This window comes from Pedobacter humicola (assembly GCF_056490705.1).
In genome coordinates this window covers 57,672-115,342 of record NZ_JBWJIG010000007.1, presented here as the reverse complement: position 1 = coordinate 115,342, position 57,671 = coordinate 57,672, and the positions used below count along the sequence as shown (strand labels likewise).

At 39.7% G+C, this 57,671-nt stretch carries 50 protein-coding genes and 1 pseudogene (2 of these 51 cut by a window edge); 33 read left to right on the top strand and 18 right to left on the bottom strand.

Annotated elements, in window-relative coordinates:
• The 6 genes from AC04Q1_RS13115 to AC04Q1_RS13090 all read left to right on the top strand — a co-directional run.
• Positions 1-328: the 3' end of a LamG-like jellyroll fold domain-containing protein gene (locus AC04Q1_RS13115; protein WP_478365049.1), read on the top strand. Its footprint begins 500 nt before the window's first position; the window shows 328 of its 828 coding nt (coding positions 501-828); its start codon lies beyond the left edge, outside the window; its stop codon occupies positions 326-328.
• 67 nt (positions 329-395) lie between these two features.
• Positions 396-2,060: a glucoamylase family protein gene (locus tag AC04Q1_RS13110; RefSeq protein ID WP_478365048.1), complete on the top strand. Its 1,665-nt coding sequence runs from the start codon at positions 396-398 to the stop codon at positions 2,058-2,060.
• 15 nt (positions 2,061-2,075) lie between these two features.
• On the top strand, positions 2,076-3,443 hold the full coding sequence (locus AC04Q1_RS13105; RefSeq protein WP_478365047.1) for a glucoamylase family protein: 1,368 nt from the start codon (positions 2,076-2,078) through the stop codon (positions 3,441-3,443).
• Position 3,444: 1 nt separating this feature from the next.
• Positions 3,445-5,187, top strand: a complete 1,743-nt coding sequence (locus tag AC04Q1_RS13100) for a discoidin domain-containing protein (protein ID WP_478365046.1) — start codon at positions 3,445-3,447, stop codon at positions 5,185-5,187.
• A gap of 102 nt (positions 5,188-5,289) precedes the next feature.
• Positions 5,290-7,587, top strand: a complete 2,298-nt coding sequence (bglX, locus tag AC04Q1_RS13095; protein WP_478365045.1) for a beta-glucosidase BglX — start codon at positions 5,290-5,292, stop codon at positions 7,585-7,587.
• 67 nt (positions 7,588-7,654) lie between these two features.
• Positions 7,655-8,434 carry a carboxylesterase family protein gene (locus AC04Q1_RS13090; RefSeq protein WP_478365044.1) on the top strand — a complete coding sequence of 260 codons (780 nt, stop codon included), beginning with the start codon at positions 7,655-7,657 and terminating at the stop codon, positions 8,432-8,434.
• 279 nt (positions 8,435-8,713) lie between these two features.
• Here the strand turns inward: AC04Q1_RS13090 and AC04Q1_RS13085 are convergent, their stop codons facing one another.
• A complete protein-coding gene (locus tag AC04Q1_RS13085; RefSeq protein WP_316845373.1) occupies positions 8,714-9,442 on the bottom strand; it encodes a YebC/PmpR family DNA-binding transcriptional regulator in 729 nt (242 codons plus the stop codon).
• Positions 9,443-9,501: 59 nt separating this feature from the next.
• Positions 9,502-10,446: an NAD-dependent epimerase/dehydratase family protein gene (locus tag AC04Q1_RS13080; protein ID WP_478365043.1), complete on the bottom strand. Its 945-nt coding sequence runs from the start codon at positions 10,444-10,446 to the stop codon at positions 9,502-9,504.
• Positions 10,447-10,658: 212 nt separating this feature from the next.
• On the opposite strand from AC04Q1_RS13080, the gene AC04Q1_RS13075 reads away from it, so the two are divergent.
• From AC04Q1_RS13075 to dacB, 18 genes are all read left to right on the top strand, one after another.
• Positions 10,659-11,219, top strand: a complete 561-nt coding sequence (locus AC04Q1_RS13075) for an RNA polymerase sigma factor (protein WP_478365042.1) — start codon at positions 10,659-10,661, stop codon at positions 11,217-11,219.
• Positions 11,220-11,325: 106 nt separating this feature from the next.
• Positions 11,326-12,348, top strand: a complete 1,023-nt coding sequence (locus AC04Q1_RS13070) for a FecR family protein (RefSeq protein WP_478365041.1) — start codon at positions 11,326-11,328, stop codon at positions 12,346-12,348.
• A gap of 192 nt (positions 12,349-12,540) precedes the next feature.
• A complete protein-coding gene (locus AC04Q1_RS13065) occupies positions 12,541-15,471 on the top strand; it encodes a TonB-dependent receptor (protein ID WP_478365040.1) in 2,931 nt (976 codons plus the stop codon).
• 48 nt (positions 15,472-15,519) lie between these two features.
• Entirely contained in the window at positions 15,520-16,425 is a 906-nt protein-coding gene (locus AC04Q1_RS13060; protein WP_478365039.1) for a sugar phosphate isomerase/epimerase family protein, read from the top strand.
• A gap of 279 nt (positions 16,426-16,704) precedes the next feature.
• Positions 16,705-17,289, top strand: coding sequence for a gluconate 2-dehydrogenase subunit 3 family protein (locus tag AC04Q1_RS13055; RefSeq protein ID WP_478365038.1), 585 nt, complete (start codon positions 16,705-16,707; stop codon positions 17,287-17,289).
• Between the two features lie 25 nt (positions 17,290-17,314).
• On the top strand, positions 17,315-19,015 hold the full coding sequence (locus tag AC04Q1_RS13050; RefSeq protein WP_478365037.1) for a GMC oxidoreductase: 1,701 nt from the start codon (positions 17,315-17,317) through the stop codon (positions 19,013-19,015).
• Between the two features lie 80 nt (positions 19,016-19,095).
• Positions 19,096-20,253 carry a Gfo/Idh/MocA family protein gene (locus AC04Q1_RS13045; protein ID WP_478365036.1) on the top strand — a complete coding sequence of 386 codons (1,158 nt, stop codon included), beginning with the start codon at positions 19,096-19,098 and terminating at the stop codon, positions 20,251-20,253.
• Positions 20,254-20,262: 9 nt separating this feature from the next.
• The gene (locus AC04Q1_RS13040) at positions 20,263-21,321 is read left to right on the top strand and encodes a sugar phosphate isomerase/epimerase family protein (protein ID WP_478365035.1); all 1,059 of its coding nucleotides are present in this window, start codon (positions 20,263-20,265) and stop codon (positions 21,319-21,321) included.
• Positions 21,322-21,343: 22 nt separating this feature from the next.
• Positions 21,344-21,727, top strand: coding sequence for a c-type cytochrome (locus AC04Q1_RS13035; RefSeq protein WP_478365034.1), 384 nt, complete (start codon positions 21,344-21,346; stop codon positions 21,725-21,727).
• A 33-nt stretch (positions 21,728-21,760) separates the two neighbouring features.
• Positions 21,761-23,218 carry a Gfo/Idh/MocA family protein gene (locus tag AC04Q1_RS13030; protein WP_478365033.1) on the top strand — a complete coding sequence of 486 codons (1,458 nt, stop codon included), beginning with the start codon at positions 21,761-21,763 and terminating at the stop codon, positions 23,216-23,218.
• A 54-nt stretch (positions 23,219-23,272) separates the two neighbouring features.
• Complete coding sequence (locus tag AC04Q1_RS13025; protein WP_478365032.1) at positions 23,273-23,953, top strand: 3-keto-disaccharide hydrolase; 681 nt, start codon at positions 23,273-23,275, stop codon at positions 23,951-23,953.
• 177 nt (positions 23,954-24,130) lie between these two features.
• On the top strand, positions 24,131-25,369 hold the full coding sequence (locus tag AC04Q1_RS13020) for a nucleoside permease (RefSeq protein WP_478365031.1): 1,239 nt from the start codon (positions 24,131-24,133) through the stop codon (positions 25,367-25,369).
• Between the two features lies 1 nt (position 25,370).
• Complete coding sequence (locus tag AC04Q1_RS13015) at positions 25,371-26,261, top strand: hydroxypyruvate isomerase family protein (RefSeq protein ID WP_478365030.1); 891 nt, start codon at positions 25,371-25,373, stop codon at positions 26,259-26,261.
• 11 nt (positions 26,262-26,272) lie between these two features.
• The gene (locus AC04Q1_RS13010) at positions 26,273-27,148 is read left to right on the top strand and encodes a sugar phosphate isomerase/epimerase family protein (protein ID WP_478365029.1); all 876 of its coding nucleotides are present in this window, start codon (positions 26,273-26,275) and stop codon (positions 27,146-27,148) included.
• A gap of 7 nt (positions 27,149-27,155) precedes the next feature.
• Positions 27,156-28,028, top strand: a complete 873-nt coding sequence (locus AC04Q1_RS13005; protein WP_478365028.1) for a sugar phosphate isomerase/epimerase family protein — start codon at positions 27,156-27,158, stop codon at positions 28,026-28,028.
• Between the two features lie 433 nt (positions 28,029-28,461).
• Positions 28,462-29,451: an aspartate-semialdehyde dehydrogenase gene (locus AC04Q1_RS13000; protein WP_478365027.1), complete on the top strand. Its 990-nt coding sequence runs from the start codon at positions 28,462-28,464 to the stop codon at positions 29,449-29,451.
• Positions 29,452-29,507: 56 nt separating this feature from the next.
• On the top strand, positions 29,508-30,110 hold the full coding sequence (locus tag AC04Q1_RS12995) for a CDP-alcohol phosphatidyltransferase family protein (RefSeq protein ID WP_478365026.1): 603 nt from the start codon (positions 29,508-29,510) through the stop codon (positions 30,108-30,110).
• Between the two features lie 80 nt (positions 30,111-30,190).
• Positions 30,191-31,600, top strand: a complete 1,410-nt coding sequence (gene dacB, locus AC04Q1_RS12990) for a D-alanyl-D-alanine carboxypeptidase/D-alanyl-D-alanine endopeptidase (protein WP_478365025.1) — start codon at positions 30,191-30,193, stop codon at positions 31,598-31,600.
• Positions 31,601-31,602: 2 nt separating this feature from the next.
• On the opposite strand, the gene AC04Q1_RS12985 is transcribed toward dacB, so the two are convergent.
• The gene (locus tag AC04Q1_RS12985; protein ID WP_478365024.1) at positions 31,603-32,730 is read right to left on the bottom strand and encodes a hypothetical protein; all 1,128 of its coding nucleotides are present in this window, start codon (positions 32,728-32,730) and stop codon (positions 31,603-31,605) included.
• On the bottom strand, positions 32,730-33,362 hold the full coding sequence (locus tag AC04Q1_RS12980; RefSeq protein ID WP_478365023.1) for an ABC transporter ATP-binding protein: 633 nt from the start codon (positions 33,360-33,362) through the stop codon (positions 32,730-32,732). Before AC04Q1_RS12980 ends, AC04Q1_RS12985 begins: the two co-directional genes overlap by 1 nt.
• Before the next feature lie 74 nt (positions 33,363-33,436).
• On the opposite strand from AC04Q1_RS12980, the gene AC04Q1_RS12975 reads away from it, so the two are divergent.
• From AC04Q1_RS12975 to AC04Q1_RS12955, 5 genes are all read left to right on the top strand, one after another.
• On the top strand, positions 33,437-33,946 hold the full coding sequence (locus AC04Q1_RS12975; protein WP_478365022.1) for a GNAT family N-acetyltransferase: 510 nt from the start codon (positions 33,437-33,439) through the stop codon (positions 33,944-33,946).
• A 73-nt stretch (positions 33,947-34,019) separates the two neighbouring features.
• The gene (locus AC04Q1_RS12970) at positions 34,020-34,868 is read left to right on the top strand and encodes a DUF2911 domain-containing protein (protein WP_478365021.1); all 849 of its coding nucleotides are present in this window, start codon (positions 34,020-34,022) and stop codon (positions 34,866-34,868) included.
• A gap of 281 nt (positions 34,869-35,149) precedes the next feature.
• Positions 35,150-36,445, top strand: a complete 1,296-nt coding sequence (gene eno, locus AC04Q1_RS12965; protein ID WP_478365020.1) for a phosphopyruvate hydratase — start codon at positions 35,150-35,152, stop codon at positions 36,443-36,445.
• A 187-nt stretch (positions 36,446-36,632) separates the two neighbouring features.
• Complete coding sequence (locus AC04Q1_RS12960; protein ID WP_025145767.1) at positions 36,633-36,932, top strand: FtsB family cell division protein; 300 nt, start codon at positions 36,633-36,635, stop codon at positions 36,930-36,932.
• Between the two features lie 165 nt (positions 36,933-37,097).
• Positions 37,098-37,712 (top strand): trimeric intracellular cation channel family protein, encoded by a 615-nt coding sequence (locus AC04Q1_RS12955; protein ID WP_478365019.1) that lies wholly within the window; start codon positions 37,098-37,100, stop codon positions 37,710-37,712.
• A gap of 144 nt (positions 37,713-37,856) precedes the next feature.
• Here AC04Q1_RS12955 and AC04Q1_RS12950 read toward each other — a convergent pair whose 3' ends face one another.
• Entirely contained in the window at positions 37,857-38,405 is a 549-nt protein-coding gene (locus AC04Q1_RS12950) for a transposase (protein WP_478365018.1), read from the bottom strand.
• Positions 38,406-38,559: 154 nt separating this feature from the next.
• The gene (locus AC04Q1_RS12945; RefSeq protein ID WP_478365017.1) at positions 38,560-40,644 is read right to left on the bottom strand and encodes a hypothetical protein; all 2,085 of its coding nucleotides are present in this window, start codon (positions 40,642-40,644) and stop codon (positions 38,560-38,562) included.
• Positions 40,645-40,833: 189 nt separating this feature from the next.
• Between AC04Q1_RS12945 and AC04Q1_RS12940 the strand changes: the two genes are divergently transcribed.
• Positions 40,834-41,568 (top strand): L,D-transpeptidase family protein, encoded by a 735-nt coding sequence (locus AC04Q1_RS12940; protein ID WP_478365016.1) that lies wholly within the window; start codon positions 40,834-40,836, stop codon positions 41,566-41,568.
• Positions 41,569-41,788: 220 nt separating this feature from the next.
• Here the strand turns inward: AC04Q1_RS12940 and fabG are convergent, their stop codons facing one another.
• The 4 genes from fabG to AC04Q1_RS12920 all read right to left on the bottom strand — a co-directional run bounded on the left by fabG (position 41,789) and on the right by AC04Q1_RS12920 (position 45,194).
• A complete protein-coding gene (gene fabG, locus AC04Q1_RS12935) occupies positions 41,789-42,532 on the bottom strand; it encodes a 3-oxoacyl-[acyl-carrier-protein] reductase (protein ID WP_478365015.1) in 744 nt (247 codons plus the stop codon).
• Positions 42,533-42,581: 49 nt separating this feature from the next.
• Positions 42,582-43,136, bottom strand: a complete 555-nt coding sequence (locus tag AC04Q1_RS12930; protein WP_478365014.1) for a hypothetical protein — start codon at positions 43,134-43,136, stop codon at positions 42,582-42,584.
• A 2-nt stretch (positions 43,137-43,138) separates the two neighbouring features.
• The gene (locus AC04Q1_RS12925; RefSeq protein ID WP_478365013.1) at positions 43,139-44,215 is read right to left on the bottom strand and encodes an agmatine deiminase family protein; all 1,077 of its coding nucleotides are present in this window, start codon (positions 44,213-44,215) and stop codon (positions 43,139-43,141) included.
• Between the two features lie 103 nt (positions 44,216-44,318).
• Positions 44,319-45,194, bottom strand: coding sequence for a carbon-nitrogen hydrolase (locus AC04Q1_RS12920; protein WP_478365012.1), 876 nt, complete (start codon positions 45,192-45,194; stop codon positions 44,319-44,321).
• 207 nt (positions 45,195-45,401) lie between these two features.
• On the opposite strand from AC04Q1_RS12920, the gene AC04Q1_RS12915 reads away from it, so the two are divergent.
• Positions 45,402-46,103 carry a DUF4328 domain-containing protein gene (locus AC04Q1_RS12915; RefSeq protein ID WP_478365011.1) on the top strand — a complete coding sequence of 234 codons (702 nt, stop codon included), beginning with the start codon at positions 45,402-45,404 and terminating at the stop codon, positions 46,101-46,103.
• A 49-nt stretch (positions 46,104-46,152) separates the two neighbouring features.
• On the opposite strand, the gene AC04Q1_RS12910 is transcribed toward AC04Q1_RS12915, so the two are convergent.
• The 7 genes from AC04Q1_RS12910 to sucD form a co-directional block, all read right to left on the bottom strand.
• On the bottom strand, positions 46,153-48,120 hold the full coding sequence (locus AC04Q1_RS12910) for an SPFH domain-containing protein (protein WP_478365010.1): 1,968 nt from the start codon (positions 48,118-48,120) through the stop codon (positions 46,153-46,155).
• A gap of 552 nt (positions 48,121-48,672) precedes the next feature.
• On the bottom strand, positions 48,673-48,894 hold the full coding sequence (locus AC04Q1_RS12905; protein ID WP_478365009.1) for a cysteine-rich CWC family protein: 222 nt from the start codon (positions 48,892-48,894) through the stop codon (positions 48,673-48,675).
• Positions 48,895-49,082: 188 nt separating this feature from the next.
• Positions 49,083-51,467: a ribonucleoside-diphosphate reductase subunit alpha gene (locus tag AC04Q1_RS12900; protein ID WP_478365008.1), complete on the bottom strand. Its 2,385-nt coding sequence runs from the start codon at positions 51,465-51,467 to the stop codon at positions 49,083-49,085.
• Between the two features lie 154 nt (positions 51,468-51,621).
• Positions 51,622-52,593: a ribonucleoside-diphosphate reductase small subunit gene (locus AC04Q1_RS12895; RefSeq protein ID WP_025145778.1), complete on the bottom strand. Its 972-nt coding sequence runs from the start codon at positions 52,591-52,593 to the stop codon at positions 51,622-51,624.
• Positions 52,594-53,049: 456 nt separating this feature from the next.
• A complete protein-coding gene (locus AC04Q1_RS12890; protein WP_478365007.1) occupies positions 53,050-53,430 on the bottom strand; it encodes a septal ring lytic transglycosylase RlpA family protein in 381 nt (126 codons plus the stop codon).
• A gap of 144 nt (positions 53,431-53,574) precedes the next feature.
• Entirely contained in the window at positions 53,575-54,078 is a 504-nt protein-coding gene (locus AC04Q1_RS12885; protein WP_316845412.1) for a methionine-R-sulfoxide reductase, read from the bottom strand.
• A gap of 298 nt (positions 54,079-54,376) precedes the next feature.
• Positions 54,377-55,249, bottom strand: coding sequence for a succinate--CoA ligase subunit alpha (gene sucD / locus AC04Q1_RS12880; RefSeq protein WP_316845414.1), 873 nt, complete (start codon positions 55,247-55,249; stop codon positions 54,377-54,379).
• Between the two features lie 549 nt (positions 55,250-55,798).
• Between sucD and AC04Q1_RS12875 the strand changes: the two genes are divergently transcribed.
• A complete protein-coding gene (locus tag AC04Q1_RS12875) occupies positions 55,799-56,224 on the top strand; it encodes a cupin domain-containing protein (protein WP_478365006.1) in 426 nt (141 codons plus the stop codon).
• An 89-nt stretch (positions 56,225-56,313) separates the two neighbouring features.
• Positions 56,314-57,002, top strand: a pseudogene (locus AC04Q1_RS12870) (VIT1/CCC1 transporter family protein).
• A gap of 151 nt (positions 57,003-57,153) precedes the next feature.
• Here the strand turns inward: AC04Q1_RS12870 and rlmF are convergent.
• Positions 57,154-57,671, bottom strand: partial view of a 23S rRNA (adenine(1618)-N(6))-methyltransferase RlmF gene (rlmF, locus tag AC04Q1_RS12865; RefSeq protein ID WP_478365005.1) — the 3' portion only. Its footprint extends 499 nt past the window's final position; only the last 518 of its 1,017 coding nucleotides appear in the window; its start codon lies off the right edge, out of view; it ends in the stop codon at positions 57,154-57,156.

Sequence of the window (57,671 nt, the reverse complement as noted above, 5' to 3'; positions counted from 1 at the left end):
TTTAAAGCTTGTTGACCCATGGAATAAGTGGAATCAAATAGCCTATTCATATGACGCTACCACTTCAACTTATAAAGTATATTTTAATGGCTCTAAAATCGGAGAAAAGGTAGTGGCAAACTTAGGTCAATTAACATTTCAAGATGCCTCCAAAATGGTTTTTGGCACCGTCCAATTCCAAACAACACCTAGTTTAACAACTTCTACCGGCAAACAGGATTGGGCAAGTTATCTAACCGGTCAAATAGATGAGGTTAAAATTTTCAACAAGGCGCTTACTGATGTTGAAATTGGTTCATTATCTAAACTAGAAGGTAGAGGTAAGTAAATCTCCAGAACCTAACAGGCACCATAAAAAGGGCTGCCAAACGGCAGCCCTTTTCAACTACCCTACTATGAACAGTAAATATTTTTATATTTTAATCTTATCAATTGTTTTTTTTGCATGCAAAAAAAGCGATACACCTACGCCCATTGATCCGCCAGTTACACCAAGTTCATTTTCTTTTAGTGATTTAAAGGTAAACGATACTTATAATGGCTTTACCTATTATGGTTTAAATAATAGCCCAATTATTAAAATCACATTTTCAGCACCAGTTAGTGCCACTTCAGTAAGTGGGAATGTTACCCTTAATGATGCTTCTGGAAATTCAGCTGCATTCACTTCCAAATTAGAAAATAACGATAATACAGTTGTAATTACGCCCTCGGCGCTGCAACCTATTACAAAATATATTTTAAATATTAATACCGGCCTGTTATCGAAAACCGGGAATAAGCTACTGTCGGCCGTCACTGTAAATCTGATCACGGCTGTTGATGATACCGACAAATTTGCCCGCATCAGCGACGACGATCTATTAACTTTAGTTCAAAAACAAACATTTAGATATTTCTGGGATTTTGGACACCCTACAAGCGGTCTGGCGAGAGAAAGAAATACATCAGGCAATACGGTAACCTCAGGCGGCTCAGGATTTGGAATTATGGCACTGGTAACTGGCATTAGCCGTAATTTTATCAGCAGGTCTGATGGATTGGCTAGGATACAAAAAATGGTATCTTTCTTAAAAAATGCTGATCGTTTTCATGGTGCTTACCCGCATTGGCTTGATGGAAATACTGGAAAAGTAATTCCTTTTAGCGCAAAAGATAATGGCGGCGATCTGGTAGAAACTTCATTTTTGATGGCAGGTTTGATCACAGCCCGTCAATATTTTAACGGAACTGATGCTGCAGAAACGGCATTAAGAGCTGACATTAATGCAATTTACAATGGCGTAGAGTGGAGTTGGTACAGAAAAGATAATAGCAATACCCTGTACTGGCATTGGAGTCCAAATTACAACTGGGATATGAACTTACCGATTAAAGGCTGGAATGAATGTTTAATCACTTATGTAATGGCCGCAGCTTCGCCTACTTCATCCATCCCAAAAACCGTTTATGATAATGGCTGGGCTCAAAATGGAGGGATGAAAAATGGCAATACTTATTATGGCCTTCAGCTCCCTTTAGGTGTAGCCAACGGTGGTCCGTTATTCTTTTCACATTATTCCTTCTTAGGTATTAATCCAACAGGGTTAAATGACAGCTATGCCAATTACGAAACACAAACCAAAGCCCATACACTAATAAATTATAATTATTGTAAAGCCAATCCACTTAGCAACTATGGTTATAGCGAAAACTGCTGGGGCTTAACCGCAAGCGATATTCCAAACGGATACACCGCCAGCGCTCCAGGTAATGATGTGGGGGTAATTGCACCAACAGCGGCCTTATCATCTTTTCCTTATACCCCAACTGAATCAATGCAGGCGCTAAAATATTTTTATTATAAGCTGGGCAATAAAACCTGGGGGGAATATGGTTTTTACGATGCCTTCTCTCTAAAAGACCAATGGTTTGCCTCCTCTAATCTGGCAATAGATCAAGGGCCAATTGTAGTCATGATCGAAAATTATAGAAGCAAATTAATCTGGAATTTATTTATGTCGGCTCCAGAAGTTAAAGCAGGCATGAAAAATCTTGGGTTTACCAGCCCTAATCTTTAAAATTACTGAGCAGCAATGAAATTGATATTCCGAAACTTCCTTTTATCCTCCTTTATCCTTTTCGCATTGTCATCGTGTGCACAGCGTGAAAAACAAACCTACAATCCCGATCTATCGATCAAAAAAAATCTTTCCGATATCGAATTGTTAGATCTGGTTCAAAAGCAAACCTTCCAATATTTTTGGGATGGTGCCGAACCAACATCAGGAGCAGGCAGAGAACGTTTCCATGTGGATAATGTATATCCTGAAAATGACAAGAACACAGTAGCTACCGGAGCTACAGGCTTTGGCCTGATGGCTATTTTAAGCGGGATAGACAGGGGTTATGTGAGTAAAAATGATGGGTATGACCGTTTAAATAAAATATTGGATTTTTTGACCAGGGCCGATCGCTTTCATGGGGCATGGCCGCATTGGATAAATGGTGAAACCGCTAAAGTACGTCCGTTTGGGCGAAAAGATAATGGAGGCGATCTTGTAGAGACTTCTTTCGTTGCACAGGCTTTAATCTGCATCAACGAATATTATAAAAATGGAACCGAACCAGAAAAAGCATTGGCAAAAAAAGCAGATGAGCTTTGGAAAGGCATCGATTTCAACTGGTTCCGCAACGGAGAGAATGTGTTGTACTGGCACTGGTCGCCAACGTACAACTGGGAAATGAACTTTCCTGTTAAAGGCTACAACGAATGTTTAATTATGTATGTCATGGCGGCCTCATCCCCTACGCATAGCATCCCTGCCCAGGTTTATCATGAGGGTTGGGCCAGAGGAGGTGCAATTAAAGCTAATTTCGATCTGTATGGCCATCATATCCCATTAGATTATCAAGGTGCAAAAAATTCTGTAGGTCCTTTATTTTGGGCGCATTATTCCTATTTAGGCTTAAACCCAAAAGGTTTAAAAGACCGCTATGCTGATTATTGGGAAAACAATGTAAATCAAACTTTGGCCATACATGATTATTGTGTGGCCAATCCGAAGAAATTTAAAGGGTATGGCGAAAATAACTGGGGATTAACAGCCAGCTACTCCGTAAAAGGTTATGCCGCGCACAGCCTTCAGGAAGATTACGGGGTAATCTCTCCTACTGCTGCCATCTCATCTATCCCATACACCCCAAAAGAATCAATGAAGGTCATCAGACATCTTTACGAAAACCTGGGTGATAAAGTGTGGGGCAAATACGGTTTTTACGATGCCTTTTCAGAGCAGGACAGCTGGTATCCAAAAAGATATTTGGGAATCGATCAGGGGCCCATGGTGGTGATGATCGAAAATTATAGATCAGGGCTCCTGTGGAAATTATTTATGGGAAATAAAGATGTTCAGAGCGGATTAAACAAATTAGGTTTCGACTATCCAGCTTTAAAAAAATAAAATGAGAAGGTTAATTACAATATTATTTTTGTTTTGCTCGGTTTCCGTATTTGGACAGAAACAAAAAACCTATTGCAACCCAATTAATGTGGATTATGGATATACACCCTTCGAATCTTTTACCGAGTGGGGAAAACACCGTGCCACTGCCGATCCGGTAATCGTTAATTATAAGGGAGACTTTTATCTTTTCAGCACCAACCAGTGGGGTTACTGGCATAGTGCCGATATGTTGAACTGGAAATTCCACGAAAGAAAGTTTCTCCGCCCCTGGAACAAAACCAAAGACGAACTCTGCGCACCCGGAGTAGGTATTGTTGGCGATACCATGGTGGTTTTTGGCAGCACTTATACGAAAAACTTCACCTTGTGGGGCAGCACCGACCCCAAAGGGAACAAATGGTTTCCATTGGTAGATTCTTTAGAAATCGGCGGTTGGGATCCATCGTTCTTTACCGATGATGATGGCAAATTTTACATGTACAACGGAAGCAGTAACAACTACCCAATGTATGGTGTAGAATTAGACCGCAAAACCTTTCAGCCAAAAGGAACCCGCACACCAATGTATTTGCTTCAGAGCTGGAGATATGGCTGGCAACGTTTTGGCGAATACATGGATGATACTTTCCTTGATCCTTTTGCCGAAGGTGCCTGGATGACCAAACACAATGGCAAATATTATTTTCAATATGGCGCTCCCGGAACCGAATTTAGCGGCTATTCTGATGGTGTGGTAGTTGGTAGCAAACCTTTATTTTACGATAGTCCATCCACCCCACAATCAGACCCTTTGAGTTATAAAGGCGGTGGATTTTCGCGTGGTGCCGGTCATGGGGCAACTTTTCAGGACAATAGCAAAAATTACTGGCACATTTCTACCAGCATCATCTGCGTAAAAAACACCTGGGAACGTAGAATGGGTATTTGGCCAACTGGTTTCGATAAAGACGACGTGATGTGGACCAACACCGCTTTTGGCGATTACCCACTTTATTTACCATCCGAAAGAAAAGAAGGTGGCCCTGCCGGACCAGGTTGGATGCTTATCAACTATAAAAAGCCAGTTACGGTTTCCTCTACTTTAGGAAGCTTTAATGCGAATAACGCTGTTGACGAAAGCATTAAAACCTATTGGAGTGCAAAAACAGCTAACAATGGCGAATGGATCCAGACCGATTTAGGGAGCCTTGCAACGGTTAATGCCATACAGATCAATTATGCCGATCAGGATGCTGAATTTATTGGCAAACAAACAGGAATTTTTCATCAATATAAAATCCTGTCTTCAACCGATGGTAAAAAGTGGACTACACTTGTGGATAAAAGCCAGAACAAAACCGATGTTCCACACGATTACATCGAACTCCAAAAGCCGGTAAAAACGAGGTTTATCAAAATGGTAAACATCCATATGCCTACCGGAAAATTTGCCATCAGCGGTCTGCGTGTTTTCGGGAATGGCAATGGAGAAAAACCTACAAAAGTTAAAAACCTCATTGTATTGAGGACAGAAAAAGATAAACGCAGTGCCTACATCAAATGGGAACCTGTAGATAATGCCTTTGCCTATAACCTTTATTATGGAACGGCACCAGATAAGCTATACAACTGCATTATGATCCATGATTTTAATGAATATTGGTTCAAAGCAATGGATAGCCAAAAAGCTTATTACTTTGCCATTGAGGCGATAAATGAGAATGGTGTCTCTGTAAAAACAGAGGTAAAGAAAGTTGATTAATAAAACACAGCCCACGTTTGTTTATAACGGGTGGCATGTAAATAACCAATCGTTTTTAACGATAAGATAGATTTAATTAGTAAAGAGTAAACACACATAATAATGAAGAGAGCGAATATCCTGGTTGTTTTTTTAACCCTGCTTGTGCTGAACGGATCAGCACAGACCAAAAAACCTGTTTCGGCGGCAGATGCAAAGATGAATACGTTCATCAGCAACCTGATGTCGAAAATGACTGTAGATGAAAAAATCGGTCAGTTGAACCTCCCAAGTTCTGGTGACATCACCACCGGACAGGCCAACAGCAGCGACATTTCCAAAAAGATTAAAAACGGGCAGGTTGGCGGTTTATTCAACATAAAAGGTGTAGATAAAATTAAAGCAGTTCAGAAGATTGCTGTTGAAAATAGCCGTATGAAAATTCCTTTACTTTTCGGAATGGATGTAATTCACGGTTATAATACTGTTTTTCCAATTCCTTTGGGCATTAGCTGTATTTGGGATATGAATACTGTACAAAAATCGGCAAGAATTGCGGCAATAGAGGCCAGTGCAAGTGGGATTAACTGGACATTTTCGCCGATGGTTGATATTTCGAGAGACCCACGCTGGGGCCGTATTTCGGAAGGAAGCGGTGAAGATCCTTATTTGGGATCGCAGATCGCTGCTGCCATGGTAAAAGGTTATCAAGGAAAACTTCAGGCCAATAATGAGATTTTAGCCTGCGTGAAACATTATGCACTTTACGGTGCTGCCGAAGCGGGTAGAGATTACAATACAACGGATATGAGCAGGGTACGCATGTACAACGAGTATTTCCCACCTTACAAAGCAGCTGTGGATGCCGGTGCAGCCAGTATCATGGCCTCTTTTAATGAGGTAGATGGCATTCCTGCAACCGGAAGCAAATGGTTAATGACCGATGTTCTCCGCAACCAATGGGGTTTCAAAGGTTTTGTAGTAACAGATTATACCGGTATTCCTGAAATGATTGCACATGGCATGGGCGATTTACAAACTGTTTCTGCCCTGGCTTTAAATGCTGGTATCGATATGGACATGGTTGGTGAAGGCTTCTTAGGTACGTTAAAAAAATCGTTGGCAGAGAAAAAAGTTGGCCTGGCCCAAATAGATAGGGCGTGTAGACTGGTGCTTCAGGCCAAATATAAATTGGGCTTGTTTACCGATCCTTATAAATTCTGCAATACTGAAAGAGCAGAAAAAGAAGTTTTTAGTCCGGCTAACCGCCAGGTAGCACGGGAAGTTGCCGGAGAAAGTTTTGTTCTATTGAAAAACAACAATAATTTACTGCCTCTAAAAAAATCTGGCACCATTGGTTTAATCGGTCCATTGGCCGATAATACCGCCAACATGTATGGTACATGGAGTGTTGCCGCCCTTTTTGATCAATCGGTAACGGTACTTCAGGGTTTAAAAAGTGCCCTGGGTAATGATGCAAAAATATTAACGGCCCGAGGAGCAAATTTCCTAGGCGATTCTACAATGGAACACCGATATGTAAACATCCACAACCCTACTTATAAACGCGATCCGCGAACTGAGGCTGAAATGATTAAAGAAGCTTTAGAGGTTGCTAAAAAGTCGGATGTGATTGTGGCTACCATTGGCGAAGGTTCTGAATTTACCGGCGAAAGCAGTAGTGTAACCGATATCCAGATTCCTGAAACCCAGAAAAACCTGTTAAAGGCATTGGCTAAAACAGGCAAGCCTGTGGTTTTGGTATTGTTTACAGGCCGTCCGCTGGCATTAAACTGGGAACAAGAAAATATTCCGGCAATTTTAAATGTCTGGTTTCCAGGCAGCGAGGCAGGGAGCGCCATTGCCGACGTACTTTTTGGTGATGTGAATCCTTCAGGCAAATTGAGTGCAACTTTCCCCCAAAATGTGGGTCAGGTGCCTTTGTACTATGCACATAAAAATACCGGCCGGCCACTGGCAGACGGTAAATGGTTCGAAAAATTCCGTTCTAATTATTTAGACGTAAGCAACGATCCTTTATATCCTTTCGGTTTCGGGTTAAGCTATACCACCTTTAACTATAGCGATATCAAGCTAAGTTCAAATACCTTAACAAAAGGAAAATCGATCACCGCATCGGTTAGCTTAAGCAATACAGGTAAATATGAAGGCAAAGAGGTGGTTCAGCTCTACATCCAGGATCTTGTGGGTAGCATTACCCGTCCGGTTAAAGAATTAAAAGGTTTCCAAAAAGTGGGTTTAAAGGCAGGAGAAAGTAAAACCATCACCTTTAACATTTCGGAAAACGACCTTAAGTTTTACAATTCCGATTTAAAATTCGCGGCAGAACCTGGCGATTTTAAAGTATTTATCGGTACAAATTCGCGCGATGTAAAAGAAGCATCTTTTACGCTGAAATAAAGATAATTAGGTTTGGTTATAAATCCTGTGCTATTGTAAAGTAGCCAGGGTTTTCTATTTTTGTTGGATGAAAAAGATTATTCTAACTATCTGCATTCTTTTTTCTGTACTCTTTTTAAACGCTCAGGACTTAAAAAAATACGACAAGGGTAGCTTTATCAAAGGAAAGGATTCTATTTATTATAGGATTTTGTTTCCCGAAAATTTTAATCCCGACCAAAAATACCCACTTATCATCTTTCTGCATGGCGTTGGCGAAAGGGGGATTGATAACGGCAATCAATTGTTACATGGCGGAAAATTATTCCTGAAGAAAGATGTACGTAAAAATTTTCCTGCCATAGTAGTTTTCCCTCAATGTCCACCTAACGATTTTTGGGCAAATGCCAAATTCGATAAAGATGCCAATGGCAAAAGGAAAATCAGTTTTGTTGAAGGTGGTAAGCCAACCAAAATTATGCATGCACTACAAGGAATGCTCAAAGATTTTTTTAAAAAGCCTTATGTAAATAAAGAACAGATTTATGTGGGTGGTTTATCAATGGGCGGAATGGGCACATACGAACTGTTAAGAAGAGAACATCGTAAAATTGCAGCTGCCATTGCCATCTGTGGGGGCGATAACACCAATAACATTAAAAAATACCAGAAAATACCGCTTTGGATTTTTCATGGGGCAAAAGATGATGTGGTTGATCCCGTATTTTCGATCGCTATTGCCGAACGTTTAAAAACCGTTGGCGATGAAGTGAAGTTTACACTTTATCCAAATGCCAGCCACAACAGCTGGGACAGCGCATTTGCAGAACCAGAATTATTGAGCTGGTTGTTTTCGCATAAGAAATAATATAACGATCCGTCACACTGAACTTCTTTCAGTATCTATCTGGAATAAATCCGATAACTATCGGATCAGGATAACGATGGGGAAACTTGTCAGGTTTAAGTTATCCAGGTTAACCCGTTAAGGCTAGCCCAACAAAATGAAAAGCCCGGAGTTTGAGGAACGAGACCGAGGACTTGAGATGACGGTGCGACTGCTATAACCGATAAGCATAGGTTTTGCTGTTCAAAAAAAAGGGCTTAAAGAAAAATCTTTAAGCCCAAGTAAATTTATTCAATGCCCTTACTCCGCCATATTGTGATAAACCGCCTGCACATCATCATCTTCTTCTAACTTATCGATCAATTTCAATACGTCGGCAGCCTGCTCTTCCGTAACCTCATGATGAGATAAAGCAATTCGCTCTAATTTTGAGCTTTTTAACTCAATGCCTTTTTCCTCTAAAGCCTTTTGTAAAGAACCAAAGTTTTCGAAAGCACCTTGAGCCACCACGATATCATTTCCTTCTTCATCAGCCTCTACATATAATTCTTCTAAACCTGCGTCAATTAATTCGAATTCCAATTCTTCCAGGTCTAAACCCTCGGTAGCAGCAAAGCGGAAAATTGATTTACGGTTAAAAACAAAGTCTAAGGATCCGGTTTTACCCAAAGAACCATCAGTTTTGTTAAAATAACTACGCACGTTTGCCACGGTACGGTTGGTATTATCGGTAGCTGTTTCAATTAAAACCGCAACTCCATGAGGTGCATAACCTTCATACACAATTTCTTCATAGTTGGCCATCGATTTATCAGATGCACGCTTAATAGCCGCCTCCACCCTATCTTTTGGCATATTTACGGCCTTCGCATTTTGCATCGCCGTACGTAAACGTGAGTTGGTTTCTGGATGAGGTCCGGATTCCTTAACCGCCATTACGATATCTTTACCAATACGCGTAAACTGAACCGCCATTTTGGCCCAACGCTTAAATTTTCTCTCTTTTCTAAATTCGAATGCTCTTCCCATTTTGTAGTATTGAGATGTGAGATATGAGACCTTATGCCTTCAAACCCTCTACCGTTATATTATTTTTTTAAATTATTTAACATATCAATTGTCAGTTTCGATAAATCGAACTCTGGCTTCCAGCCCCAATCCTTTGTAGCGTAGTTATCGTCGATAGAACGTGGCCAGCTGTTTGCAATTTGCTGACGGGGATCGTTAGCGCCGTAAGTTAATGTAAAATCTGGAATATGCTTTCTGATTTCTGCGGCCAAAACCTCAGGTGTAAAACTTACGCCTCCAAAATTATAACTGCTACGTACTGAAATCTGATCGGCAGGAGCATCCATCAGCTCAATGGTTCCGCGGATCGCATCGTCCATATACATCATTGGCAATTCCGTATCTGCGTTTAAAAAACTCTGGTAACTGCCCTTCTTCAATGCATCGTGAAAAATGTGAATGGCATAATCTGTTGTTCCACCACCTGGTGCAGCTTTCCAGCTGATTAATCCGGGATAACGGATACTACGTACATCCAGTCCGTATTTTTGGTTGTAATATTCGCACCAACGTTCTCCTGCCAGTTTACTGATTCCGTAAACGGTATTCGGATCCATTACACAATATTGTGAAGTATTATCTTTTGGCGAATTCGGACCAAATACAGCGATAGAACTTGGCCAATATACTTTTGCGGTTTTATATTCTAAGGCTAAATCCAAAACATTCAGCAAACCATTCATATTTAAATCCCAGGCCAGTTTTGGGTTTTGCTCACCGGTAGCCGATAATAAAGCCGCCAAAAGGTAAACCTGTGTGGGTTTGTACTTATGGAAAATGCCATTGATCATTTCTTTATCCAGCACATTCACAAATTCAAACGGTGCAGAGTTTTTGATGTCGTAATCTGGCCTGCGGATATCGCATGCAACCACATGATCATCACCATATATTTTACGTAACATGGTTACCAACTCGGTACCAATTTGCCCGTTAGAGCCTAAAACAACAATTTTTTCTTGCATAATTTTTTAGAGATTGAGCAAAGGTAAAAAAATGAGATAAAAGGCGATAAAATATTTATATTTAAGAGAGGGTTAATCGGTTAATTGTAAAAACTGGCCAACTGTAAACCCAAACTCAAGAGACTCCATAACATTACAACTTTCAAACGGTTCAACATTTCAACATTAATTTTATACATTTACTACACGTTCCCGCATTAACCAAATAACAAATGACCCACGCTGAGCCTGAAAAATCTTCTGATTTACTTAGCCGCCTAAAACAGGGCGATAAGCAGGCTTACGAAACCATTTATTTCACCTATAGTAAAGAACTGCTATTTGCGGCCTATAAAAAAACAGGCGATAAAGTGATTGCCGAAGAGCTGGTTCAGAATATCTTCATCTCCCTTTGGGAAAAACGAAAGGAAGTACAGATCAATAATCTGCAAGCTTATTTATTTGGTGCATTAAAATTAAGTGTGATCAACCATATCCGGACGCTGGTGATGGAAAATAAATATATGGAATACCAAACGCTCACTTATTCAGAAAATCATCAGGATACTGCAAACATAGTCGATCTCCGGGATTTATCTTCCATTATAGAAGAAAGCATCAATTCTCTACCCGAAAAAACTCAGGAAGTTTTTAGGTTAAGCCGCTACCAGCACCAATCTACCAAAGATATTTCCACCGGCTTAAACATCTCCGAAAAGGCTGTAGAATACCATATTACCCGGTCTATCAAAAGGATCAAAGAATATATTAAAAATTTTTACATCTTTTTATAGCTGAATATCAGTTAATTACATTTTATCTCGTTTTATTTCACTTGCACCTTTAGGGTTTAGCGTTCATTGCGTTACTTGTATAATATAGAGCCAAATATTCTTTCTTATGAATCAGAAATCATTTTACGATTTATTAAACCGTTATGAAAACGGAAATTGTACCGAAGCCGAAAAGCTTTGGGTAGATAAATGGTATCATCATTTAAATAACAGGGATTTTAAGGATCTATCTGCAACTGCACTCGATGAAATGCAGACCAATACCTGGTTAAACATCAATAGTATCGAACGCAAACCAACACAAGTTTTAAAAGTTAAAAGGCTTTGGCCAAAGTTCGTCGTTGCGGCGGCTATATTGGTAGCTTTTCTTATCGGCGGATTATATTTAACGAATTACAATCATGCCCAACAATCTTTTATCGATGAAAATGAAGGCCTGAATTTAATCAGCAAAACAAATGAGAGCGATAGTAGCATGATTATAACGCTGAGTGACGAAAGTAAGGTAACACTTAAACCACAGGCCAATATTATTTACCCAAAAGTTTTTGCTGCTCATAAAAGAATGGTTTATTTAAAGGGAAGTGCATTTTTTTCGGTGAGTAAAAATCCTAAACGGCCTTTCTATGTTTATAATCAAAAACTGGTTGTTCGTGTTTTGGGCACCAGCTTTTGGGTAAAATCTTCAACAGATCAACTTCCTGCCCAAGTTGCGGTAAGAACAGGAAAAGTTCAGGTTCGGGAAAATGAGAAAAGTGCGCTTTTTACCTTCTCGGAAGAGAAACTCGCCAAACCTATTTTACTTACGCCAAACCAGAAAGGTATTTTTGCTGATCACAATTTAAAGAAAACTTTGGTAAGCAAACCCATTCCTTTAGCTGAGGCGTATAATGTGCCAACAAGTTTAAGCTATAATTTCAAGGAAGAAAGCATCAAGGATATTTTCAGCACTTTATCTGAAGCTTATGGAATAGAAATAAGATCTGATAATGAGCAGATTTCTAATTATACTTTCACGGGAGATTTAAGCAAAAAAGGACTATATGAGCAGCTAGACCTCATCTGCGGATCCATATCAAGCAAATATTACATCCAGGGAACCAGTATTTTGGTCTCCAATAAAAACTAACCAAATATAATATGATGAAGAAAAACTACAATACCAACAGCCCATAACCGCGGCACCATTTTCCATAATATTTTTCTAAAAAACAAAGCCGACAATGTGGGGCATTGCCGGCGAGTTAAATACATTAGAAATGTATTCATGGTATTTCTATGTCCAATAAATCCAATCATTTAATGAACAATAACCAAATTTATGAAAAAAAATCAACTTATTTCGCTGGCGATATATGCAATGAGAGTTTCGATTTACCAAATACTTGCAATAATAATTTTTACCTGCGGTGCATTTGCCAAAAATGTCGACGCCCAGGATTTTCTGAATAAACCAATTTCGATCAAAGCCGATCAAACAGATATTAAAACCATCATAGAGAAAACAGAACACTTAGCCAATGTGAAGTTTGTTTACAGTCCACAATTAATAAACTCCGACCGTAAAGTTTCCATTAATGTGGTAAACCAAAAGCTTAAATACTTTCTTGAGAATTCGCTAAAACGTTATGACGTGGGATATAGGATAGTTAAAGATCAGATTTTGCTCTATTCTATTCCCGCCAATAACAACTTAGAACTGCTAAAAGCTTTCGAAGGTATTGTTACCGGAAAAGTAACCGACAGTAAAGGAAATGCCATTCCGGGCGTATCGGTTACCGTTAAAGGTAAATCAATCGGAACCACCACCGATGTAAACGGTGCTTTCTCTTTAAAAGGTTTAACCGTTGATAGCCGCGTACTGATAGTGCGCTATGTAGGTTTTATTTCAAAAGAAGTAAACTTATCACCTGGAAATGCCGACGAAAACCTGAATATCACCCTATCCGAAGATAATCTCCAGTTAGAAAGTGTGATGGTAACCGGGGGTAACCCGAAGAAAAAATTAGAGAGTAGTGTAGCACTTACCTCAGTGAGCAATAAAGATATCACCAACAGGGCACCCTTAAATAGTACCGATTTGCTAAAAGCCATACCTGGCTTAACGGTTGAGAGTACAGGTGGCGACGGCCCGGGCAACGTTTGGGTAAGGGGCTTTCCACAACAGGGTGGCTATATCTTTTTGGGTATCCAGGAAGATGGTTTACCGCTTTTGCCAACAGGTTTTAATACCAACCCATCGGTAGATCAATATTATAAAACAGATTTAACCATCCAGAATATTGAAGCCGTTAGAGGTGGTAACGCCTCAATCATCCAGGCCAATACACCAGGTGCTGTGGTTAACAACATCAGTTATGTGGGTGCCGATAAACAATACGGTCAGGTAAAATTTACCACGGGTTTTTCTCAGGGCTTATACCGTTTTGACGCCAATACGGGAGGAAAAATAAACGATCAGATCAAATACAACATCGGTGGTTTTTACCGCACGGATAATGGCGTGGTAGACCAAGGTTTTAACCCAGCCAATCAAGGAGGGCAGATTAAAGGTAACATGACTTTTAATTTCAAGAACAACAAAGGTTTTATCAGAGTGTACGGAAAATACCTGAATGACAAGGTTCAGTTCTTGTTAACGAGTTATTATCCTTATGATGGTACTGGAAAACCGACCACTTACCGCGATTACGATATGGCTTCACAATCGATCGTACCGCTTCAAACCGAATGGAGTTATAACGATCCTGCAACAGGAAACCACAACTTTAGCTTAACAGATGGTATCCATACCAAATTGGGATCTGGCGGCTTTCAGTTCAACTATTTAACAGATGGCGGCTGGCAGATTGTGAACAATTTCCGATACCAAAATACCCATACCAATTCTACGTACACCGTTCCGGCTGGAATTACGGCCAGAACTGCTGCAACTCCTTATTATTATCCAGGCGGTGCAGTTGCTCCATTCGTTACCGGCGACTATGTAATCACTTCATCAGCAAACGGACAAATCAATAGCGATAAGCAGATTGTTGATTATTTAGACCTGAAGAAGACCATTAAAAACCACAGTTTAGGCATCGGCGCAGGCATTCATCAATATAACCGCGACGATTTGCGTTATGCTTTCCGGTCGTTCTCAGAGTTTAAAGAACATCCAAGCATCATTTTGCAATCGCCTACAGCTGCAGAAAGAACAATTCAAACTAAAAACACCTTTATCGGCGATACCAGAACATTATCTGCCTATGCCACCGATGAGATTAAAATCTCAGAGAAATGGCGTTTGGATATCGGTGCAAGGATCGACAATCAGAATGTAAAGGGCGACAGACCATACTATGCCTTAAATGCAAACGGAACAGTAAATACTACAGCAGCTGCTACCGCAACAATTTTAGGATATACACCATACGATGAAACCCTAACCAATTGGTCAGCATCATTAGGTGCCAACTATAAGATCAACTCTACTGCGAGTATTTTCGCAAGAGCGACAAAAGCCTACAACGCACCAAATGTTGGCGATTACAATGCCGCCGCTTTTAATGCTGCAAACATTAAAAAACGCCCCGTGTACTTAGGTGAAGTAGGTTTTAAATATGCCAAGAACAATCTGGCCATTTTTGCCTCAGGCAGTTATTCGGCCATTAAAAATGTGTCGCTAACCATCAATGTTCCAACAACGGCTGCAGGTACACAAGCTTTGGTTGCCTTTGGTTCTACGCGTACTTTCAGTGCAGAGTATGAGGTTTCTTACAAAATAGCCAAACCATTGAGCTTACGTTTAACCGGAACCTTACAGGATTCCAAATATACGGACTACGAAGCTTCTACAAAGGGAAATGCAGCAGTATTGGCCGAATTTGGAGACCGTACCTATAGTTTTACCGGAAAAAGAACGGAACGTGTTCCGGTTTTAAATACTGAGCTTGGTGCAAACTACGATTACAAAAACTTTAACTTATATGTAGCAGCAAACTATGTGGGCAACCGTTTCACTTCGCCTAGCGATAGCTATAAATTACCAGCTTATGTAGTAATGAAAGCCGGGGCAGGATATAATTTCACTAAAAAAGTTTCAATAAGATTTTGGGCAGACAACTTGTTAAATGCAAAAGTTTTGACAGAAGGTGATGTTCGCGGAGATCAGTTCAGAGATTTCTCGACCGTGACCCCTGGCACATTAATGATTGGCAGAACATTACTTCAACGTACTTTCTGGGGATCATTGGCTTATTCATTTTAACAAACAAAACCGGAGTTTACGCTCCGGTTTTTTTAATTCTAAAACATCATGACAACAAGAAGATCATTTTTACAAAAAGTAAGCTTCGCCAGTGCAGCGGCCTTTTTAAGTCCATCATTCATTACGACAGCTTTTGCAGAGTCTGCTAAAGTCTCAAAAATCGGAATCGGTCTGTTCACCCTGCGCGAACAATTAACTGCTGACGTGAAAGCCACTATCGAACAAGTAGCTAAAATCGGGTACAACCAGGTAGAAACCTATTACGGTTATCCGGGAAAATACGAAGTGAAAGGTTTTTGGGGTTTAGAAGCTAAAGATTTCAACGCTTTATTAAAAAACAACGGACTCACCTCTCCCAGTGGCCACTATAATTTAACCGATTTTTTATCTACCGGCGACGATAAAGTATTAAAGTCGCACATCGAGACCGCGGCAACCGTGGGTCAGAAATATTTCGTCATCCCCGCACTGCCTACAGATATCAGAACCAATGGCTCATTAGACGATTACAAACGCATGGCCGCAAAATTTAATGACGCTGCTGCCCTTTGCCAGAAATCAGGTTTGAAACTGGCTTATCATAACCATAATTTCGAATTTAAAGACCAGGGAGGTGGTGTTACAGGTTACGATATTTTATTGAAGGAAACCGATGCCAAACTGGTCGGCTTTGAGCTCGATATCTTTTGGGCGGTAAATGCAGGATTGGATCCGGTTGAGATGTTCAGGAAAAATCCGGGTCGGTATAAGATGTTCCATGTAAAGGATATGGATAAAACAGACAAAGCTGTTTTTGTGGAAGTAGGTTCAGGAAGAATTGATTTTAAAAGCATTTTCGCCGCGTCAAAACTGGCTGGAGTAGATTATATTTTCACCGAACAGGATATCATTAAAAAAGAACCTTACAAGAGTGTCGCTGAAAGCTACAATTACATCAAAAAAAATCTACTTTAAGCAGATTTTAAGCAAAAAAAAATGCCATTTTATGATTTATTAGTAAAGAATGTACTCACCTATACTAAATGTATTTTTTACACCAAGTAAAAGAACTAAAAAATAGCGATCTAAATAGCAATAAAGCCATAAAATGACATTTATTTAGAACAATTCTACTCAGTAACAATCACATTGCAGACGAATATTTTACCGCTAAAAATTTACTCTTTTCGTTATATTTTTTCTAATATTACTAATTCAACACATAAGTAACCAATATATAAAATCATAAAGACGATGCACAGAAGAGAAGCACTCAAAAACGTTGCATTTTTGTTGGGAGGGGCAATCTCGGCAAGTACAATGGGCGTTTTGTTTGAAAGTTTTACGCTCCCCGAAAACGAAAAAAACTTCGTCCTCTATTCGCTAGAAGACGAAAAGATTTTTGCTGAATTTGCTGATATTATTGTTCCGACTACCAAATCATCTGCAGGAGCCAAAGCTGCGGGTTTGGGAAAATTTATTCCGATGATGATGAAAGATTGTTATCCTGCAACCATGCAAACCTCGTTTGCGCAGGGATTCAAGGATCTTCAGGCCAAATCGATGAAAGATTTCGGGAAAAGTTATGTCACTTTAACAGCGGCCGACCGTAAAAAACTAATGATCGATTTAAGGGCAATCGCTCTTGCGCAAAAAGAAAGCAAATCAGAAGAAAACAAAGATTTGGCTTACTTTTTTATTACCGCCAGAGATTTAACCTTACTTGGTTATTATTCTTCAGAAATTGGTTGTACCAAAGCACGTGAATATGTACTTATTCCGGGCCGGTATGACGGCAATGCGCCATTAAAACCAGGTCAAAAATCCTGGGCAACCTAATTTCTAACCACTACAACAAAACATCATGAATTTAAATACAAATTTAAAAGCAGAAAATACTTACGATGCTATTGTGATAGGATCGGGGATCAGTGGCGGCTGGGCTGCAAAAGAACTTACCGAGAAAGGTTTACGTGTGTTGATGCTTGAAAGAGGCATGAACATTGAGCACATTACAGGTTACGAAACGGCAATGAAAAATCCATGGGATTTTAAACATGCCGGTAAACTTACCGAAGAGCAAAAACGTACCCATCCGGTGCAAAAAAGAGATTACCCTTATCAGGAAGCAAACGAAAAATGGTGGGTAAATGATTTAGAGTGCCCATATACCGAAGATAAACGTTTCGATTGGTACCGTGGTTTCCACGTTGGTGGTAAATCTTTGATGTGGGGCCGTCAAAGTTACCGTTTCAGCGATCATAACTTTGAGGACAACAAAAAGGATGGTCATGGAACTGATTGGCCAATTCGGTATGCCGATCTTTCTCCCTGGTATGATTATGCAGAGCGATTTGCCGGAATTAGTGGATCAAAAGAAAATTGGCCAACCTGCCCTGACGGTGAATTTTTACCTCCAATGGATTTAAACATTGTAGAAAAATCGGTAAAGGCCCGTGTTGAAGAACATTACAAAAAAGAACGTATTATTATGATCGGCCGTGTTGCCAATCTTACTGTTCCGCACAAAGGCCGTGGAAATTGCCAATACAGGAACTTATGTAGCCGCGGTTGTCCTTTTGGCGCTTATTTCAGCACGCAATCTTCTACCCTACCTGCGGCAATGGCAACAAAAAGGTTAACGGTTAGACCATACTCGATCGTAAATCATATCATTTACGACAAGGACACCAAAAAAGCAAAAGGCGTAATGGTAATCGATGCGGAGACCAACAAAACAATGGAATTTTATGCAAAAATTGTTTTCGTTAATGGTTCTACATTAGGTTCAACATTTGTGCTGTTAAACTCAACATCCGAAGCCCATCCAAATGGATTAGGTAATGGAAGTGGCCAGTTAGGTCATAACTTAATGGATCACCATTTCCGTTGTGGAGCTAACGGAGAAGCTGAAGGCTTTGAGGATAAATATACTTATGGTCGCCGTGCAAACGGAATTTACGTACCGAGATATCAAAATATTGGTAACGATAAACGCGATTATTTACGTGGCTTCGGTTACCAGGGCGGTGCAAGCAGAAGCAACTGGCAAAGTGATGTTGCCGAGTTATCATTTGGTGCAGATCTGAAACAAAAAATGACTACCCCAGGAAAATGGACCATGGGATTGGGTGGTTTCGGAGAAATGTTACCTTATTATGAAAATAAGGTTTACATTGATAAAACCAAAAAAGACAAATGGGGTCAGCCGGTATTGGCAATCGATTGCGAATACAAAGAAAATGAGAAAAAAATGCGTGTGGATATGATGAACGATGCTGCCGAAATGTTAGAAAAAGCAGGCTTGAAAAACATCAAAACATTTGACAATGGCTGCTATCCAGGCATGGCCATCCATGAGCAAGGAACGGCAAGAATGGGTAACGATCCAAAAACATCGGTATTGAATAAATGGAACCAGATGCACGAAGTAAATAATGTTTTCGTAACGGATGGATCGTGCATGCCATCCATCGCTTGCCAAAATCCATCGCTAACATTTATGGCTTTAACTGCCCGCGCTTGTGATTATGCTGTAAAAGAATTAAAGAAAAAGAACATTTAAAACAGAGGTAAAAGGCTTAAGGTTTAAGGTATAGGGTAATAGCCCTACGCTTTAAACCTTTTGTCGTAACCTTATATTCTATGAAGAGAAAATTAAGAATGGGCATGATAGGCGGCGGAAAAGACGCGTTTATCGGTGCCGTACATCGTTTGGCTGCCAATATGGATGGTCTTATCGAATTATCTGCCGGAGCTTTAAGTGTAAATCCTGAAATCGGATACGAATCTGGAAAAATGTTATTTCTTCCGGATAACAGGATCTACACCAATTACGAAGAAATGCTGACCAAAGAAAGTGAACTGCCAGCAGATGAAAAAATTGATTTTGTAACGATTGTTACCCCAAACTTCGCTCACTTTGCGCCCGCAATGATGGCTTTGGATAAAGGTTTTAATGTGGTAATTGAAAAACCGATTACTTTAACCTTAGACGAAGCAAAACAGCTAAAAGCCAAAGTAGAAGAAACAGGTTTAACCTTATGTTTAACCCATACCTACTCGGGCTATCCGATGGTTAAACAAGCCAAACAAATGGTTAGCGAAGGTGCTTTAGGTGCCATCAGAAAAATAATCGTCGAATATCCTCAAGGCTGGTTAAGTACCCTTTCAGAACGTGAAGGTAATGCCCAGGCCGCCTGGCGAACTGATCCGTCTAAAACCGGAAAAAGTGGTAGTATGGGCGATATTGGTACCCATGCCGCACATCTGGCAGAATATATCTCTGGTTTAAAAATCACTAAGATCTGTGCCGATTTAAGTATTGTTGTTCCGGGTAGGGCCATTGATGACGACGGAAACGTATTGTTAAAATTCGATAACGGATCTAATGGGGTCCTCGTCGCCTCACAGATTGCGGCCGGAGAAGAAAACGCACTAAAAATTAGAATTTATGGCGAAAAGGGCGGCATGGAATGGCATCAAATGGAACCAAACACCTTAATTGTAAAATGGTTAAATGCTCCTGCCCAGATTTACAGAACAGGCAATGGTTACATGGGTAGTTTTGCGCAGCACAATACCCGTACACCCGGAGGCCACCCTGAAGGCTATTTAGAGGCATTTGCAAATATTTACAAAAATTTTGCGTTAACAGTGGATGCCAAGTTGAATAATGAGCAACCTACTGCAGAAATGTTAGACTTTCCTGGTACAGAAGACGGAATCAGAGGGATGGCATTTATCGAAAATGTAGTGGCTTCCAGTCAATCGGACCAAAAGTGGTTAGATTATAAATTATAACAATCGAGCATGACAACGATAAAAGGACCAGCAGTATTTTTAGCACAGTTTATAAGCGACGAAGCCCCATTTAACTCTTTAGATAATATCTGTAAATGGGCAGCGGGATTAGGTTTCAAAGGCATCCAGATGCCAACCTTAGATGCCAGATTTATCGACCTTCAAAAAGCGGCTGAAAGCAAAACTTATGCAGATGAGTTGAAAGGAAAAATCGCATCTTATGGTTTAGAAATCACTGAACTTTCTACACATTTACAAGGTCAGTTGGTTGCCGTACACCCAGCTTACGACGATCTTTTTGATGCCTTTGCACCAAAAGAAGTACATAAAAACCCAAAAGCAAGAACGGAATGGGCGGTACAACAAATGAAATATGCCGCAAAAGCATCTCAAAACCTAGGTTTAAATGCACACGCTACTTTTAGTGGTTCATTATTGTGGCAATATTTCCATCCCTGGCCACAACGCCCTGCCGGATTGGTTGAAGAAGGTTTTGCTGAACTGGCAAAGCGTTGGACACCAATACTAAACGAATTCGACCAAAACGGAGTTGATGTTTGTTACGAAATACACCCTGGAGAAGATTTATTTGATGGCGAAACCTACGAAATGTTCCTCGCGGCGGTAAATAATCATCCTCGGGCATGCTTATTGTATGACCCTTCTCACTTTGTGTTGCAACAATTGGATTACATTCAATACATAGATTTTTACCACGAACGCATCAAAGCCTTCCACGTAAAGGATGCAGAATTTAATCCTACAGGCAAACAAGGCACTTTTGGTGGATACCAGAGTTGGGCAAACCGCGCCGGACGTTACCGTTCGCCAGGTGATGGACAAGTTGATTTTAAAACCATTTTTAGTAAATTGGCGCAATATGATTTTAAAGGTTGGGCTGTTATGGAATGGGAATGCTGTATCAAAAACCAGGAAGATGGTGCCCGCGAAGGTGCTGAATTTATAAAAAAGAACATTATTAATGTAACCGATAAGGCATTTGATGATTTTGCCGCATCGGGAAGTGATAGCGCTTTCAATAAAAGAATATTAGGATTACAAGATTAACAAAACACAAAACACACACAAGATGAAAAAAACATTTTTAGCTTTAGGCGCTGTAGTCATTTTTATGGCGTCGTTTTCAAAGGCTGATTTATCGAGAGAGAAAACTGTGGCTGCAACGGCAACAATGACGAACCATGCTGCTTTTCAGTCAAATCCAGGCGAGAAACTGATCAACAAAAATGATTGCCTGGGCTGCCACAACAAGACCAATAAAATTATCGGTCCTGCTTATGTAGAAATTGCAAAGAAATATCCCGCTAACGAGAAAAACATCAATATGTTAGCCGATAAGATTATTAAAGGTGGAACCGGAGTTTGGGGCAATATGCCCATGACTGCTCATGCTACACTTAAAAAAGACGATGCAAAATTGATGGTAAAGTACATTTTATCCCTAAAAAAATAATTTTAACCAAATTAGCAAATCGATTTACTAAATATGAAAACAGAGCAAGAAAATAAAAACACGAGTAACCGCCGTGATTTTATTAAAACTTCGGCTATTGCAGCCGCAGCATTTATGATCGTACCCCGCCATGTTTTGGGTGGGCCGGGTTATTTAGCACCAAGCGATCGCTTATTGGTTGCCGGCATCGGTGTTGGTGGAAAAGGCCAAAGTGATTTAGATATGTTCAACAAAAGTGGAAAAGCAGACATTGCTTTTTTATGTGATGTTGATGATCGCCGCGCTGCCAATAGCGTGAAGGCTTTCCCTAAAGCCAAATACTATAAAGACTGGCGCGAGATGTTAGATAAAGAACATAAAAATTTTGATGCTGTTTCTGTTTCCACTCCAGATCATAACCATGCCATCCAGGCTTTGGCAGCTATGCAACTCGGCAAACACGTGTATGTTCAAAAGCCGTTAACACACGATATTTATGAAGCGCGTATCTTAACCGCTGCTGCAAAAAAATATAAAGTGGTTACGCAAATGGGTAATCAGGGTGCATCAAACGATGGCCCGCGCCAAATGAAAGAATGGTACGAAGCCGGCTTAATTGGCGATGTGCATACCGTTTATGCCTGGACTAACCGCCCGGTTTGGCCTCAGGGGATTCCCTGGCCAACTACAAAAGCAGAAATCCCTAAAGAATTAGACTGGAATTTATGGTTGGGAACGGCTCCTGAAAAGGATTTCGTAGATAAACTGGTTCCTTTCAACTGGCGTGGCTGGTGGGATTACGGAACTGGCGCCCTGGGCGATATGGGCTGTCACCTGATCGAAGCTCCTTTTAGTGTATTGAATTTAAAATATGCCAAAGAAGTGGAAGCGAGTGTTGGTTCTGTGTATGTGGATGAATTTAAACGCGGCTATTTCCCTGAAAGCTGCCCTCCGTCAAGTCACGTAACCTTAAAATTCCCTAAAACGAATAAAACCAAAGGTGATGTTACCTTACATTGGATGGATGGTGGTATTCAGCCAGAACGCCCTGAAGAATTAGAAGCAAATGAAACATTTGGCGATGGTGGCAATGGTACCCTGTTTATCGGGACAAAAGGTAAAATGATGTCTGAAACGTATAGTGCAAACCCAAAATTATTGCCTTTAAGTAGAAATAAAGACATTAAAGTAGCACCGAAATATGCCCGTGTACCAGATGGTGCTAACGGACACTACAAACAATGGGTGGAAGCTGCAATTGCTGGTTATGGCAAACAAGAAGTGAGCTCTCCTTTCGAAATTGCAGGTCCATTAACCGAAGCCTTATTGATGGCCAACCTGGCAATCAGAAGTTTCGACATTCAAAAAACAGTAAATGGTAAGGTTACTTATCCAGGCAGATACACTAAAATGCTTTGGGATAACGACAACATGAAAGTAACCAATTTTGACGAAGCCAACCAGTTTGTAAAACGCGAATACCGCAAAGGCTGGAACAATTTAACTCTTTAATACATCAACAAACCTCGCAGGTTTCAAAAACCTGTGAGGTTTAAACTTAAAAAAATGAAAAAAATCTTTCTTTCTGCCTGTATCTTACTTGCAGTAACACAAATATCAAAAGCTCAAAAGGGCTTCAAACCATTGTTCGATGGCAAAACAACTACAGGTTGGCACACTTACAATAAAACCACTGTTGGTAGTGGCTGGCAAGTTCAGGATGGTGCACTACACTTAGATTTAGCAAAAAAAGGTGAAGACGGTGGTGGTGATTTAGTTACCGATAAAGAATATGGCGATTTCCATTTAAAATATGAGTGGAAAGTAGCGCCAAAGGCAAATAGTGGTCTAATCTTTTATGTGCACGAAGAGCCAAAATACCATGCTACCTACTCTACAGGTTTAGAAATGCAGGTAATCGATAACGACGGTCACCCGGATGGAAAAATCACCAAACACCGTGCAGGTGATTTATACGACCTGGTAAAAAGTTCATCGGAGCCAGTTAAAGCTGTTGGCGAATGGAATAAAGCAGAAATCATTAGCAAAAAAGGTAATTTAACTTTAATTTTAAACGGAGTTGAAGTGGTGAAAACTACGCTTTGGGATGACAACTGGAAAAAAATTGTTGCAGGTAGCAAGTTTGCAACATGGGAAAACTGGGGAACGTTTAAAACTGGCAAAATCGCCTTACAAGATCATGGAGATGAGGTTTGGTACAAAAACATCTCTATTAAAGAACTGTAAATAAGGTTGAAGGCGGAAGGTATAAGGTTGAAGGTCACATCCTTCGCTTTAACAATATGCCTAAAACTTGATAATATAATGAGGCTAAAGGCGTAAGCGTAAAAGATTAAGGGTTTTACATCCCCTGCTTGAACCTTACGCCTTAAACCGTAAACCTAATAACCTTATATAAACCAAATGAATAGCACTACTCGCTTTAAACTCTCTGCCATGATGTTCCTGGAATTTTTTATCTGGGGCGCCTGGTTTGTTACTTTAGGGGCTTTCTTAAACAATAACCTAAAGGCAACCAATTCCGAAATTGGTTCTGTATTTTCAACCCAATCCTGGGGCGCAATTATTGCTCCGTTTATAATTGGCCTTATCGCCGACAGATATTTTAACGCTGAAAGAATTTTAGGTGTTTTACACATCATTGGTGCTATTTTAATGTATCAAATGTATAGTGCACCTGATGTAAGTGTTTTCTACCCTTACGTTTTAGGCTACATGATTTTATTCATGCCAACCCTTGCACTGGTTAATTCGGTGTCTTTTAATCAAATGAAAGACGCAGAAAAAGAATTTGCAAACATCAGAGTATTTGGTACCATCGGATGGATCATCGCTGGTTTATTGATCAGTTTCGCCTTCCACTGGGATTCTCCGGAAGGAATTCAGGCCGGATTGTTAAAAAGCACATTCTTAATGGCCGGTGTTGCATCTTTGGTATTGGGTTTATTTAGCTTCACCTTACCTGCAACCCCTCCTAAAGTGGCGAAAGACGAAAAAATAAAATTGAGAGACATTTTGGGACTAGATGCTTTAAAGTTATTGAAGGACAAAAATTTTGCTGTTTTTTTTATCTCATCAATCTTAATCTGTATTCCCCTAGCCTTCTATTACCAAAATGCAGGTCTATTCCTGGCAGATATCAAAGTCTCTAATCCAACAGGCAAAATGGCAATCGGACAGGTTTCTGAAGCATTGTTTTTACTTGCCATCCCTGTATTCTTTTCTAAATACGGCTTCAAGAAAACGATTATTGTGGGTATGTTGGCATGGGCCGTACGTTATGTACTTTTTGCTTACGGTAATGCAGGCAGTTTAAGCTTTATGCTGATTATCGGAATTGCACTGCATGGCGTTTGTTACGATTTCTTCTTTGTTTCTGGTCAGATTTACACCAACTCAAAAGCAGGGGAAAAATTTAAAAGTGCAGCGCAGGGTATCATTACACTGGCAACTTATGGTGTGGGTATGTTGATCGGTTTTAAGGTAGCCGGATTAATTACCGACATGTATAAAACGGGTGATGTAACTGACTGGAAAATGGTTTGGATTATTCCAGCAGGAATTGCAGCAGCAGTTTTCTTATTGTTCGCTGTACTATTCAACGATAAAACCAAAGCTGTAGTAGACGCTAAAACAGTTTAAAATGGCATCGAACCTAAACAGAAGAAATGCTTTAAAGAACATCATCGCAGGAACTGCTGCGATTGGTGTTTCATCCGGTATTTCAGCATTAGCAATGGATAACGCAGAATCAGATCAGCCATTAAGGCTAAAAGGAAATATTAACCACGCTGTTTGCCGTTGGTGTTTTAGCAGTTTTGATGTAGAAACACTTTGTATTGAAGCTAAAAAGATTGGTATTAAAGGTATTGATCTCGTTGGACCAGCAGATTGGCCTATTTTAAAAAAACATGGTTTAACATCTACCATGTGCAATGGTGCTGAAATTAATTTAACAGACGGTTTTAACGACGAAAAATTTCACGAAAAATTAATTCAAAACTATACCGCAATGATTCCGCTTGTGGCCGAAGCCGGTTACAAATATTTGATCTGCTTTAGTGGAAGCCGCCGCGGAAAAGATGATGAAACAGGCTGGAACAATTGTGTTAAAGGATTGAAACAGTTAATGCCTTTGGCTGAAAAACACAACGTTGTGTTGGTAATGGAGTTGCTGAACAGTAAAATTAACCATAAAGATTACCAATGCGACAGGACCTCCTGGGGAGCCGAGCTTTGCAAACGTTTGGGATCTGAAAACTTCAAATTATTATACGACATCTATCACATGCAGATTGATGAAGGTGATGTGATCAGAAATATCAGAGAATATCATCAATATATTGCCCATTACCATACTGCCGGTGTTCCGGGAAGAAACGAAATCGATGATACGCAGGAATTGTATTATCCGGCCATCATGAAAGCTATTGCCGAAACTGGCTTTAAAGGTTTCGTTGCGCAAGAATTTATACCTAAAAATGCAGATAAAATAGCCTCGTTAAAAACGGCGGTTTCTATTTGCGACATCTAAATAATATACCTATGTTATCAAGAAGAAGTTTTATTTTAAACAGTAGTATGGCTGCAGCTGCAGCCCTATTGGTGCCATCATTTGCCTGCCTGGCTGCCGATAAAAAATCAGTTGGCTTGCAACTATATTCTTTAAGGGATGAACTTCCGAAAGATGTAAGAGGAACAATAGCCAAAGTAGCAAAAGCTGGCTTTAAGGAAGTTGAAACCTATGGCTTTTCGATAAAAGATCAATTTTGGGGTTTAACACCTGCCGAATTTAAAAAACTGCTTGATGACAATGGATTAAAATCACCAAGTGGCCACTTCAGCCTGGGCAGTTATTTAACCGATGGCAACACTGAAGAGTTAAAAGCCGCTATTGCTGCTGCCAAAGTACTCGGAAGCGAGTATGTAACCATTCCCTGGTTAGATGAAAGCATCAGAAAAAATGCCGAAGACTATAAAAAAATAGCAGTTAAAATAAACGAAGCCGGAAAACTAGCGAAGGAAGCTGGTATCAGATTGGCCTACCATAACCACAATTTCGAATTCGAAAAACAAGGCGATACCACAGGTTATGAAATTTTATTAAAAGAGACCGACAAAAACCTGGTTGATTTCGAACTTGATTTATACTGGGTAGTACGTTCAGGAAACGATCCGATTAAACTCTTTAAAGAAAATCCGGGACGTTTTACCATGTGGCATGTTAAAGATATGGATAAGACAGATCCTGCACTAAATGCGGAAGTAGGAACCGGCTCAATCAATTTCAAACCTATTTTTGCCGATGCAAAACTTTCGGGTATGAAACATTTCTTCGTAGAGCACGAAACCAATTACAAACCCAACCCAATCGAATCTGTTGCAGCCAGCTGCGCATATATTAAAAAAGAAATTATTTAAATTTTAAATGATGAATTCAAGAAGAACATTCTTAAAACAGGCAGGATTAGCTGCCGGAGCGGCATTGTTAATTCCATCATTTGCCTTTGATAAAGCAAGTAAAAATGTTGGGCTACAATTGTATACCCTACGAGATGAATTGCCAAAAGATGTAAAAGGTATTATTGAAAAAGTAGCACAGGCAGGATATAAGGAAGTAGAAACCTATGGTTTTTCTGACGGAAAATTTTGGGGCTTAACTCCCAAAGAATTTAAATCCTTACTCGATAGCAATGGTTTAAAAGCACCGAGCGGCCACTACGGTATGGATGATTTTGTTAGAACAGGAAAAACAGATAAGTTAAAAGCAGACATCGAATCTTCAGCAGCCATTGGCGGTAAATATTTCACTATTGCCGGCGCACATGTGGACATGAGTAAAGGTGCAGATGGCTTCAAAAAAACCGCCAGCGATTTTAACAAAGTAGCCGAAATTGCCAAAGCATCTGGTTTAAAATTCGCTTATCACAACCATGATTTCGAATTTAAAAAATTGGGTGATACTACTGGCTACGACGTATATCTTACTGAGACCGACAAAAATCTGGTAAATTTTGAACTGGATTTATATTGGGCCGTTCGTTCAGGTAATGATCCCTTAGCCTTATTTAAAAAATACCCTGGCCGTTTCCCGATGTGGCATGTAAAAGATATGGACAAAGCCAAACCTGAATTAAACACAGAAGTTGGTAAAGGATCTATCGATTTTAAAGCCATTTTTGCCCAGGCTAAAGTTTCAGGCATGCAACATTTCTTTGTAGAGCACGAAAATAATTATCAACCCGATCCAATCGGTTCGATTAAAACCAGCTGCGATTATATCAAAGCCAGTTTGATTTAAATTTTATCTCCAAACCTCGCAGGTTTCTCAAACCTGCGAGGTTTTCTGCATACTAACCCAGCTTACCTTAACCTGATAGAACGGCAATACTTTTTAATTGCAGTACCCATAAATTTTACTGTGATCTGCCACCGATAAAACAGATGCTTCGTGCCTCCGCATGACAGCTGTTGGTTAAAAAGATTGTAGTGATAGCAGGACTTTCGTAACCGATACGCATTGGACCCTGCTTTCCAAAAAAGCAAATGACTCCCCCCTATCAAGCTTTACTAAATCGAATTAACAGATTATTCTCCCGCCATATTTTCTATCGAAAACCTAAAATTTCAAATATTAAAAGCAAATTTTATTGGTAACAATGGGGATATAAGCTTAATTTTTAGCATATTTGGGCTCATATCAAATAATTAATAATATAATTTAAAATTTAAAAATGAAAGTAGCAGTAGTAGGTGCAACCGGATTGGTAGGCACTGTCATGTTAAAAGTATTGGAGGAAAGAAATTTCCCTTTAACAGAGTTGATTCCCGTAGCATCAGAAAAGAGCGTTGGTAAGGAAATTACTTTTAAGGGTAAGAAGTTCCCAATTGTTAGCATGGATACTGCAATCAGCATGAAACCGGATATTGCCTTGTTTTCTGCTGGTGGAAATACTTCATTGGAACACGCCCCACGTTTTAAAGAAGCTGGAACAACCGTTATTGATAACTCTTCTGCCTGGAGAATGGATCCTGCAATTAAATTAATTGTACCAGAGGTAAATGCACACGAGCTTTCTATCGATAACAAAATCATTGCTAACCCAAACTGTTCCACCATTCAGATGGTGGTGGTATTAAAACCTTTGCACGAAAAATACAAAATTAAACGTGTTGTGGTTTCTACCTATCAGTCGGTTACCGGAACAGGTGTTAAAGCGGTTGAGCAGTTAATGAACGAGCGTAAAGGCATTGATGGCCCTAAAGCTTATCCATACGAAATAGACTTAAACGTACTTCCTCATATTGATGTTTTTTTAGAAAACGGCTATACCAAAGAAGAAATGAAAATGGTTAAGGAAACGAACAAAATCATGAGCGACGATAGCATTAAAGTTACCGCTACAACAGTTCGTATTCCGGTGATGGGTGGTCACTCCGAATCGGTAAACATCGAGTTCGAAAATGATTTCGATTTAGCTGAAGTACGCAGTATTTTAGAAAAGTCGCCAGGTATAATCGTTGTGGATGATGTAGCCAACTTAAAATACCCAATGCCGAAAGATGCGCATGAAAAAGATGAAGTTTTTGTAGGCCGTATCCGCAGGGATGAGTCAGCCCCTAAAGCATTAAACCTTTGGATTGTTGCCGATAACTTACGTAAGGGCGCCGCAACCAATGCCGTTCAGATTGCTGAATACCTGATTCAGAAAGAATTGGTTTAATCAATAAAATACAAGCCCTGATTTTTAAATCGGGGCTTTTTTATGCGCTCTCCAATATGAAATATATACCTCTTGCTTTAATCTATTCCAGGTTATTTATTGGTTTCGGAATTATTTTATTAAGCGTTTTCCACCTTGCCCATTATCCTTTTTTCGCCATCACCTTATTATCGATCGGTTTATTAACGGATGTTTTTGATGGAATAATCGCCCGTAAGCTGAATATATCTTCCGAAAAACTACGCCGTTTGGATTCCAGTATTGATCAGGTATTTTTTATTTCAGTAGCGGTTGCAACTTATATCCAATGTCCTGATTTTTTCAAAACCAACCTGATAAAATTGATTATCCTCGGGGCTTTTGAAGCCGCTACTTATCTGCTCAGCTACATCAAATTTAAAAAGGAAATTGCTACTCATTCTATTGGCGCCAAAATCTGGACATTAAGCATATTTGCCACATTGGTCGAAATCATGGTGCATTGCGAATCGGTAGTAATGTTTGAAATTTGTTTTTGGCTTGGTCTGTTAACCCGGCTGGAAATACTCGCCATTGTTTTTACGCTAAAAAAATGGACGAATGATGTACCCACCATTTATCATGCTATAAAACTAAGGCAGGGAAAGGAAATTAAGCGCAATAAGTTATTTAATGGATAATGTTTGTAAAGATGTTATCATAACACCCATCGCTTTTTAATTAGTTTTATCTTTGGCAATCTTCAACAGATAAAATTTCTATGCGATTAAAAATATATTCCTGCCTACTTTTAATTTTTGCTACAAGCCTTGTAAACGCCCAAAACAAGATCCAAAATCTCGAAAAGGCTTTCAATAGTTTATTAAATGATGAACAGGCAAAACATGCCATCGCATCTCTTTGTGTTTTGGATGCCAATACGGGTATAACGCTGTATGCCAAAAATGAACAGATTGGTTTGGCTACTGCTTCAACGTTAAAAACCATCACGGCAGCTACGGCTTTCAGTATTTTAGGGAAAGATTTTCAATTCCAGACCACCTTGGCTTATACCGGAACGATTACTGCAGATGGAATATTAAAAGGCAATCTGATTATTGTGGGAAGCGGCGATCCAACCCTGGGCTCATGGCGTTATCAAAACAAAGAAAATGCCGTGTTAATGCAGTGGGTTGCAGCCATCAAATCGGCAGGAATAAAAAAAATTGAAGGTGCAATAATCGGCGACGACCGTATTTTCGGTACCCAAACTACGCCCGAGGGCTGGGTTTGGCAGGATATTGGCAATTATTACGGTGCCGGAACTTCTGGGTTAGCCTGGCGGGAAAACCAATTCGACATTCATTTAAAGCCAGGAAGCAGTACTGCTGATGAAGTAAGGATCGTAAAGACAGTTCCAGCTACCCCTTATGTGCAACTCGTAAATGAATTGAAAACGGGTAGCGCCGGATCAGGAGATCGTGCTTATGCTTTCCTGCCCCCTTACAGCAATACTGCTTATATCCGTGGAAGCTGGGGCATGGGTATTGGTAAATCAGGTATCTCAGTCGCCCTCCCCGACCCTGCTTTCGATTGCGCTTACCGATTACAGGACACCCTGAAAAGATTAGGTATTTCCAGCGCTCAACAAGCCACTACCGCCCGTTTAATGACTTTAAACAATCAGGTGATTCCATCGCTTACACAAAAAATAAGTACCATCAGTTCTCCAAGCTTAAGCGAGATTACCTACTGGTTTTTAAAGAAAAGCATCAATTTATATGGCGAATCCCTCTTAAAATCAATAGCGATAAAATCAGGAAAAGCAGGTACAACGAGTAAAGGCGTCGAAACCGAAATCAATTTCTGGGCCGATAAAGGCATTGATAAAACTGCACTGAATATTATCGATGGCAGCGGCCTTTCGCCGGGCGATAGAATAACCACTGCGGCAATGGCAAGTGTGCTTTTCCAGATCCAGAAAGAGAATTGGTTTCCTGATTATTATAAAGCACTACCTGAATACAATGGTATGAAAATTAAAAGCGGAACCATAAATGATGTTTCGGCATTTGCCGGTTACCATACCGATGCGGCAGGAAATAAATATGTAGTGGTAATCAACATTAATAATTATAGCGGAAGTGGAATTAACAAAAAGCTATTCAAGGTATTGGATGAACTGAAATAATATCAGCACAAAATGCTATCATTCAGATAATTTCTCCCAAACACCACCCAGGCTGCGAGAATGTTTAACGGAATTAGCGCTAAGCCTAAACCAAACATAATAACTACATAGAAAAGAAAAAACAGGCAAAAAACACCTGTTAAAAATCTTTTAACCCTTATTCCATTCATCAAGAGTAAACTTCTAAACAAAAGAGTAGCGGAGAAAGCAAACAGAATAAGCTGAAACGAAGTTAACAGGCCAAAACGGGTAAATATCCAGCACATTTCGGGTAATAACAAAACGAGATAGTTTAAACCGAAGCTAAAAAACACCTTTGCCTTACTGAAAGGAAAATTTGACAGAAAGGATAAATAACGGTCGTTAAAAACTTTTTCCTGGTAAATCAGCACCACATGTGCAACAACAATACAGGAAGTGATGAGCATCAAGAGTCTTGAATTATTCTTAAGATCAGCAAAAACCAAAAATACACTCGAAATCAATACCCACGATAATAATTTGGTGAGCAGATAAGCCAACTTGGATTGATTTAAAACCTGAAAGCTAAACAATAAAAAAACAGGTTTATGCCATTTTTTGCTGATCCTGATTAACCAACCCGGTTGATTAGCCGCTATTAAACGATTATTTTCTCTCAGGCAGATATAGGCGCTGGCCATAATCAGCAGAACCTGAAAAAGCAAAATTCCGATTGAAATCAGGTAGAAGCCAAATACCAGACCTATGGTCATGGCATATAACGTATAACATAAAACAGGAATAAATATATAGGTATGCACGGTGCACCAGGCTAAAAACTGCTGCTTTCTGCTGGTGGAGTTGAAACTATAATACAAAAACTCTTGCTGGGGCAAAGTAAACTGGTTTAAAACGTATTTTACGCTTTTATAGGCATACAATGCGCTTGCCACAAGATAAAAAGCCATAATCAGTGGATTGCTTACCAAACTAATGGTGAAGAAAAATTGCCAGAAATCAATTTGTTCCGGCCTCACCGTACCTAAAGTATTGATAAATAAACAGTAACTGATCAATATCACGAAGAGGAACACCAGCATACCCGCATGGATACGGTAAAATCCATCTACAAATATTTTCTTTAAAGCCGTGTTTGAAGTAGTAAACATTAAAAATTTATCATGATCTGTTTATCCCCGATATCGATCTGCTTTAGTCCGGGTAATTTTACTTCATCCAGCGGCTGATGCGAGGACAGTAAAAAACTAACTTTTTCATTTTGGTAACTGGCATTGATCCAACGGTATAATACCTCTAAAGATGCTACATCAATCGTATTTAATGGTTCATCCAATAGGATCAGCTTAGGTTGCCCTAAAAAAGCCAATACCAATGACAATTTTTTGAGCATACCGCTGGAATACGAACCCAAAGGATTATGGATGTAAGGCCTCATCCCCATTTCGGTAATCAAATTTTCTTCCTGACCCAGAGCTGCGCCTTTTGCTTTGGCAAAAAGATCAATCATCTCTAACCCGGTTAAAAATTCAGGAAATAATGGCTCAGCCGCAGCGAAATTTACCAGTTTCCGGTACGCAACACCATGGCTTTTTAGATAAACTGTATTTATTGCAACATCACCTTCGAAAGACAATATCCCCGCTATTGATTTTAACAGCGTGCTTTTTCCGGTACCATTGCTGCCTTTTATCCAGAAAATACCTTTGGGAATTGTAATATTTTCTATCTTTAAAACAAGATGACCGAAATAAGATTTTTCAAATTGACTGAGGTGTAGCATAAAGGCATTTTAATTCTGACTTTGGTTTTAATGAAATGTTACAGATCACATTCATCTTGATAAAATCGTAAACAATGCAGTTAATTTTACGCCCTTACCAACCTGGTGATATAGAGCATTTGGTGAAAAACGCCAACAATTTCAACATTTCGAAATACCTAACCAATAAGTTCCCATTCCCTTATGAGAAAAAAGATGGCGAAGCCTTTATTCAATTGGCTTTAAGTCATGAGCCCCTACAAATTAAAGCTATTGTATTAAACGGTGAAGTAATCGGATCGATAGGCGTACACCAATTGGCTGATATTTATAGCAAAAGTGCAGAAATGGGCTATTGGATTGCTGAAGATTTTTGGGGGCGGGGCATTGCTCCACTCGCCGTAAAAGAGATGTTGAGATATGGTTTCGAAACTTTTGATATCGAGCGGATTTTTGCCCGTACTGCCCATACCAATCTGGCCTCGCAACAGGTTTTAAAAAAAGCAGGTTTTGTTTTCGAGGCGGAATTAAAAGATACGATTTTCAAAAACGGCGAATACTTTGATGAGCTGATTTTTGGATTCAGGAAACATCAGCTGATTTAAGGGCAGAATGAGAACATTTTATTAAACTTGATGCTTATTTCGTAAATTGGTGCAAACCAAAAACAACAAAACAATGAAATTATCGATCAAATCAGTAGTGCTGTTTATTGCATTTTTAGGCGCAGCGGATCTCGCTAATGCCCAGGGAGCTAAATTCCCGCAACCCAGTAGCGGACAAAGCATTGTCCAGGATTTTGGACTGGGTAAAATAACGCTGACCTATTCCCGTCCGAATGTAAAGGGCCGTAAAATTTTTGGTGGTATGGAGCCGTTGGGCACGGTTTGGCGCAATGGAGCAAATGCGGCCACACGCATTAAATTTACCGATGCCGTTAAAATCGAAGGCAAAGATTTACCAGCCGGCGAATATGGCCTGTTCAGTATTCCTGGCAAAAGTGAGTGGACGGTTATTTTTAACAAAATTGCGGATCAATGGGGTGCTTACGAATTCAAGGAAAGCGATGATGTGCTTAGGGTAAAAGTAAAAACTATAACTTTAAAAGATAAAGTAGAAACCCTAACCATGCAGTTTTCGGCTGTTAGCGAAACTGCAGCACAGTTAAATATGATGTGGGAGAATAGTGGCTATACGATTAATATTACGACATCTATTGATGAAAAAGTAATGGCGAATATCGCAGAGGCAATGAAAGGTGAAAAGAAACCTTATTTTAATGCAGCATTGTATTACTATCAAAACGGGAAAGATTTAAAAACTGCTTTAGAATGGATGACGGAGGCAGAAAAATCAGATCCAAAAGCACCCTGGTATAAGTTGTGGAAAGGCCGTATCCAATTAAAAATGGGCGATAAAGCTGGCGCAGCGGCCACAGCACAGCAAGGCATTGATGTTGCAAAAGCACAAAAGGTTGATGAATACGTGCGTTTAAATTCTGAACTTTTAGCTGAAGCTAAAAAATAATAAATCGTCATTTCGACTGTAGGGGAGAAATCCATGGTATCATATACTATTTATGGATCTCTCCATTTCGCTGCGCCTCAGTCGAGATGACGACATTCATCAAGCATCATTAATGCTCATATTAAGTTAAAATTAACGATCCGTTAACTCAAACAACTATCGTAACATTAACCCTTAAAAGGCTTTATTTATTTAAAAAATATATTAACTTTGGTGTTGCGCTTAGTAATTGTACTTTTTACACTAAGCAGGTTAAAAAATCAATAAAAAATCAAATAAAAATGAGCATAATCGTTAATGTCCATGCCAGACAAATTCTCGATTCGAGAGGCAATCCAACAGTAGAAGTAGAAGTAGTAACAGAGGCAGGCGCTTTTGGCCGTGCTGCTGTACCAAGCGGTGCATCTACTGGACAATATGAGGCTGTTGAATTACGTGATGGTGATAAATCTACATATTTAGGTAAAGGTGTTTTAAAAGCCGTAGAAAATGTAAATACTAAAATTGCTGATGCATTAAGAGGCATTGATGTTTTTGAGCAAAATGCAATTGATAAATTAATGATCGACCTTGACGGTACCGAAAATAAAGGTAACCTGGGTGCTAACGCCATTTTAGGTGTTTCTTTGGCTGTTGCTAAAGCTGCTGCTGATGAAATTGGTCAACCTTTATACCGTTACATTGGTGGTGTTAATGCTAATACCCTACCAATTCCGATGATGAACATCATTAATGGTGGTTCTCACTCTGATGCACCGATCGCTTTCCAGGAATTTATGATTATGCCAGTTGGCGCACCTTCTTTCTCTGAAGCTTTACGTTGGGGAACTGAAGTTTTCCATAGCTTGAAAAAAATTCTTCACGATAGAGGTTTATCTACTGCCGTAGGTGATGAAGGTGGTTTTGCACCAACTTTTGATGGTACTGAAGATGCAATTGAAACGGTATTAAAAGCAATTGAAACTGCCGGTTACAAACCAGGTGCTCAAATCTGTTTAGCTTTAGACTGTGCTTCATCTGAGTTTTATAAAGATGGTAAGTATGACTATACTAAATTTGAAGGTGCAACTGGGGTAATTCGTTCCAGCGAAGAGCAGGCACAATATCTTGCTGACCTTTCTGCAAAATATCCAATTATCTCTATTGAAGATGGTATGGATGAAAACGACTGGACTGGCTGGAAAAGTTTAACCGATAAAATTGGCGATCATGTTCAATTGGTTGGTGATGATTTATTTGTAACTAACGTAACCCGTTTACAACGTGGTATCGATGAAGATACAGCGAACTCTATCCTGGTAAAAGTGAACCAGATCGGTTCTTTAACTGAAACGATCAATGCCGTAACTTTAGCCCAAAACAGTGGTTATACTTCGGTAATGAGTCACCGTTCTGGCGAAACTGAAGATGTTACCATTGCCGATTTAGCTGTTGCATTAAACTGCGGACAGATTAAAACAGGTTCTGCATCACGTTCAGACAGAATTGCAAAATACAATCAATTATTACGTATTGAAGAAGAATTAGGCGAAAACGCACGTTTCATCGGTTCGAAATTCAAATACGCTAAAAAATAATCCCCTAAAGGGGACTTAGAGAAATGCCATAAAACCCCTTTAGGGGTTTGGGGTGTTAACAAGTTGAAAAACTTATTTGGAAAACATCCGGAGATTTTAAATCTTCGGATGTTTTTATTTTAATCCTATATTTGTTTGTTGGATTTGGGTTTTCTCAAATCTCACATCTAAAATCTCATATCAATATATGAAACGTTTAATAGATCTTTTCCGCAACAAATACTTTCTTGCTACTGTCGCATTTGCGATGTGGATGCTGTTTTTCGACAAAAATGATATGATGTCGCAGTACGAATACCGTAGCCAGGCGAATAAATTACAGGAAGAAAAGGAATATTTCGAGAAAGAAACTGCGCAGGTTAAAAAAGATCTCAACGAACTGAATACCAATCTGAATACGGCTGAAAAATTTGCACGTGAAAAATATTTCATGAAAAAAGATAATGAAGATGTTTTTGTGATTATCCAGGAAGAGAAGAAGGATTAGCGTATGGCGCTGGGCGTTTAAGTTATCTTCCTTTAGTCTCGTCCTCCTGAACTTGTTTCAGGATCTAAAGCAAAAGAACTTTGATTGGCTGTTTGCAGTCAGCAATTTAACCATTCAACAATTTATCAGTTAACCGATTAACCAATTTAAACAGTTAACCATCTAATGCTTCATATCCTCTATATTATCGCCATCACAGCTGAAGCCATGACCGCAGCACTTTCTGCAGGCCGACGTGATATGGACTGGGTTGGTGTTTGCATTATTGCCTGGGTTACCGCACTTGGTGGCGGCACGGTTAGAAATGTATTATTTGGTCATTACCCGATGAGCTGGGTAGAGCATCCCGAATATTTAGTGATTACCGCGGTAGCAGCATTACTTGCTGCATTTATCGCATCTGTAATGACGAAGCTTAAAAAACTATTTCTTTATCTCGATGCCCTGGGCTTAGTGGTGTTTACTATTATTGGTTGTCAGGTTGCACAAGAAATCCATTTACCCTATTTAATTGTACTTTTCAGTGGAATGATTACCGGATGTGCAGGCGGCGTGCTTCGCGATGTACTCTGTAATGAAGTTCCATTTTTGTTCCGCAAAGAAATTTATGCCAGTGCAGCAATTGTAACTGGAGCTGTTTACATCGGTATAGAACATTTCCATGGCAGTGAAATGCTGGCTACCATTACAGCCGCTATTGTTGGATTAACGTTAAGGTTACTTTCTATCCGCTTCGAATGGCACATGCCCAAGTTCGTTTACAGGGATGAATGGCATTAAGACAGTTGGGAGTTCTCCGTGGTGTCAGATGTTACCATCTGACACTTTCAAATTAATCAAATACCATCGGATTACTCATCAATTTCAAGATATTCTATCAGTCGGATGGTAACATCTGACTGCACATCACTCAAAATAAGTCGATCATTCAAAAACATCTCTATAATCAGTCAGGTTAACAATATTTTCTGGATTTCCTAAATAAAATGTAGCACTACTAAAACTGTACCCCTCAGGATATTCACTCAAATTCCAATGAGATTGCAATGGGTTTTGATGAATATACTCCAGCTTAATTTCGAGAAGCTCTTTACTTCCAATCCAAACATCATCAAATCTATCTTCCCAAACTTTAAAGACTTGTTTATCACTTTCAACTCTTATCAAATTTAGCAGTGGGCTGCCGCTGTATTCAAGATACTTTCGAATCTCAAAAGCACAAAACTTTTTCAAATCGCGCATACTATCTGATAATTTATTTTCTCCGTTGAAATAAAATAAAACATGAAGGTGATTAGGCATGATTACATAACCAAGAATTGAAATCTTATATTTTATAGCAATAAAATTTAAACTATTGGCAATTATTAATTTGCACGAACTACTCTCAAGAAGTCTTAAATGTTTATAGCAACTGGTAGTCACGAAAAAACATTTTTTCTCCAGAAATAACCCTCTATTTCTTAACCCCATATCTATTACAAAATTGAACCTAAAGCGGTGCCAGATGTTACCATCTGACACTTTCAAATTAATCAAATACCATCGGATTACTCATCAATTTCAAGATATTTTATCAGTCAGATGGTAACATCTGACTACACACTCACGACACCCCACCCCAAACTTATACCTCCCCGTTCCTTTTTCTTAAAAACCATTCTGTGCCTAGTAAAATCAAGATTAAACCAAAGAGCCATTTCATACTGATCAATTCGTCATACTTGCGGTCTTCGTAACTGATGGTTTTAATATTTTCGTTTTTGGCAATCTCATCTGCTATTTTAAGCAGGTTTTCGGGCATAAACAATTTACCATTACTTTGCTTAGACATCGTATTTAAAAGCTGGTGATTGGCTGTAGTTTGCTGAAATTCTGCAGTTAGTGCATTCACATAGAAACTGCCTGATGCGGTAAATTTCTTTCCTCCAAGTTCGGTGTTGGCGAGATAAAAATAATTGCCTGCTGGCATGGTTCCGGCGTCTAACTGATAACCATTTTCAGTTTTAGAAAAAATATAATTAAACACTTTGCCGGCTTCATTTTTAACCTGAAGATTAACTTCAGGTTCATTTACAGGCAGGTAGCTATCATTATAAAGTGTACTATTAAACTGGATCGCTTCGTTTTCATCATAAGCAGATTTTGACGTAAACACCTTAAACCTGCGCTTATCATCTTTAACAGAGAGGTATTGAACGGTTTTCGAAATCAGGTCATTTAAAACCGATTGATTGCTTTCGTTTTCAGCTTCTGATAATTTCCAGCGCCAAAGCCCCTCCCCCATCAAATAAGCCATCTTTAAGCCATTTTCATTTGCGAAGAACAACAATGGCTGCTGGGTACTTATTTTACCGATACGCTGATTAAAAACAGGCGTTGCACCTGCATTTACCGTTAACCTGCCAAATGGACTGAGTAGTGGGTCGAATGATGAAAACTGTTTTTTATCTTGATCACTAAGATTGAAACTGGTAAAACCATTGGCAAAATCGGCATACACTTCCTGAATAGAACCATTTGCAGACCCCAGGTTAACCTGATTTTGGATCTGGTTAAAAGCATTTACATTACTCTGAGCCCCTAAAATGTACCAGATTGGTTTTTTCAAGCCTGTTAACTTCTTTAAAAAGGTGGCCGAGAGATTCTGGATATCTGGCAATTGATACAATACAATTAAATCGAATTTAGAGGGATCTGTTGCATTTAAATCATCCGCAAGGACAAGTTTAGCCTCGTAATGTTTATTCAGCGAAATAGCTTCCTTTAAAACGCCTAAATCGGGATGTGGGGCAACTGCTGCCAGCAATACTTTCTGCCGGCCATCAATCACTTCTACGTAAAAGGTCTGAGTGTTATTGCGGGTAGTGATCTCATTTTTTAAAACCCCGAGCTGAACGGTATATTTCTGGACACCGGTTTTACCTGCATGAATTTTAACCGGAATAGTTTTAACAAAAGAACCTCCATTAATGGATATGTTTTGTTGCTCAACCTTTGCACCGTTTTGGCTAACCGTTAAAACCGTATTCTCGCCATCGCTTTGAAAAGCCTGAACCTGAACTTCGATGGTAAAATCATCATCCAGATACACAATGTTATTGTAATTTACATTGGAGATCAATACATCACGCTTCGGGATACTATCACCAAGGGCAACGGTATACACCGGTGCATTAATCTGATTTACGCTATACAGGGGATTTCCACCATGATTAAAAATACCATCCGTTGCTAAAATAATGGCACCAACATTCCGATTCGTATATTCATCTTTAACTTTCTGAAAAAAGGCTGCAGCATCTGTTAATTTACCCTGATTTTTAAAGTCAAAACCATCCGCAACCTGATCGCCAAAGTGAAGTGTTTTTACTTCATACTTATCTGATAGTTTATCTTGTAAGGCTTTAAGGTTGTATTCATATAATTTTTGATCAAAACCAGCCGCCTTTACCTGACCAACAGATAAGGAATTATCTTGTCCGATAATGATTATAGGCTTATCTAAGGTATAATTTAGTGTTTTAATGAGTGGCGCAAATAGTAACCACGCGACCGTTGTTACCACGATCATCCGTAATGCCGTTAAGCCATACCGAAGTTTTTGATCTAAATTTTTGTTGCCCCGATACAGCAACCAGGCATATAAAACGCCCAAGGCCAGGCAACCCAGAAAAAACAAAATAGAAGTACCAGAAAAAAAACTATTCATACTTCTATAAAGATGGTAATTTTAGGGAAATTTTCAAGGTTATTTGTCAATTGGTTCACTGCTTCATTAGTCCATTAGTGCTTCAAACGCTATGCACCAAACGCCACGCGCAATGTGATTCTATGTGTTGATGATAAATATTAGTACTAAAAAAAGATAAATTTATTAGCTTTAACCAAATCAATCTTTATGAAATTAATCTGTTTAACGTTCCTACTTTCTCTAAGCCTTATGGTGAGTGCCCAAAATAATTTTAAAGCCACACAAATTAAATTCGAAAGAGTAGAAAAGGCTTATAACGAAAAATGGGAAACATTGAAAAAATTCGTGCTTGCCGCTGGTTATGGCAATCAGTTTTCGATGGTGATCAATGCTTATAAAACCGAAGGAAAGCTCGAAATCTGGTTAAAGAACAATTCGTCCACAACCTATTCGCTGTTTAGAACATACGATTTCTGCGCACACTCCGGTACTATTGGCCCTAAGGTATTTGAAGGCGACGGACAAACGCCTGAGGGCTTTTATTATGTCAATGTTTTTAACCCCATGAGCAATTTTCATCTGTCACTTGGCGTAAACTATCCAAATACAGTAGATTATGTCAGAACTGGAAAAGACAGAAAACCCGGAAGCGATATCTACATCCATGGTAATTGTGTAACCGTGGGCTGTATTCCTTTAACCGACGAAAAAATTAAAGAAGTGTATGTTTTAGGTGTTGAAGCGAGAAACGCTGGTCAGGAAAAGATTCCGGTTAACCTCTATCCTTTCAAAATGACCGATGCAAATATGAAGAAATACATTACTCAATTCCCTGCGCAGGCTAACTTTTGGAAATCGCTACAAACAGGGTATTTAGCTTTTGAGAAGAATAAAATGCAGCCGATGATTGGAGAGGTAAAAGGGAAGTACGTTGTGAAATAGTTGGAACGTTGAAATGTTGGCAAGCTGCAATGTTCTAATCCACAGCACTCCGCCTTAAACCTTATACCTATAAAAAAGGTTGGAATGTTGTAAGGTTCTGCTCTTAAATAAGGTAAAAGCTGAAAGGCGTAAGATTTAGGTTTATTACCCGCCTTACGCCTCTACTATTTTATGGCTTTAGAAAGAACCATCTACCTTAAACCTTATGCCTTCTACCGCTCTACAGCATCCCGCCGCAAACAGATAAAGTTTGTCCGGTTACGTAAGCGCTCATATCAGAGGCTAAAAACACACAAACATTGGCAATGTCTTCCGTTTCGCCGGCACGTTTTAATGGAATATCTTTTTCCCAGCCTTCAACCACTTTCGGATCTAAAACTTCAGTCATCTCGGTACGGATGAAACCTGGTGCAACAACATTGGCACGGATATTTCGCGATCCTAATTCTTTAGCTACTGATTTGGTAAAACCAATAATTCCTGCTTTAGATGCGGCGTAATTTGCCTGTCCGGCATTACCGGTAACCCCAACAACCGAACTCATGTTGATAAAAACTCCTTTACGGGTCTTCATCATTACTTTAGAAGCCGCTTTGGTTACGTTGAAGATCGATTTTAAATTAATGTTGATGACATCATCCCAGTTCTCTTCACTCATCCGCATCAATAAACCATCTTTGGTAATACCAGCATTATTTACCACAATATCAATCGTACCGAATTCGGCAACGATATCGTTGATCAATTGCTCTGCTTCGGCAAATTTAGATGCATCCGAACGGTACCCCTTAACCTTGGTCCCAAAGCTTTGTAATTCCTGCTCTAAGGCTTCACCTTTTTCTACTGATGATAAATAGGTAAAAGCTACATTAGCGCCTTGCTCAGCAAATTTTTCAGCTATTTTGCGGCCGATTCCTTTCGATGCCCCTGTAATTAATGCTGTTTTTCCTTCTAATAATTTCATTATGAAATGTTGTAAAGTTGAAATGTTTTTAATGTTGTAAAGTTAATATTTAAGTTTGTTTATCCCTAATTACCAATTCCAAACAGTTGATAAAGGTATTTCTATTTCGCCTATTCCAACCAAATGAAAACAGTGCAGTTTTTGTAGGGTCGCAAATGCTATTTATTAAAATACCTTTTTCAGTTTTAATAACCGTAATAGATTCACCCCAATTCAAATAGGTACGAGTTGCATGAAAAGCAAAGCAATAATTTCTACTATTGGTCAAAATAATCCAACTTAGCTCTTTAGCTGTGTCGAATAATGCTTGTTTAAATTGTTTCTCTGTACAACAAATAATTTTTTCGATAAATTTAAGTCTGCGATATTGCAGAAGCGAAAATAAAATTGCGGTCGCAAGAAATATTAACCCGATATTAAATGAGCGCCCCAAAAAAAACGATTCTCCTTTGTTAAGGTAAATCTTAGTCGATTGAAACCAAAAAATTCCAGTACCAAAAAGCATTAGAATTACGATCCAATAATGAGAAATTTTATCCCAAACACTCAATTTTAATCTTTGAGTGTTTATCATTTCTTCTATTGATTGTTGGTTATAAATCATCTCTACAAAGTCGGTTCCTGCTGGCTCAAACAGTGAAAGCTTCCCAATCCCCAGATAATATCTACTGAATTGATACCGATCACTTTGCGATCTGGAAAACAGCCTTGAATGATTTCGAGTGCTTTTTCATCGTTTGCATCATCAAAAACCGGAACAATTACGGCCGCATTAGCGATGTAAAAGTTGGCATAGGATGCAGGTAAACGGGTATCTTCATAAATCACCGGTGAGGGCATGGGCAACTCCACAATGTTCAATGGCCTGCCATCTTTTAGTTTAAGTGTTTTTAAAGTCTCCAAATTCTCTTGTAACAGCAGATAGTTTTCATCCAATGGATTACTTTCTACAACTGTTAAAACGGTATCCTCATTGACAAAACGCGTGATATCATCAATGTGGCCATCGGTATCATCGCCAACAATTCCATCGCCCAGCCACAACACTTGCTCCTGACCATAATATTCCAACAAATATTTTTCGATCTGCTCTTTAGTTAAATGCGGATTACGGTTTTCGTTCAACAAACATGCTGTTGTGGTTAAAATTGTTCCAGCGCCGTTAAATTCTACCGAACCACCTTCCATCACAATATCAGGCGTAAATAAAGGCAGTTTAAAATGATTGGCGATTTTTGTCGGAACCACATCATCCAGATCAAATGGGGGGTATTTTCCGCCCCAGGCATTGTAACCCCAGTCAACTATTGCTTTTTCATTTCCTTTTAACACAAATGCAGGACCATGGTCGCGGCACCAGGCATCATTGGTTTCATTAAAATAAAATTCAATCTGGCTTAAATCGGCACCTACCTTTGATAATTCAGAAACAGCAAAAGCTTTCATTTCTTCATCCTTCACATTGATGCGCACCTTCTCACCTTCGGCAACAGCTTTAATAAACTGGCAATAGGGTTCGTAAATGGTTTCGATTTTATCTGGCCAGGAGGCTTCCTTATGCGGCCAGCTTAACCAGGTAGCTTCGTGTTTAGCCCATTCAGCAGGAAAGGCATAACCTTGCTGCTTCGGTGAATAATCAAATTGATTGATATTTAAATCTTTTCTTGGCGGAAAATTGGACATTTAATTTTAATTTATAAAATGAATGGTTCGTGAGGACACGAACCATGGATTTTTAATTTATGGATTTTCGCTTTAATCTTCGGTCTTCCGACCTCCGACTTTTCTAATCCCCATCAATATATCTTTTCGTAATCGGCTGATAAGAATCGATCCTCCTGTCTCTTAAAAAAGGCCAGTGTTTACGGAAGAAATCAGATTCTGATAAATCCAGCTCAACCACTTCAGTTTCTTCCTGATCGTGAGAACCCAAATAGAGTATTTTGCCTTGACCGTTTGTGGCGAAGCTTCCACCCCAAAATTTCATGGCACCATTCTGTTCAAAGCCTACCCGGTTTACACTTACTACCGGAACGCCATTTGCAACTGCATGTGAGCGTTGGATAGTTTGCCAGGCATTATATTGATCCTGATTGGTTTCTTCGTCCTGATCGGTAGCCCAGCCAATGGCAGTTGGATAGAACATGATATCTGCCCCCATTAAAGCCGTAATACGTGAAGCTTCTGGGTACCATTGATCCCAGCAGATCAGGATACCGATTTTAGCAAACTTGGTTTGGAAAACCTTATAACCCAAATCACCTGGTGTGAAGTAAAATTTTTCATAAAAAGCAGGATCATCAGGGATATGCATTTTACGGTATTTACCTAAATATGAACCGTCAGCATCTAAAACAGCTGTCGTGTTGTGGTACAAGCCTTCTGCACGTTTCTCAAATAAAGAGGCAATGATGACCACACCCAATTCTTTAGCCACCACTTGCAAAGCATCGGTAGATGGGCCTGGAATGGCCTCTGCTAAGTCGAAATTGTCGTAATCTTCCACATCGCAGAAATACAAAGAAGTAAAAAGTTCCTGCAAACACACAATCTGTGCGCCTTTTGCAGCTGCTTCTCTTACTTTGGCAATTGCTTTATCTAAATTTTCCTGTTTATCTTTGGTACAGCTCATCTGCACCAAGCCAACTTTTACTTTCTTCATATTTTCGAAATGAGAGAATGAGAGAATGTTAAAGTGATTGAATGCTTTACATACGGCCATTCACCCACTCAAAATTCATTCATTCAAAATTAGGCTGCAAAGTTACTATTTTGTTTAAAAGTAGAACGGCATAATTATGTAATTGTTTTTTAAGAAAAGCGGAATGTAGATAAGGATTTCGTATTATTATAAAAAATTAACCTCAATATGAATCTCATCAGACCCAACGAAAAAAGGGCTAAAACTGCCATATTAATGATCTGGATAGTTTTAGCATTAGAAATTGTCTCATTTTTCTCAAGTTATCTCCAATATGATCTTTTAAAAAGCTTTTCGTCAGGAAGCGCTGTTTCAAATAGCGAGATTAGCGCCAATGACCTTAGAGAGCGGTTGATTGCGATATTATACTTTGGTGCATATCTAACCTCTTGCATTACCTTTATCAGGTGGTTTAGAAGGGCATACTTTAATCTCCATCTAAAAACCGATTATCTTTCGAGTTCTGACAATTGGGTTGCATTAAGCTGGTTTATACCTTTTATCTGTTTATATAAACCGTATCAGATAATGAAAGAAATGTATACCAAAACCAATGAAATCTTATTTGAAGAAACAAATCGGGCTAATGCGGTTACAACTTCATATTTAGGCTGGTGGTGGGGCCTTTGGATTACCAGTAATATCATTGGTCAAGTCGTTTTCCGTACAACACTGAATAGTGACAGTATCGATTCATTAACAAATGGCACTATTGCCAGCATGATAGGAAATGCTATCGGTTTACCCTTGGCATTAATTACGGTAAAAGTAATTAAAGATTACGCAAATATTGAGCAGCTGTTAACTGAAGTACAGGGAGATGAAATTATCGTATCAACAGAGAATACTGCTATCGATCCGGGATTCTAAAAAAAATGGCTTCCTGAAAAATCAAGAAGCCATTCTGGTTTAAAACCGGTTAAGGATTGATATTATCCTTTTTAGGTTTTGGTTTTGTTTCCACAATTTCTGCTACGGCTACCACTTCTTTACGTTGCTGAGGATCCATCAGTTCCATCAGTTTCAGGCCCAACAGGCCATCCATAGCCGAACCACCATGATTGCCCCCACTGCCACCAATTAATACGTCAGGGATCAGTTTTACATTGCCTTTCGATAACTCTTCGGTGATTTTGTAACGGGTAAAGTTTTCACCACCCAAAGCCTTAACGGCAAGTTCGTAGGCTTCGGCAGTTGATTTACCCACTGCTAAAATTTTACCTGCTTCGGCTGCACCGGTTAACGAAATCTGTTCAGCTTCTGCCGATGCCCTTAACTTAATCGCTTCAGAATCTGCCTGAGCCCTTGCCTTGGTAGCTTCGGCTTCGGCGTGTGCCCTCATTTTTGTGGCCTCGGCTTCTGCTCCTACCGCTAGTTTCACACCAGCAGCATCACCTTCCGATTTTTTCACGGTAGCGCTTGCGGTACGTTCGGCAATCTCCACGCTTTGTTGTGCTTTTACAATATCCTTCTGCATATCGGCAATGGCGGTTTCTTTCTCCATCCCCTGACGCGTTTCCTGTGCCTGTTTTTGGGTTTCGTAAGTCACCTTTTGTTCTTCCGCAATTTTACGGTCGGTTAAAGTTTTCATTAAAGATTCTGGCGGAACAATGTCACCGATCAATGTATCAACCGCATTCACATTATATTCATCAAGCACCTTGCGGATATGCTCTTTTGCCGATTCCTGACGTTCCTTACGGGTACTCAGGAAAGCAATCACATCACTTCCCTGTGCCGAGTTACGGAAATAGTTACCAATGGTGGGCTCTAAAACCTGCGAAACCAGGTTCACCATGTTACCAAAACGGGCAATTACCTTTGGTGCTTCGGTTGTAGGTACGTGGATAATCTGTGCCACATCCAAATTGAAAGGGAAACCATCTTTAGAACGTACTGTAATGGTAGATAGGTTTTTGTCCAGATTATGGGCCTCACTACGTGCCGATGCCCAGTTTAACACCAAATTGGTGGTTGGTACCAGCTCTACCTTCATAATGTATTTGTTAATTGGGTATTTGCCCGGACCAAGTGGCTCAAGCCAAACCCCTTTCGAACCTTTACCAACAATATTACCGTGCTTAAAGTCGGCACCGGTTAGGTCATTGCCTTCCGTACCGATAAAAGAAATCACCACGCCTACATAACCGATCGCGATTTCGGTCATCGGAATTTCTTCCAACTGGATTGCCCATGGATTGAGGTTGTATGAACCTGCTAAAATTACCTGCGGCTGCAAACCACGGTTACCACCCTGCTTGATAAAGGCATCGAAATCCTGAAAATTGTTGTGCCCGTCAACCAGTTTACCAGCGATCTGATTGGCTTCAATCGGCAAACCATCCAATGTGGTTACAATACCGACCATGCTTTCCTGAATGCGGATCATATCAGTAACCGATACCTGAAAGAGCATGGTATTAATACGGTACGAGCCGGATGTAATGTAAGCTGTTTGCCGACCTCGCTGACCGCCGTTTTCGAGAAACTTCACCGCATCCTGAAAGTTATCAGACTCAACCTTTTGCCCTAAGATATTTCCCGTTGGAATTTCAGAGCCATCCTTGGCCATAATCAGTCCGATTTTACCTTCCGGAATAATGGTAAACTGTTCCATGGTTACGCTGTATTGCCAAAACCACATCCCGAAATACAATCCCGGCGCCAGTGTTTTTCCCTGGAAACCGGCTTCGCCCCTGATGGCGATAATCCTTCCGTCGGGTAGTTCTTTTGCTGAACCGAAGAGCACGAATTTTTTGGTAATCAACCCGATCCTGTCTTCAGGAACGATCACCATCCCGAATAAGAAACGTAAAATATATTTGTATAAAATGATGCACAACAGTGCCACTAAAACCCACCAGTAATTAGAAATGAGCGCTTCCATAATGTTATATATTTTTCTGTTTTTTTAACCTGATAAACCATTTATCAAGCACGATATAGATATCAAATGGTGTGCTTTGTTACCAATTTTAACATTTATTTTTAAACTATTTTTCATCGGTTTTAAGGCCTCAAACATAACCCAGGCTTGATTTAAAGCAGGATACCAACTACAGATGACATTTTGACGAATAAGCTACCTGAACGCTTATAAACACCAAAAACTAACCATTTAGGTTTTGGCAGCCAGCCCGGAAAATTTTAAATGTATAATTAACAATTAATAAAGAAAAGCTGTCCCTTTTTGGACCTATACAACTGACCAGATTGGGCTACAGTATTTCATCGCAATTGGAACCGGAGATAAAGGAACTAAAGATTTTTTAGAAGAGCACAAGACCCAGCTTAACTAAACCCGATTGTACGAACGCCCAGGATTTAAGCACTTACCTTTGTTTTATCGGGGCAGTAGGGAAAGTGGACCTGCGCCAACTCAAGAGTACAAAAACTTGCTTTTCAATTTTTTCACCACAAAGCCACAAAAGCACAAAGATTAAACCCCGATTTCTTCTCTATACTCCTGCTGTAATTCGAAAAGGCATTTGGCACACAGGCAGCCATCATATAATTCGGAGATGTACTGTACTTCGTTAATGCTGAGCTGTACTACGCTGCATTGGCATTTGGTATAGGAATTTGCCTTGCACTCAATAGCACCATTACATCGCTCGCAAGGGATGATTTCGTGTTTGGCGCTATGAATATGTGAAGACATTTTAAAAGTTCAATTGTTCATTGGTTCATTAGTGAAAGTTCTATTGACATTTGGCAAACCAATGAACCAATGACTAATGAACTAATAACCAATACAAAAGTATAAACAAAAAATAAGGTTTTGAGCTTTTGCCCAAAACCTTACGATATGATTAGATTCTTAAAGTCCCCATTAGGGGATTTAGGGGTTTATCCTGAACAGCTAATGCAACCTTCTTCCATCGAACAAACTGGTCCGTCGATGATTTCTTCTGCAACCTGATCCTGTGTCATTTCAGCAGGAATAACCGCTTCAATGGCTTTACCTCCCTGATTCTCTACAGTAAATTTAACTGCTTGTGATGCTGCCTGAGTACGTAGGTAGTACATACCGGTTTTTAAACCTTTTTCCCATGCATAAAAGTGCATTGAAGTTAATTTTGAAGTGTTCGGTGCGTTTACAAACAGGTTTAATGATTGCGACTGGCAAATATAGGCACCACGATCGGCAGCCATATCGATGATGTTACGCATCTTGATCTCCCAAACGGTTTTGTACAATTCTTTGATATAATCAGGAATAGCATCAATAGCCTGGATTGAACCATTGGCCAATATGATCTGGTTTTTCATATCGTTGTTCCATAAACCCAGAGCCACTAAATCTTTCAATAAGTGTTTGTTTACCACTACAAACTCCCCACTTAATACACGACGGGTGTAAATGTTTGAAGTATATGGCTCGAAACATTCGTTATTACCCAAGATCTGAGACGTAGATGCAGTTGGCATCGGCGCAACCAATAAGGAGTTGTACACACCATCTTTAACTACTTTCTTACGCAATGCATTCCAGTCCCAACGGCCACTATCTGGTGTAACGTTCCATAGATCGAACTGGAATTTACCTTTTGATAAAGGAGAACCTTTAAAAGTTTGGTAAGGACCATGTTTTACTGCTAAATCGTGAGAAGCTGTCATAGAAGCGAAATAAATCGTTTCGAAAATGTCTTTATTCAAACGTTTAGCTTCATCACTTTCGAAAGGCAAGCGCAATAAGATAAAGGCATCAGCCAAACCCTGCACACCTAAACCAACCGGGCGGTGACGCATGTTTGAATTTTCGGCTTCTTGAACCGGATAAAAGTTATGATCGATGATTTTGTTCAGGTTTAAAGTAGCCTGATAAGTTACATCGTATAATTTCTGGTGATCGAAAGCACCGTTGATCACGAAACGAGGTAATGCCAATGAAGCTAAGTTACAAACCGCCACTTCATCTTTAGAAGTATACTCGATAATTTCGGTACACAGGTTAGAACTTTTAATGGTACCCAGGTTTTGTTGGTTAGATTTGCTGTTCGCTGCATCTTTAAACAACATATATGGTGTACCGGTTTCAATCTGCGAATCTAAAATGGCAAACCAAAGTTCCTGAGCCTTAACGGTTCTGCGTCCACGGTTTTCAGCTTCGTACTTAGTATATAATGCTTCAAATTCAGCTCCAAAACAATCTGCTAAACCTGGTGCTTCATGTGGGCAGAACAAAGTCCAATCGCCATTGTCTTTAACACGTTGCATAAACAAATCATTAATCCAAAGGGCATAGAACAAATCACGCGCACGCATTTCTTCCTTACCATGGTTTTTACGCAGATCTAAGAATTCAAAAACATCGGCATGCCAAGGCTCTAAATAAATAGCAAAGGCACCTTTACGTTTACCCCCACCCTGATCTACATAACGGGCTGTATCGTTAAATACTCGCAACATTGGGATAATACCATTACTGGTACCGTTTGTACCGCCAATATATGAACCCGTTGCACGGATATTGTGAATGCTTAAACCGATGCCACCTGCACTCTGCGAAATTTTAGCGGTTTGTTTTAACGTATCATAGATCCCTTCAATACTATCATCCTGCATGGTTAACAAAAAACATGACGACATTTGAGGTTTTGGTGTAGCGGCATTGAACAATGTGGGTGTAGCATGGGTAAACCAACGCTCGCTCATTAAGTTATAGGTTTTGATTGCACTCTCGATATCCTCTTTGTGGATACCAACAGAAACACGCATAAACAAATGTTGCGGACGCTCTACAATCTGACCGTTCACTTTTAAAAGGTAAGATTTTTCTAAGGTTTTGAAACCGAAGTAATCGAAGCCGAAATCGCGGTCGTAAATGATAGAACTATCTAAGATATCCTTGTTTTTTTCTATAATCTCATAAACATCATCAGCAATAAGCGGAGCCGCCTTCTGTGCTTTCGGGTCGAAGTATTCGTACAACATTTTCATCGTACCCGAGAATGATTTGGTGGTGTTTTTATGCAGGTTGGAAACCGCAATACGCGATGCCAGCAAAGCATAATCAGGGTGTTTGGTTGTTAACGATGCGGCTGTTTCTGCGGCAAGGTTATCCAACTCAGACGTGGTTACACCGTCATATAACCCCTCGATCACCTTTTTGGCTACATCGATTGGATCTACAAGATCTGAATTTAAACTGTAGCACAGCTTTTGAATACGGGCTGTGATTTTGTCAAATTGTACCGCCTCTTTGCGGCCATCTCTTTTTAGTACGAACATATTTTATGAGATTTAAGTTTATAGTAAGCCGTGAGTATCAAGTATCAAGACTTAATCATCACTTTTGTATTTTTGTTATTTATTAATTAGTATCAAGTAACCGGTGCAAGTATCAAAATTAAACCTTCTGCCTTTTCCCCTTTAACCTTCCACCTTAGAAATCTTCGTCTAAAGAAAACGCCTGTTTGTTATTATCAGCAGAGGTTAATACACCACTTTTTTGATAATCCCCCACACGTTTTTCGAAGAAATTGGTTTTACCCTGCAATGAAATCATTTCCATAAAATCGAATGGATTGGTTGCATTGTAGATTTTTTTGTAACCCAGTTCCTGTAACCATCTGTCAGCCACAAACTCAATATACTGGCTCATTAACTTTGCATTCATCCCAATCAATGCAACTGGTAAAGCATCGGTAATAAATTCTTTTTCAATTTCAACTGCATCACTAATAATGCCGTGAACCGCTTCTTCACTCAATTTATTGCTCAGCATACTGTAAAGTAAACAAGCAAATTCGCAGTGCGAACCTTCATCTCTCGAGATTAACTCATTACTGAAGGTTAATCCTGGCATCAGGCCACGTTTCTTTAACCAGAAGATAGAGCAGAAACTTCCGCTGAAGAAAATACCTTCAACCGCAGCAAATGCAACCAAACGTTCGGCAAAGGTTCCGTTTTCGATCCAGCGTAAAGCCCATTCTGCTTTTCTTTTTACTGCAGGTACGGTATCGATCGCATGGAACAAACGGTCTTTTTCTTCAGGGTCTTTGATATAAGTATCGATTAACAGGGCGTAGGTTTCGGCATGGATGTTTTCCATCATGATCTGGAAACCATAAAAGCAACGTGCTTCAGGCAATTGCACCTCACTCATGAAGTTTACCGCAAGGTTTTCGTTCACGATACCATCACTAGCAGAAAAGAAAGCAAGAATGTGAGAAATGAAATGCCTTTCGCCATCATTTAAATTGTCCCAGTGTTTCTGGTCGTCAGAAAGATCAATTTCTTCTGCGGTCCAAAAACTAGCTTCGGTCTTTTTATACATTTCCCAGATTGCCGGGTATTTTATCGGCAAAAGCACAAATCTGTCTTTGTTTTCTTGTAGTAATAATTCCTGTTCCATACGCTGATGTTTTTTAATTCTATTTTTTTAACAGAGCCGACAAAGGCACGCATCCATCAATTTTATATGATGATTGTAATGTCTTTTATCAAAACGCTGTTGTGAAAGTGCTAACCCTATTGCCTGACAAACAACTGAGTTTTTAGTTAGGAAAATTTAAAATTGCAATCAGGATGATGTACGTATAAATTACTAAAAACTAAGCTTTTATATTTGTTTTCAAGCGCAAGAAGTTAAAGAACTTTGTTATAACAAATATATATACGGTAGCCCTTTTTAGTGAACCAAAGTTGTTAACACCCTGCCCGATTGCTGGGGAAAAACGATCAGCCAAATATCATTTTCAAGCGAAAAAAAAGCTAATCGTTTCTTTTCAAGGGTTTAGCAAACCAAAATAAGTGTTAATAACTTAAATTTGAGGGGTATAATAAGCTCTGAATAGAGCTAAAAGGAGTACTACTCAACAGTATAGCTCAGGCTCACCTTAGCGATGCCTTTACGGAAGATACCGATCTGTTTTGCAGCACGTTCGGATAAATCAATAGCCAGTCTTTTAGAGAAAGGACCACGGTCATTCACCTTCACCACTACCGACTTTCCATTATCGGGATTGGTTACCGTAATCAAGGTGCCGAAGGGCAGGGTACGGTGTGCGGCCGTTAGTTTTTTCGATCTGTATTTAGCGCCGCTGGTGGTCCGGCGGCCTTCGAATTTTCTGTGATAATAAGTGGCGAGAACTGTTTTTTTGATACTATCCGGTTCATTTGATGACTCAGAATTTTGTGCTTTACCTTGTAAAAACAGGAAACAAAAACTTAATAACAGCAGATACTTCATAGGCTAAATTTTCTTTATCGAGCCTGCAAATATAAGCATTTAGTTTATAATCAACAATTTGTGGAAAAACAGCCTGGTTTTGTGCATTAAAAAAGGCGTACAGCTAATCGCCGTACGCCTCTACCTAACCCTACTACATCCACCTTATTTTTGATCCGGTACGAAATTCATCGAGATGGAATTTACACAATGACGGGTGTCTTTATTGGTAAATCCTTCGCCTACAAATACGTGACCTAGATGCGCGCCACAATTGGCGCAAACGATTTCTGTACGTGAACCATCTGCATCAGGAATACGTTTTACAGCACCTTTAATTTCATCGTCAAAAGCAGGCCATCCGCAATGTGCATCAAACTTGGTTTCAGAACGGTATAAGGCTGCGTTACAACGTTTACAGGTATAAGTTCCCTTATCTGTTGTATGCTCGTATTTACCTGTACCAGGGTATTCTGTACCTTTATTTACAATTACTCTTTCTTCTTCGGGTGTTAATGGATTCCAGTTCATTTTCTTCTTGGGTATGATTTGTTCTGTTTCCTTCGGTTGTTTTACTTCTTTCTTGTCTTGCTTTTGGGCGCAAGCAGAAAGACCTGTGGTTAAAACAACAGCAGAAATCAAAAATAGTTTATTTAACATCGTTTTCATATATCAATATACGGTTTAGATGAGGTTTTGGTTTACTGGTTTAAGGCTTTGCATTAGTGTTTACAAAGGAATGATAATTCCGTTGGGAGTTGGCGGTTTGGACCTAGCACCTCACCTTGACTATGGATTATAATCCCAAGTCCTCTCTTCAAGGAGGAGAACAACACGAATTAGCCTAACCATTAAATTTTCGTTGGGAAAGGTTCCGTGCTTTCAGCGCTTTCCGTGGCAACAATTAAACACAAAAAGCGCCCCGAAATAATCGAAGCGCTTTTCTATAAGGAGATTTTTTTAAATCTTATTTTGCCAATTCTTCTGCCATTGCAGCACCGATTTCAGCAGGACTTTCTACCACACGGATGCCACACTCGCGCATGATTTTCATTTTAGCAGCTGCAGTATCATCAGCACCACCCACAATCGCACCAGCATGACCCATTCTACGTCCTGCAGGCGCAGTTTGACCGGCGATGAAACCAACAACAGGTTTAGTACCATGTTCTTTGATCCAACGGGCAGCTTCAGCTTCCATTCCGCCACCAATTTCACCAATCATGATGATACCGTGTGTTTCTGGATCGTTCATTAATAATTTAACCGCTTCTACAGTTGGTGTTCCGATAATCGGGTCGCCACCGATACCGATAGCTGTCGTAATACCTAATCCAGCTTTAACCACCTGATCTACCGCTTCGTAAGTTAAAGTTCCAGATTTAGAAACCACACCTACATGACCTTTTTTGAAGATAAAACCTGGCATGATACCGATTTTAGCTTCATCAGCAGTAATTACACCCGGGCAGTTAGGGCCGATCAATGTAACATCGCGGTCGGAAATATATTCTTTAACCTGAATCATATCCTTCGTTGGGATACCTTCAGTAATACAAACAATAACTTTAATACCACCTTCGGCAGCTTCCATAATTGCATCAGCAGCAAAGGCTGGTGGTACAAAAATGATAGATACATTTGCACCCGTTTCATCAACGGCATCTTTAACAGTATTAAAAACAGGCTTTTCTAAATGCAATTGCCCACCTTTGCCAGGCGTTACACCACCAACTACGTTTGTACCATAGGCCAGCATTTGCTCAGCGTGGTAAGTTCCTTCGTTTCCGGTAAAACCCTGAACGATAACCTTAGAATCTTTATTTACTAAAACGCTCATGTATCAATATTTTTTTTGTGCAAAGCTAATATTATTGAACTGGAATTCAAATCTAAAACCATATTATTTAGTCCGTTTTTTCAGGAAAATGTAAGGAAATGACTGAAGGGAGCTTTAGTCTGCTATGCAAAAGACTAAAGTGGAAAGACTAAAGCTAAAGTGATAATTGACTGCTATAGTGCTCCATGCTACACATACATTTAATACCCATACCAGGAACAGGTGCTTCAGCTATAAACCTGACAGGAACGGCAGCCTCCGATTCCTTTTATCGGAGCTATAGTGGATGGCAGGGCGGAACCTAAACAAAGGGCGGTAAACCACACATTTTCAAATAAAAAAACATCAGTGCCTGGGAGTAGGAAATGAGCAGTCTGGTTCTTTTGGGCCTTTAATCCTGCTCTCCGCTCCTTCTGGTGAAAACCAGAACCAAACGATCAGGTTCAGTAACAAAGTACTTGGGCTTGTGGCAACATCCGGTCAAAACGCTTAAATTTACCTCTGAAGTCTAAAGCAGAAAGACCAAAGCTAAAAGTTAATAATATCAAGATGAGAAAACTCCTATTAATTTTAATCACCACTATTGCAACTTTCATTTCCGTTGAGGTACATGCACAAAGTGCCGATACGAGCAAATACATCCTTCAAAACGATGTTGAAGTGGCAAAAGAAGAATCTGGAACACATAACGGTGGCGGTAAAACCATTGGTTTTAACTTTTTTGCCAATGCCAAAAACCTTAAAACAGCCTTTAGGAAAAGGATTTTAAAACCAGGCTCCGCTATTGGTTATCATTTGCAGAAAGAGGATGAGATTTACTATGTCATCAGTGGAAACGGGACCATGCAAATGAACGGCAAAACCTTTGCTGTTAAACCTGGCGATGCCATTTTAACCCGTCCGGGCAGCTCGCATGGCATCATGCCAAATGCGGGCAACGATCTAACCATTATGATTGTTTACGAGAAGAAATGAGGATATTGGGAGTTGCATTAGTTTTTTTTCTCCCAGCTCTCTTCAAAGGGGGGCTTAATACGTTACATTAGCGAACAAATCACCAAACAATGGAACTGGAACAACATTACACCAATAGAACGGGCTGGCTTAGAGCGGCCGTGCTTGGCGCCAATGATGGCATTATTTCGACAACGAGTTTGGTGATCGGTATCGCTGCAGCAAGTGAGACCAGAAGTCCTATTGTATTGGCAGCCCTGGCGGGTTTGGTTGCCGGTGCTTTATCGATGGCAGCAGGCGAATATGTTTCGGTGAGCTCACAGGCGGATATTGAAAAAGCAGATCTGGAACGCGAAAAAATTGAGCTCGAAACTATGCCAGAAATGAACTCAGGGAACTGGCGAAGATATATGTAGCACAAGGTTTAGATGAAGATTTAGCCATGCAGGTGGCCATCAAACTCACCGAAAAAGATGCACTGGTGGCACATGCAAGAGACGAACTGGGCATCAATGAAATTACCCAGCCTAAACCGCTTCAAGCTGCATTTGCATCTGGTGCTTCCTTTATCAGCGGCGGCATCCTACCCTTTTTAGTGGCTTTTCTTGCGCCTATCAAATCGATGGTATTTTATCAATATGGTTTCGCCATTGTCTTTTTGGCCCTGTCGGGCGCAATTGCCGCAAAGGCTGGGGGCTCAAATATGGTTAAAGGTATAATTAGGATCTGCTTTTGGGGAACGGTTGCCATGGTGATTACCGCTTTGGTTGGCTATCTCTTCGATACGAAGATCAGTTGACAGTTCTCGGTTGTGAGTTTACAGTTAAATACTGATGGATTACAGTTCCATGCTCCAGTTTTTTCCTAACCGGAATTGCAAAACCGGGCCAACATAAAAAGCCGGATTAACTGATTGCTAATCCGGCTTTGCTTTATTATTATTGATCAGATTAAAGGCTTTTGACTTCAGCCTTAGCACTATCTGTTTTTGGTTTCGGTTCAGTTTTCCAACCCTTTGCCCACTCTGCCTGTGCAGCTTCATCATGGAAAGTCCAGGCTACAAAGCGACTGATTTTTTGTCCCTGGCTCATTTGAACGGTAGTTACCTCAAAAGCATTGGCCTTAACCAAAGCGCTATAAATGCTTTTTAAGTTTGCACTTTTTGATACCAGTGAAGTAAACCACAATACCTGGTTTTTGATCTGCTCGCTCTGGATAATCATCTGCTCTACAAAAGCACGTTCGCCACCCGGGCACCAAAGTTCGGCTTTGTTTCCACCAAAGTTTAATACGTGTTTTACCTCTTTTTCATTTCCACCCAGGTTGCGCCATTTCTGACGGGTACCCTGCTCGGCCTCTTTTAACGAAGCGTGGAATGGTGGGTTACAAACTACGGCATCGAAACGTTCTTTACCCCCAACAACACCTCTAAAAATGCCCATTTTTGAAGATTGCTGACGGATTTCTA

What these genes read in the sequence shown, in the direction of transcription:
- AC04Q1_RS13110 (WP_478365048.1), top strand. Translation starts at nt 396, where the DNA reads ATGAACAGTAAATATTTTTATATTTTAATCTTATCAATTGTTTTTTTT.
- AC04Q1_RS13105 (WP_478365047.1), top strand. Translation starts at nt 2,076, where the DNA reads ATGAAATTGATATTCCGAAACTTCCTTTTATCCTCCTTTATCCTTTTC.
- AC04Q1_RS13100 (WP_478365046.1), top strand. Translation starts at nt 3,445, where the DNA reads ATGAGAAGGTTAATTACAATATTATTTTTGTTTTGCTCGGTTTCCGTA.
- bglX (WP_478365045.1), top strand. Translation starts at nt 5,290, where the DNA reads ATGAAGAGAGCGAATATCCTGGTTGTTTTTTTAACCCTGCTTGTGCTG.
- AC04Q1_RS13090 (WP_478365044.1), top strand. Translation starts at nt 7,655, where the DNA reads ATGAAAAAGATTATTCTAACTATCTGCATTCTTTTTTCTGTACTCTTT.
- AC04Q1_RS13085 (WP_316845373.1), bottom strand. Translation starts at nt 9,442, where the DNA reads ATGGGAAGAGCATTCGAATTTAGAAAAGAGAGAAAATTTAAGCGTTGG.
- AC04Q1_RS13080 (WP_478365043.1), bottom strand. Translation starts at nt 10,446, where the DNA reads ATGCAAGAAAAAATTGTTGTTTTAGGCTCTAACGGGCAAATTGGTACC.
- AC04Q1_RS13075 (WP_478365042.1), top strand. Translation starts at nt 10,659, where the DNA reads ATGACCCACGCTGAGCCTGAAAAATCTTCTGATTTACTTAGCCGCCTA.
- AC04Q1_RS13070 (WP_478365041.1), top strand. Translation starts at nt 11,326, where the DNA reads ATGAATCAGAAATCATTTTACGATTTATTAAACCGTTATGAAAACGGA.
- AC04Q1_RS13065 (WP_478365040.1), top strand. Translation starts at nt 12,541, where the DNA reads ATGAAAAAAAATCAACTTATTTCGCTGGCGATATATGCAATGAGAGTT.
- AC04Q1_RS13060 (WP_478365039.1), top strand. Translation starts at nt 15,520, where the DNA reads ATGACAACAAGAAGATCATTTTTACAAAAAGTAAGCTTCGCCAGTGCA.
- AC04Q1_RS13055 (WP_478365038.1), top strand. Translation starts at nt 16,705, where the DNA reads ATGCACAGAAGAGAAGCACTCAAAAACGTTGCATTTTTGTTGGGAGGG.
- AC04Q1_RS13050 (WP_478365037.1), top strand. Translation starts at nt 17,315, where the DNA reads ATGAATTTAAATACAAATTTAAAAGCAGAAAATACTTACGATGCTATT.
- AC04Q1_RS13045 (WP_478365036.1), top strand. Translation starts at nt 19,096, where the DNA reads ATGAAGAGAAAATTAAGAATGGGCATGATAGGCGGCGGAAAAGACGCG.
- AC04Q1_RS13040 (WP_478365035.1), top strand. Translation starts at nt 20,263, where the DNA reads ATGACAACGATAAAAGGACCAGCAGTATTTTTAGCACAGTTTATAAGC.
- AC04Q1_RS13035 (WP_478365034.1), top strand. Translation starts at nt 21,344, where the DNA reads ATGAAAAAAACATTTTTAGCTTTAGGCGCTGTAGTCATTTTTATGGCG.
- AC04Q1_RS13030 (WP_478365033.1), top strand. Translation starts at nt 21,761, where the DNA reads ATGAAAACAGAGCAAGAAAATAAAAACACGAGTAACCGCCGTGATTTT.
- AC04Q1_RS13025 (WP_478365032.1), top strand. Translation starts at nt 23,273, where the DNA reads ATGAAAAAAATCTTTCTTTCTGCCTGTATCTTACTTGCAGTAACACAA.
- AC04Q1_RS13020 (WP_478365031.1), top strand. Translation starts at nt 24,131, where the DNA reads ATGAATAGCACTACTCGCTTTAAACTCTCTGCCATGATGTTCCTGGAA.
- AC04Q1_RS13015 (WP_478365030.1), top strand. Translation starts at nt 25,371, where the DNA reads ATGGCATCGAACCTAAACAGAAGAAATGCTTTAAAGAACATCATCGCA.
- AC04Q1_RS13010 (WP_478365029.1), top strand. Translation starts at nt 26,273, where the DNA reads ATGTTATCAAGAAGAAGTTTTATTTTAAACAGTAGTATGGCTGCAGCT.
- AC04Q1_RS13005 (WP_478365028.1), top strand. Translation starts at nt 27,156, where the DNA reads ATGATGAATTCAAGAAGAACATTCTTAAAACAGGCAGGATTAGCTGCC.
- AC04Q1_RS13000 (WP_478365027.1), top strand. Translation starts at nt 28,462, where the DNA reads ATGAAAGTAGCAGTAGTAGGTGCAACCGGATTGGTAGGCACTGTCATG.
- AC04Q1_RS12995 (WP_478365026.1), top strand. Translation starts at nt 29,508, where the DNA reads ATGAAATATATACCTCTTGCTTTAATCTATTCCAGGTTATTTATTGGT.
- dacB (WP_478365025.1), top strand. Translation starts at nt 30,191, where the DNA reads ATGCGATTAAAAATATATTCCTGCCTACTTTTAATTTTTGCTACAAGC.
- AC04Q1_RS12985 (WP_478365024.1), bottom strand. Translation starts at nt 32,730, where the DNA reads ATGTTTACTACTTCAAACACGGCTTTAAAGAAAATATTTGTAGATGGA.
- AC04Q1_RS12980 (WP_478365023.1), bottom strand. Translation starts at nt 33,362, where the DNA reads ATGCTACACCTCAGTCAATTTGAAAAATCTTATTTCGGTCATCTTGTT.
- AC04Q1_RS12975 (WP_478365022.1), top strand. Translation starts at nt 33,437, where the DNA reads ATGCAGTTAATTTTACGCCCTTACCAACCTGGTGATATAGAGCATTTG.
- AC04Q1_RS12970 (WP_478365021.1), top strand. Translation starts at nt 34,020, where the DNA reads ATGAAATTATCGATCAAATCAGTAGTGCTGTTTATTGCATTTTTAGGC.
- eno (WP_478365020.1), top strand. Translation starts at nt 35,150, where the DNA reads ATGAGCATAATCGTTAATGTCCATGCCAGACAAATTCTCGATTCGAGA.
- AC04Q1_RS12960 (WP_025145767.1), top strand. Translation starts at nt 36,633, where the DNA reads ATGAAACGTTTAATAGATCTTTTCCGCAACAAATACTTTCTTGCTACT.
- AC04Q1_RS12955 (WP_478365019.1), top strand. Translation starts at nt 37,098, where the DNA reads ATGCTTCATATCCTCTATATTATCGCCATCACAGCTGAAGCCATGACC.
- AC04Q1_RS12950 (WP_478365018.1), bottom strand. Translation starts at nt 38,405, where the DNA reads ATGGGGTTAAGAAATAGAGGGTTATTTCTGGAGAAAAAATGTTTTTTC.
- AC04Q1_RS12945 (WP_478365017.1), bottom strand. Translation starts at nt 40,644, where the DNA reads ATGAATAGTTTTTTTTCTGGTACTTCTATTTTGTTTTTTCTGGGTTGC.
- AC04Q1_RS12940 (WP_478365016.1), top strand. Translation starts at nt 40,834, where the DNA reads ATGAAATTAATCTGTTTAACGTTCCTACTTTCTCTAAGCCTTATGGTG.
- fabG (WP_478365015.1), bottom strand. Translation starts at nt 42,532, where the DNA reads ATGAAATTATTAGAAGGAAAAACAGCATTAATTACAGGGGCATCGAAA.
- AC04Q1_RS12930 (WP_478365014.1), bottom strand. Translation starts at nt 43,136, where the DNA reads ATGATTTATAACCAACAATCAATAGAAGAAATGATAAACACTCAAAGA.
- AC04Q1_RS12925 (WP_478365013.1), bottom strand. Translation starts at nt 44,215, where the DNA reads ATGTCCAATTTTCCGCCAAGAAAAGATTTAAATATCAATCAATTTGAT.
- AC04Q1_RS12920 (WP_478365012.1), bottom strand. Translation starts at nt 45,194, where the DNA reads ATGAAGAAAGTAAAAGTTGGCTTGGTGCAGATGAGCTGTACCAAAGAT.
- AC04Q1_RS12915 (WP_478365011.1), top strand. Translation starts at nt 45,402, where the DNA reads ATGAATCTCATCAGACCCAACGAAAAAAGGGCTAAAACTGCCATATTA.
- AC04Q1_RS12910 (WP_478365010.1), bottom strand. Translation starts at nt 48,120, where the DNA reads ATGGAAGCGCTCATTTCTAATTACTGGTGGGTTTTAGTGGCACTGTTG.
- AC04Q1_RS12905 (WP_478365009.1), bottom strand. Translation starts at nt 48,894, where the DNA reads ATGTCTTCACATATTCATAGCGCCAAACACGAAATCATCCCTTGCGAG.
- AC04Q1_RS12900 (WP_478365008.1), bottom strand. Translation starts at nt 51,467, where the DNA reads ATGTTCGTACTAAAAAGAGATGGCCGCAAAGAGGCGGTACAATTTGAC.
- AC04Q1_RS12895 (WP_025145778.1), bottom strand. Translation starts at nt 52,593, where the DNA reads ATGGAACAGGAATTATTACTACAAGAAAACAAAGACAGATTTGTGCTT.
- AC04Q1_RS12890 (WP_478365007.1), bottom strand. Translation starts at nt 53,430, where the DNA reads ATGAAGTATCTGCTGTTATTAAGTTTTTGTTTCCTGTTTTTACAAGGT.
- AC04Q1_RS12885 (WP_316845412.1), bottom strand. Translation starts at nt 54,078, where the DNA reads ATGAAAACGATGTTAAATAAACTATTTTTGATTTCTGCTGTTGTTTTA.
- sucD (WP_316845414.1), bottom strand. Translation starts at nt 55,249, where the DNA reads ATGAGCGTTTTAGTAAATAAAGATTCTAAGGTTATCGTTCAGGGTTTT.
- AC04Q1_RS12875 (WP_478365006.1), top strand. Translation starts at nt 55,799, where the DNA reads ATGAGAAAACTCCTATTAATTTTAATCACCACTATTGCAACTTTCATT.